The following is a 56,350-nucleotide window of genomic DNA, read 5'->3' as shown; positions in this document are numbered from 1 at the left end:
GCACCCCAACGACCACGTCAACGCCTCGCAGTCGTCCAACGACGTGTTCCCGTCGTCGATCCACATCGCCGCCACCGCCGCCGTCACGCACGACCTCGTCCCGGCCCTGGAGCACCTCGCCGGCTCCCTCGCCCGCAAGAGCGAGGAGTTCGCCGACGTCGTGAAGTCCGGGCGGACCCATCTGATGGACGCGACGCCGGTGACGCTGGGGCAGGAGTTCGGCGGGTACGCGGCCCAGGTGCGGTACGGCGTGGAGCGGCTGCGGGCCTCGCTGCCGCGGCTGGCCGAGCTGCCGCTGGGCGGCACCGCGGTCGGCACCGGGATCAACACCCCGCACGGCTTCTCCGCCGCCGTGATCGAGGAGGTCGCCCGGGTCACGGGGCTGCCCCTGACCGAGGCCCGCGACCACTTCGAGGCGCAGGGCGCCCGGGACGGGATCGTGGAGACCAGCGGGCAGCTCAGGACCATCGCGGTCGGGCTGACGAAGATCGCGAACGATCTGCGCTGGATGTCGTCCGGGCCGCGGACCGGGCTCGCCGAGATCCGGCTCCCGGATCTGCAGCCGGGCTCGTCGATCATGCCGGGGAAGGTCAACCCCGTCGTACCGGAGGCCGTGCTGATGGTCGCCGCCCAGGTCATCGGCAACGACACCACCATCGCCACCGCCGGTGCCGCCGGGAACTTCGAGCTGAACGTGATGTTGCCGGTCATCGCCAAGAACGTCCTGGAGTCCGTGCGGCTGCTGGCCAACGTCGCGCGGCTGCTGGCCGACCGGACGGTCGACGGCATCACCGCCGACCGCGAACGCGCCCGCGAGTACGCCGAGTCGTCCCCGTCCGTGGTGACCCCGCTCAACAAGTACATCGGCTACGAGGAGGCCGCGAAGGTCGCCAAGAAGTCCCTCGCCGAGCGCAGGACGATCCGTGAAGTGGTCCTGGAGGGCGGGTACGTGGAGCGCGGTGATCTGACGCGGGAGCAGTTGGACGAGGCGCTGGACGTGCTGCGGATGACGCAGCCGTAGCCGCGGGCGGTCCTTTCCGGCCACCGGCGCAGAACCGTGATGCGCACCGCAGCGTCGTATGCCTACGGCACCTAATATCTGTGCATGACGGACGACGGAGCGGTGAGACGGATGGCAGCCGGCCCTGCGGCGTACTGGACCCCCGGGACCCGGATCCTGTGGCGCTACCGGGAGAATGCCGGTGAGCACGTCCACATCGCCCGGCCCGTCACCGTCGTACGCGACGACGCGGAGCTGCTCGCGGTGTGGCTCGCCCCCGGCACCGAGTGCGTCAAGCCGGTCCTGGCCGACGGCACGCCCGTGCACGTGGAACCGCTGGAGTCCCGCTACACCAAGCCGCGCACGGTGCAGCGGGACCGGTGGTTCGGCACGGGTGTGCTGAAGCTGGCACAGCCCGGCCGGCCCTGGTCGGTGTGGCTGTTCTGGGATCCGGACTGGCGGTTCAAGAACTGGTACGTCAATCTGGAGCAGCCGCTGTCCCGTTGGGCGGGCGGGGTGGACTCCGAGGACTACTTCCTGGACATCTCGGTGCACCCGGACCGCAGTTGGCACTGGCGCGACGAGGACGAGTTCGCCCAGGCCCAGCGGGACGGGCTGATGGACGCCGAGACCGCCGAGCGGGTGCGGGCGGCCGGGCGCGACGCGGTCGAGGTGATCCGCGCCTGGGGGCCGCCGTTCCGGGACGGCTGGCAGCACTGGCGCCCGGACGCCTCCTGGGAGGTACCGTCACTTCCCGAGGACTGGGACCGTACGCCCGCGCACGTGTCCTCATGAGACCCTTGATGCGCCCCCAGGCAAGAAACGTAGGATCGTCCTCCGCAAGGGCGCATCACAGCAACTACCGGAGCATGCGCCAGGCCTGACCGATCGTCACCGAGGGGCGGCAGCACGTGAGCGAGGGGTACCAGGGCACCACCACCGCCGGCCGTGCGGACACCGCCGGTGGCACAGGATCGACCTCTGACCACGCGGGAATTCCGTTCCTGGGGCACGTATTGCGGGTATCGGGATTTCTGCGGGACCAACTGCGCGGCAGGCCCATGGCCCCGGACGGATGGATGCGACACGCGTGACGGAGCAGCCCACCTCCTTCGAGCGCCCCCAGGGCGCCGACCCCGCGGAGGCCCGCGGGGCGCTCCTGCGTACCCAGAAGCCGCCGGGCACCCCCGCCTTACCGGTGCAGGCCCGGGCCGACGGCGCACCCTCGGGGCAGGGCACGGCCACGCCCTGTGGCCAGGGAAAGGACGGCGCGGGGAAGGAGTCCCCGGTCGGCAAGGGGAAGGAGCCCCCAGTCAACGGCCCCGAGCACTCCCAGCCCGCCACCACCGAGCCCGGCACGCACCGCCCGCGGCCCGCGCCGGAAGGCATCCCGCCGCAGCCCGCCGCCGAGTCGGAGCGGGTTCCGGGTGGTCCGGAGCGCCGTACCGGGCGGGGTCTGCCGCCGGGGCGGCCGATGCCGATGCGGCGCGACGGCGACCGGCTCAGGTTCGTCGGCGCGGCCACCCGGCGGATCGCCCGCGGTCTCGATCTGGACGAGATCGTGATGGGGCTGTGCCGGGCCACCGTGCCGACCTTCTCGGACGCGATCCTGGTCTATCTGCGCGATCCGCTGCCGGTCGGTGACGAGCGGCCCACCGGTCCGGTGGTGCTGCGGCTGCGCCGTACCGACCGGATCCCCCAGGAGCGGGACACCGACGGGGTGCCGCTGCCGCCGGCCTTCGACCCGGATCCGGAGCCGACCGCGCTGGCGGACCTGTCGTCGCTGACGACCGAGCTGTGCGAGGTGCGCCCCGGCGGCGCGCTGAACGAGGTGCTGCGCGGGGTGCGGCCGGTGTTCGCCGACGCGCCCGCCGCCCGGGCCGCGCTGCCGGAGCTGCTCGGTGAGGGCGGCGAGGCGGTCGTGCCGTCCGGGCAGCACGCGATCCTCGCGCCGCTGCGCGGCCGGCGCCGGGTGATCGGCGCGGCCCTGTTCCTGCGCCGCCCGGAGCGGCCGGCGTTCGAGGCGGACGACCTGCTGGTCGCCGCCCAGCTGGCCACGCACAGCGCGCTCGGCATCGACAAGGCGGTGCTGTACGGCCGGGAGGCCTACATCGCCGACGAGCTGCAGCGCACCATGCTGCCCGAGACCCTGCCCCGGCCGACCGGTGTGCGGCTGGCCTCGCGGTATCTGCCGGCCGCGGAGACCGCGCGGGTGGGCGGCGACTGGTACGACGCGATCCCGCTGCCCGGCAGCCGGGTGGCGCTGGTGGTGGGTGACGTCATGGGGCACTCCATGACGTCGGCGGCGATCATGGGCCAGCTGCGCACGACGGCCCAGACGCTGGCCGGGCTCGACCTGCCCCCGCAGGAGGTGCTGCACCACCTGGACGAGCAGGCGCAGCGGCTGGGCACCGACCGCATGGCGACCTGCCTGTACGCCGTCTACGACCCGGTCACGCACCGCATCACCATCGCGAACGCCGGTCATCCGCCGCCGGTGCTGCTGCACCTGGGCGGCCGGGCCGAGGTGCTGCGGGTGCCGCCGGGCGCGCCGATCGGCGTCGGCGGGGTCGACTTCGAGGCGGTCGAGCTGGACGCGCCCGCCGGGGCGACGCTGCTGCTGTACACCGACGGCCTGGTGGAGTCCCGGCTGCGGGACGTGTGGACCGGGATAGAGCAGCTGCGCGAACGGCTGGCCGCGACCGCCCAGTTGACCGGTCCCGACCATCCGCCGCCGCTCGAGGCGCTGTGCGACGAGGTGCTGGACATGCTCGGCCCGGGCGACCGGGACGACGACATCGCGCTGCTCGCGGCCCGCTTCGACGGGATCGCGCCGAGCGATGTCGCCTACTGGACGCTGTCCCCGGAGGACTCCGCTCCGGGCCAGGCCCGTCGGCTGGCCCGGCGCGCCCTCGCCCGCTGGGACCTGGAGGAGCTGACCGACTCGGTGGAGCTGCTGGTCAGCGAGGTCGTGACGAACGCCGTGCGGTACGCCTCCCGGCCGGTGACGCTGCGGCTGCTGCGCACGAACGTGCTGCGCTGCGAGGTCGGCGACGACGTGCCGCAGCTGCCGCGGCTGCGTCAGGCCCGGGCCACGGACGAGGGCGGGCGCGGCCTGTACCTGGTCAACAAGCTGGCCCGGCGCTGGGGCGCGACCCGGCTGAGCACCGGCAAGGTGGTCTGGTTCGAGCTGAACCGGGGCTGAGGGCCCCGCACGTGCGCGAGGGGCGCCCGGTGAGTACCGGGCGCCCCTCTCGCGTGTCCCTTACTGGTCGCCGGGGTCGAGCGGGTTCTCCGGCGTGATGTCGCCGGAGGGCTCACTCGGCGGCGGCGACGACGAGTGGCTCGGTGGCGGCGACGAGGACTGGCTCGGCGGCGGTGACGACGAGTGGCTCGGCGGCGGCGAGGAGGACTGGCTCGGCAGGGGTGACGAAGACGACGGGCTCGGCGGCGGCGACGAGGACTGGCTCGGCGGCGGCGAGGACTGCGCCGGCTCGACGGCCGCGCCCTGGTCCGTGTTCAGGTCGAACCGGGCTCCCCCGTGCGTCACGCCGAAGGTGTACCCGGCCCAGATCTTCGCCGGGTAGCCGCCGCCGTTGATACGGGGCGGGATCAGACCGGTCGCGCCCGTCAGGGACACGTGCCGGTGGCCGGTGTTCTCGCCGAACAGGCCGACGGAGGTGACGAGGTCGGGCGTGTAGCCGGTGAACCAGGCGGACTTGTCCTCGTCGGAGGTGCCGGTCTTGCCGGCCACCTGCTGGCCGGCGCGCAGCGGGTTCTCCGCGACGTTCGTCTTCGCCGTACCGTCGTCGACCACGCCGGTGAGCACCGACGTCACGGTGTCGGCGGCGGTGCGGCTGATCGTCGGCCCGCCGATCGGGTCGGGGAACTCGATGTCGGGATGGCTCTTGTTCTCGGCCGACTTGACGAGCGCCGGGGTCACCTTGTTGCCGTGGTTGGCGAAGGTGGCGTAGATCCCGGCCATCTCCAGCGGGCTGGCGCCCATCGAGCCCAGCGTCTGGGCGGGCACGGCCTGCATGCCCTCGGTGTCCATGCCGAGGTCCTTGGCCGTGCTCATCACCTTGTCCATGCCCACGTCCACGCCCATCTGCGCGAAGACGGAGTTGACGGAGTTGTTCATCGCCTGCTGGACGGTGATGGGGCCGTAGTCGCGGTGGTCCTCGTTCGGCGGGCCGAAGCCGACCCGGCTGCCGTGGTCCAGGACCTGGCGGCCGCTGGTGCCGTCGTAGTCCGTGTCGGCCGAGATCGCCTTGCCGTCCTGGGTGGTCGCGGCCTCCTGGAGGGCTGCGGCCAGGATGACCGGCTTGAAGGTCGAGGCGGGCTGGTAGTCGCGGCGGGTCGCGTTGTTGTAGTAGTGCTTGAAGTAGTCCGTGCCGCCGTACATGGCCACGACCTTGCCGGTCTTCGGGTCGACGGACACGGCACCGGGCTGGACGTCGGCGTCGACCGGGCGCTTCTTCGGGTCCAGCTTGCTGGTCAGCTCGTCCTTGACGGACTGTTCCAGCCGGTGCTGCTTCTTCCTGTCGATGTTGAGCGTGATGGTCCAGCCGCCCTTGCGCACCAGCGCCTCGGCGTCCCCGAGGGTGGCGGCGCTGCCCTGGCTGACCAGCCGCTTCTCCAGCGCCGTGTTGGCCGCGTCCACCAGGTAGCCGGTCTGCCCCTTCATGCCGGGCGCCGCCTTGGGCTCCTTCGGCTTGGGGAAGGTCATGCCCTGGCGCTTGCCCGCGTCCAGCCAGTGCTGCTTGACCATGTTGTCCAGGACGTAGTTCCAGCGGGCCGTGACCAGCTTCTTGCCCGTGTCGGTCGCCTGGTTCCAGTCGTACTGGTTCGGCGCCTGGAGCAGCGCGGCGAGGTAGGCGCCCTGCTCGACCGAGAGCTGCTTGGCGTCCTTGTGGTAGTACGCCTGTGCCGCGGCCTGGATGCCGTAGGCGCCGCGGCCGTAGTAGCTGGTGTTGATGTAGCCCGCGAGGATGTACTCCTTGGACTTCTGGCGGTCCAGCTTCAGGGAGATGACCAGTTCCTTCAGCTTGCGCGAGACGGTCTGGTTCTGGTCCAGGTAGTAGTTCTTGACGTACTGCTGGGTGATCGTCGAACCGCCCTGCGTGCCGCGCCCCATGACGGTGTTGAGCACACCGCGGGCGGTGCCCTTCAGGTCGACGCCGGAGTCGTGGTAGAAGGACTTGTTCTCGGCCGCGACGAAGGTGTGCTGGACGTCCTTGGGGACGTCGGACAGGCCGACGCTCTCCCGGTTGAGCCGGCCGGTGCGGGCGAGCATCGTGCCGTCGCTGTACTTGTAGATGTTGCTCTGCAGCTGGGCGTCGGCGTTGCCCGCCGGTATGTCCACGTACATGTACAGCCCGATGAAGGCCGCGATCACCAGCAGGCACAGTCCGAAGAACGTGCCGACGATCTTCTTCCAGGTGAAGAGCCGGCGTATGAAGCTCTTGGCCGGCTTGCCGCCGGCCGCGGGTCCGGGGCCGGCCGCGCCGGCCGCGGGTGCCGAGGAGCGAGGGCTCTTGGGCGCCGCGCGGCGGCCACCACGCTGTCGCGCTCGTCTCTCTTCCGCTCGTCCCATGAGTCCCTCTGCTCCGCTTCCGTCTCGGGGTCAGCTCCGAAAGCTAACACCCGTCTATATGACAAAGGACGTCCGATCCGCTCTTTTACGGACGTGACAATCAGCACCCGCCCCACAGGGAACCGACGGATCTGGAGGCCATGGGGTTGCCTCCCGCCGTAAAAGTGATATCACTTAGCTATAAGGAAGCCAGGCTGAGAGAAAGCCGGGCCCGCCGAGGCGGGCCGCGCGAGAAACGGGGATCCGCCATGTCCGCATCCGACCCGGCCACCACCGCCGACGTACCCGAGATGCCCGCGCCACGCGTGCGGGAGTTCAACGCGCACAGCATCGGCGGCGGGCTCGCCCTGCTGCTGGGGCTGCTCGGACTCGCCGTCGCCGTCGCCCTCTTCGCCGGCGCCTCGGCGGTCTCCGCCGCCGGCGCCAAGGGCGGGCTGATCGTCGCCGGGGTCGTCGTCTTCCTGGCCGCCGTGATCGCCATGCGCGGCCTGAACACGGTCGCGCCGGGCGAGGCCCGCGTCGTCCAGCTCTTCGGGCGCTACCGGGGCACGATCCGGCAGGACGGCCTGCGCTGGGTGAACCCCTTCACCTCGCGGACCCGTATCTCCACGCGGGTGCGCAACCACGAGACCGCCGTCCTGAAGGTCAACGACGCCTACGGCAACCCGATCGAGCTGGCCGCGGTCGTGGTCTGGAAGGTCCAGGACACCGCGCAGGCCACGTTCGAGGTGGACGACTTCGCCGAGTTCGTCGCCACGCAGACCGAGACGGCCGTACGGCACATCGCGATCGAGTACCCCTACGACGCCCACGACGAGGACGGCCTGTCGCTGCGCGGCAACGCCGAGGAGATCACCGAGAAGCTCGCCGTCGAGCTGCAGGCGCGGGTGGAGGCGGCCGGAGTGCGGGTCATCGAGTCGCGCTTCACCCATCTCGCGTACGCTCCCGAGATCGCCTCGGCGATGCTCCAGCGGCAGCAGGCGGGGGCCGTCGTGGCCGCCCGGCGGCAGATCGTGGACGGCGCGGTCGGCATGGTCGAGGCGGCGCTCGGGCGGATCGCGGAGGCGGACATCGTGGAACTGGACGAGGAGCGCAAGGCGGCGATGGTCTCCAACCTGATGGTGGTGCTGTGCGGCGACCGGGCGCCGCAGCCGGTTCTCAACACCGGGACGCTCTACCAGTGACGGAGTCCTCGGAGTCCCCGAAGCGGCGTCAGCCGCAGCAGCGCAAGCAGGTGCTGCTGCGGCTGGACCCGTCGGTGTACGAGGCGCTGGCCCGGTGGGCCGGTGACGAGCTGCGGTCCGCCAACGCGCAGATCGAGTTCCTGCTGCGGAAGGCACTGGCCGAGGCGGGGCGGCTGCCCCGGGACACCGGGCCGCTCCCCCGCAGGGGCCGGCCGCCTGTTTCGTAACCGTGACAATCGGGCCCCCACCGGGCCCCACCTGGACCTGCGCACCCCCCGCCATGATCTGCACACAGCGCGTATACACGCGACGTATACACCGTGTGTAGAGTGCGGGCATGTCCATCGGTCACACCCTTCTGGGAATCCTGGAGTCGGGACCGCGCCACGGCTACGACCTGAAGCGCGCCTTCGACGAGAAGTTCGGTCACGACCGGCCGCTGCACTACGGCCAGGTCTACTCCACGATGTCCCGGCTGCTGAAGCACGGCCTCGTGGAAGTCGACGGCATCGAGGCGGGCGGCGGCCCCGAGCGCAAGCGGTACGCCATCACCGACGCGGGCATCACGGACGTCGAGCGCTGGCTCGGGACGCCGGAGAAGCCGGAGGAGTACCTCCAGTCGACCCTCTACACCAAGGTCGTCCTCGCTCTCCTCACCCGCCGTGACGCGGCCGTCATCCTCGACACCCAGCGTGCCGAGCATCTGCGCAGCATGCGGATCCTGACCGACCGCAAGCGCAAGGGCGACCTCGCGGACCAGCTGATCTGCGACCACGCCCTGTTCCACCTCGAGGCCGACCTGCGCTGGCTGGAGCTGACCGCGGCGCGCCTCGACAAGCTCCGTGAGGCGGTGGCCAAGTGACTCACCCGACCGGTTCCCTGCTCACCGCCGACGACCTGCGCAAGGCCTACGGCCCCACGCTCGCGCTGGACGGCGCCGAGTTCTCCATCCACGCCGGCGAGGTCGTCGCCGTGATGGGACCCTCCGGCTCCGGCAAGTCGACCCTGCTGCACTGCCTCGCCGGCATCGTGCCGCCCGACTCGGGCTCCATCCTCTACGACGGCCGCGAGCTCGCCGGCATGTCCGACTCCGAACGCAGCGCGCTGCGCCGCAGCGAGTTCGGGTTCGTCTTCCAGTTCGGCCAGCTCGTCCCGGAGCTGACCTGCGTGGAGAACGTGGCGCTGCCGCTGCGCCTGAACGGCACCTCCCGCAAGCAGGCCGAGAAGGCCGCGCTCGGCTGGATGGAGCGGCTTGAGGTGGACGACCTCAAGGACAAGCGGCCCGGCGAGGTCTCCGGCGGCCAGGGGCAGCGCGTCGCGGTGGCGCGGGCGCTGGTCACCGCACCCCGGGTGATCTTCGCCGACGAGCCGACCGGCGCGCTCGACTCCCTCAACGGCGAGCGCGTGATGGAGCTGCTGACCGACGCGGCCCGCTCCACCAACGCGGCCGTCGTCCTGGTCACGCACGAGGCCCGGGTGGCCGCCTACTCCGACCGCGAGATCGTCGTACGCGACGGCAAGTCCCGGGACATGGAGCGCGCCATATGAACGCCCGCCCGTCACCCACCACCGCCCTGCCGGAGGCGCTTCGCGCCGCCCCTTTCCATTCCAAGTGGTGCAGGGATCTGGGGATGGGGGTCCGGTTCGCCTTCACCGGCGGGCGCGAGGGCTGGATCCGGGTGCTGCTGACGGCGGTCGGCGTCGGCCTCGGCGTGGCGCTGCTGCTGCTGACGACCGCGATCCCCAACGCGATGGCGGTACGGCACGACCGCGACGCGGGCCGCCTGGACTACACCTACGGGCCGCCCCGGCCCAAGGCCGCCGACACCCTGGTGATCTCCGACGCCAACTCCACGTTCCGCGGCAGCGACGTGCGCGGCCGGCTGGTGGAGCCCGAGGGACCGCGGGCACCGATCGCACCGGGCCTGTCGGCGTACCCGGCGCCGGGTGAGATGGTCGTCTCCCCCGCGCTGAAGCACCTGCTCGCCTCCGACAGCGGGAAGCTGCTGCGCGAGCGGCTGCCGTACCGGATCGTCGGGACGATCGGCGAGAGCGGCCTCATCGGCTCGCACGAACTCGCCTACTACGCCGGTGCGAAGAACCTGGCCCCGCGGATCAACGGCTGGCAGACGGCACGGATCGACACGTTCGGGCCGCCGAAGAAGACCCCGGCGAGCCGGCTGGACCCGGTCCTGCTGCTGCTGGTGCTGGTCGTCTTCGTGGTGCTGCTGATGCCGGTCGCCGTGTTCATCGCCGCCGCCGTACGGTTCGGCGGGGAGCGGCGCGACCGCAGGCTGGCCGCGCTGCGGCTGGTGGGCGCCGACAGCCGCATGACCCGGCGCGTCGCGGCGGGCGAGGCCCTGGCCGGATCCCTGGTCGGGCTGGCCCTCGGCACGGTCTTCTTCCTGCTCGGCCGGCAGCTCGCCGGCTCGGTCGAGATCATGGGCGTCAGCGTCTTCCCCAGCTACCTCAACCCCACGCCGACCCTGGTCGTCCTGGTCGCGGTCGCCGTTCCGGCGGCGGCGGTGCTGGTGACCCTGTTCGCGCTGCGCGGGGTGGTCATCGAGCCGCTGGGCGTGGTCCGCACGGCCAAGGTCAGGCGCCGCCGGCTGTGGTGGCGGCTGCTGCTGCCGCTGGCCGGTCTGGGGCTGCTCGCCCCGATGATCGGGAAGGGCTCGGAGAACGGCTACTTCAACGAGTACCAGGTGATCGGGGGCGTCCTGCTGCTGCTCCTCGGTGTGTCCGTGCTGCTGCCGTGGGTCGTCGAGGCGGTGGTGGGCCGGCTGGGCGCCGGCGGCGCGGCCTGGCAACTGGCGGTACGGCGACTGCAGTTGAAGAGCGATTCGGCGGCCCGCATGGTGAACGGCATCGCGGTCGCGGTGGCCGGGGCGATCGCGATACAGATGCTCTTCGCGGGTGTCCAGGGCGACTACACCAAGGTCACCGGGCAGGACACCACTCGGGCGCAGATGCAGGTCAACCTGTCGCGCGGGGTCGACTTCACCACGGCCGCGAAGAAGTTCGCCGTCACGAAGGGCGTGCGCAAGGCCGTCGCACTGGGCAGCGCCGACGTCGGCGACCGGAGCTGGCACGGCAAGGGGCCGGCGACCTCGACCGGCGTCACGGTCGGCGACTGCGCCGCCCTGCGCGAGGTCGCCCGGCTGCCCAGCTGCCACGACGGGGACGTCTTCGCGGCCACCGGGTCCGACACCACCATCGACGCCGACACGGTGAAGCTGGCCAAGGCGGGCCGCCGGCTCTGGCTCGACACGAACGTCGGCGTCGGCGTCGGCCGCCCGCGGCCGGAGATCACCTGGACCGTACCGGGCGGCCTGAAGCACGTCCGCGCCATCACCTCCCCGGACGGGAACAAGACGGGCGGGTTCCTGCTGACCCCGTCCGCCGCTCCCGGTCGTGGCAGCGTCGCGTTCAGCGGGGCGGTCTACGTGTCGATCGACGAGTCGGTCCCGGACGTGCGCGAGTACGTCCGCAACACGGCGGCGGCGATCGACCCGATGGCGGACACGATGATGTGGTCGGCCACCGAGGAGTCGAACAAGTTCACCTCCATCCGCACCGGGACGTTCGCCGGCGCCATCTGTGTGCTGGCGCTGATCGGGCTGAGCCTGCTGGTCTCCCAGCTGGAGCAGTTGCGCGAGCGCAAGCGGCTGCTGTCGGCGCTGGTCGCGTTCGGCACCCGGCGGCGCACCCTCGGCCTGTCGGTGCTGTGGCAGGCGGCCATCCCGGTCGCCCTGGGGCTGCTGCTGGCCTCGGCCGTCGGGCTCACGCTGGGTGCGGTGCTGCTGAAGATGGTGGGCGCGACGCTGTCCGTCGACTGGTCGGGCGTGCTGTCGATGACGGGCGCCGGGGCGGGTGTGGTCCTCACGGTCACGCTGCTGAGCCTGCCGCCGCTGCTGCGGCTGGTACGGCCGGACGGATTGCGCACCGAGTAGGCGGGCTCCCAGGGCCTGTCCGAAATTCGCGTCGTCGCCCGGGGCGGCAGACGGGAATTGTCAGACAGGGCCCTGGTCCAGAACCCGCACCGGCAGCACCCGCAGGGCATCCCGCAGAGCAGCAGCCAGTTCCTCGTACTCCGCGGAGCGCGCCGCCCCCGTCCGCATGGCGAAGGCGACGCGCCGGCTCGGAGCCGGCTCGGCGAACGAGCCGGTGAGGAGCTGGCTGCTGCGCGCCGTCTCCAGCTTCAGGGCGGTGCGCGGCAGCAGCGTGCAGCCGAGGCCGCCCGCCACCAGCTGGACCAGCGTGGACAGACCGGCGGCCGTGGTGGTGACCGGCGCGTCCGCGCGTCCGGCCTCCCGGCAGATGTCGAGGGCCTGGTCGCGCAGGCAGTGCCCCTCGTCCAGGAGCAGCAGGTTCAGCTCCTTCAGCGCCTCGCGGGGGATGCCCTCCCGGCCGCCGAGCCAGTGGTCGATCGGCGTGACGAGCATGAAGTCCTCGTCGAACAAGGGGAGTTCGACGACGCCGGGCACGCCGAGCGGGACCGCCAGCAACAGCAGGTCGAGGCGGCCGGAGCCCAGGCCGTCGAGGAGGCTGGCGGTCTGCTCCTCGTGCACCTGCAGATCGAGGGCCGGGTAGCGGTCGTGGACCAGCCGCAGCACGGTCGGCAGCAGGTACGGCGCCACGGTCGGGATCACCCCGAGGCGCAGCACACCCGTGAACGGCGCCCGGACCGCCTCGGCCTCCTCCAGCAGCGCCCCGACCTCGTCCAGCACCGCCTTTGCCCGCACGGCGAGACGCTCACCGGCGGACGAGAGCAGCACCTTGCGCGTCGTACGCTCTAGGAGCGTCACCCCGAGGGTCTCCTCCAGCGCCGAGACCGCGCCCGAGAGCGCGGGCTGGCTCATACCGATGGCCGCCGCCGCGTCCCGGAAGTGCAGGTGCTCGGCGACTGCGGCGAAGGCGCGCAGTTGCGCGAGCGTCGGCTGCCTCTGCTTGCCGTTACCCATGGTCACTGATAACTACCTCCGATCAACCTGACCGAGTGTAGCTATTTCACTAATCAATGCACCCTGTGCCAACATCAACGGCGTCCAACCCATGGGAAAGATCCTCAAAAGGGGTCTTTCCTCGCTGCAAGGAGAGCACGTGCTCACTGTCGGTGACAAGTTCCCCGAGTTCGAACTGACCGCCTGCGTCTCGCTGGAGAAGGGCAAGGAGTTCGAGCAGATCCACCACAAGTCCTACGAGGGCAAGTGGCTGGTCGTGTTCGCCTGGCCGAAGGACTTCACCTTCGTCTGCCCGACCGAGATCGCCGCGTTCGGGAAGCTGAACGACGAGTTCGCCGACCGCGACGCCCAGATCCTCGGCTTCTCCGGTGACTCCGAGTTCGTGCACCACGCCTGGCGCAAGGACCACCCGGACCTGACCGACCTGCCCTTCCCGATGCTGGCCGACTCCAAGCACGAGCTGATGCGCGACCTGGGCATCGAGGGCGAGGACGGCTTCGCGCAGCGCGCCGTCTTCATCGTCGACCCGAACCGCGAGATCCAGTTCACCATGGTCACCGCCGGCTCCGTGGGCCGTAACCCCAAGGAGGTCCTGCGGGTCCTGGACGCCCTGCAGACCGACGAGCTGTGCCCGTGCAACTGGAGCAAGGGCGAGGACACCCTGGACCCGGTCGCGCTGCTGGCTGGTGAGTGACCCATGTCGCTCGACTCCCTGAAGTCCCGCGTCCCGGACTACGCCAAGGACCTCAAGCTCAACCTGGGCTCGGTCATCGGCAACTCCGACCTGCCCGCGCAGCAGCTGTGGGGCACGGTGCTGGCGACCGCCATCGCCTCCCGTTCCCCGATCGTGCTGCGTGAGCTGGAGCCGGAGGCGAAGGCGAACCTGACGCCGGAGGCGTACCAGGCCGCCAAGGCGGCCGCCGCCGTCATGGCGATGAACAACGTCTTCTACCGGACGCGCCACCTGCTGTCCGACCACGAGTACGGCACCCTGCGCGCGGGTCTGCGGATGAACGTCATCGGCAACCCGGGCGTCGAGAAGGTCGACTTCGAGCTGTGGTCGTTCGCGGTCTCCGCGATCAACGGCTGTGGCATGTGCCTGGACTCGCACGAGCAGGTGCTGCGCAAGGCCGGCGTGGAGCGCGAGGTCGTCCAGGAGGCGTTCAAGATCGCCTCCGTGATCCAGGCCGTCGGCGTCACGCTGGACGCCGAGGCGGTTCTCGCCGAGTAAGGCCGCGGCCCGCTTCGCAGGACCCCGCTCACTCCTCGTGGGCGGGGTCCTCCGCGTTGTCCGCCACGGTGACGTAGTCCTCCGGCTCGGCACCGGCCCGCTGCTCGCGGACCTCCTCCGAGTACTTCCGCAGATAGCCCACCACCGTGTTCGTCACCGCCACCAGCGGCACGGCCACCACGGCGCCGCCGATGCCGGCCACCATGCCGCCGGCCGCCACGGTCAGCACGACCGCCAGCGGATGGACACGGACCGCGCGGCCGAGGATGAACGGCTGCAGGACGTGGCCCTCGATCTGCTGGACCGCGAGGACCACCACCAGGGTCATGAGGGCCGTGAAGACACCCTGGGTGACCAGCGCCACGATCACCGCCAGCGCGCCGGAGGCGACCGCGCCGACGAGCGGGATGAACGAGAACAGGAAGATGAAGACGGCCAGCGGGACGGCCATCGGCACGTCCAGGAAGTAGATGCCGATGCCGATGAAGATCGCGTCGATCAGGGCGACCAGGACCGTGCCGCGGACGTAGGCCGTCAGGGTGCGCCAGGCGCGCGGACCGGCGCCGGCCACGCCCGGGCGGGCGGCGGAGGGCACCAGCTTCAGGAACCACTCCCAGATGCGCTTGCCGTCGTAGAGCAGGAAGAGCGTCGAGAAGAACACCAGCAGGATGCCGGTGAGCGCCTCGATGATGACCTGGACGCCCTCCAGGCCCGCGGAGGTGATCTGGTCGGTGTTGGCGCCGATCGCCTCGCGGAGGTTCTTGGCGATCTGGTTGATCTGCTTGTCGGTGACGTGGAAGGGGCTCTTCAGCAGCCAGTCGCGCAGGTCGTCGATGCCGGACTGGATCTGGTTGGAGAGCGTGTCGATGTTCTCCATGACCTGCCAGGTCACGAACCAGCCCATCAGCCCGATGACGACGAAGCCGGAGATGGCGGTGAGCGCGGTGGCCGGACCGCGCGGCACCCCGCGGCGGGTGAGCCGGGCGACCGTCGGCTGCAGCAGCGCCGTCACCAGCAGGGCGATGACGAAGGCGAACACCACCAGCTGCACGGCGCTGATGACCCGCATCAGCACCCACACGGTGCCGGCGAGGACCAGCAGCCGCCAGCCGGCCTCGGCCGCGACCCGGACACCCCAGGGCACCGCTTCGGCGGGGTCGGGGCGGGGACCGGCCGGAGGCGCGGGCCGGGGGGCGGGCTTCGCCGGGGCGGCGGCCCGTTCGGCGCCGGCCGGCGCGGATCCGGTGCCGCCCGGGCGGCCGTCGTCCTCCTGCTCGACCTCCGCGCGGCGCTCGTCCAGGCGCTCGCCCATCTCGGTCAGACCGGCACCGAGCCGGCCGAGCCACCCTGGCACTCGCGACATCATCCGTCCTCTTCCCCCGCGTCCCCGGGTGCTCGCCACCACTCCCCCCTGGAGCCGTTCGTACACGACCGTACAGGGCGAAAGCCCCTCCCCTGAGGACGGGGAGGGGCTGCGCAAGGTTGAGCGGGTGCGGGCCGGACTAGTACCAGTGGTTCGCCGACCAGAACGACCAGGCCTGGCAGGGGCTGCCGTACCGGCTGTTCATGTAGTTGAGGCCCCACTTGATCTGGGTCGCCGGGTTGGTCTGCCAGTCGGCGCCCGCCGAGGCGTACTTGCCGGCGGGCAGGGCCTGGAAGAGACCGTAGGCACCGGAGGAGGCGTTGACCGCGTGGTAGTTCCAGCTGGACTCGTGGTCCACGATGTTGCTGAAGCACTGGAACTGGTCGCCGGCCACCATCTGACGCGCCATCGCCTGGATCTGCGCGACGCTGTAGCTGCTCTGGACCGGGAAGCTGGAGGAGTCGCGGGCGCTGTCGCGGCTCGCGGCCTCGGTCTTCGCCTGGGCGCGCTCCTTGGCCTCCTTCGCCGCCTTCTCGGCGGCGGCCTTCTTCGCGATCGCGGACTCGGCCGCTGCCTTGCGGGCCGCCGCTTCGGCGTCCTTCTTGGCGCTCGCGTCCGCGGCGATGGCCTGTGCGTCGGCCTGCTGCGTCAGGGACGCGGACTGTACCTGGGCCTGCTGACCCGCGGGTATGTCCGCGAGGAGCGTGGTGTCGGCGGCCGTCGGCTCGGCGTCGTTGTTCTGCGCGACGCTGCCCGAGGCAACTCCGACGACGCTCCCGACGGCGGTGACCGCGGTGGCCGAGGCCACTGCGAATCCCCGGACCGAAATCCGGCTCACACGGTTTCCTTCCAGCATCGTCCGCTTCGGTGACCCTGGCGGACGCAATCGTGCCCCCTGACACTGGCCTCCCAACTGCGGGGTCACGGGAGGCACGGGCCCGGTGGGCAACTCCCCGGAAGGGAGTGCCGCGTGGTGCTCGGGCGGCATACGACGAACTCTATGGAGTTGGTGGTGCTTCTGTGGTGCTGTACCGCTGGGGGTACAGGTGTGTCGTATGCGGGGCCTGACAGGACTGAGACTCTGCCGCAACCCGACACCGGGTGGCAATTCTGAGTTGCGTGTGAAACCTCACATCCCGTTTCGCCCAGGGGATTTCCGGAAAGCTCCACATGCCAAGGCGCCGCCCGGCTAGGCTCTTGGCCTTTGCCGGACGGCGCCAACTGGGTTGAGACGGCTCAGATATGGCCCTCTTCGAGCATTTCGGTCACAAGGGCCGCGATCTGGGACCTCTCGGACCGGTTCAGGGTGACATGGGCGAAGAGCGGGTGCCCCTTCAGCTTCTCCACGACGGCGACCACACCGTCGTAGCGCCCGACGCGCAGATTGTCCCGCTGTGCCACGTCATGGGTCAGAACGACCCGTGAATTGGCGCCGATCCGGGACAGCACGGTCAGCAGCACGTTCCGTTCCAGCGACTGCGCCTCGTCCACGATCACGAACGCGTCGTGCAGCGAACGGCCGCGGATGTGGGTGAGCGGGAGCACCTCCAGCATCCCGCGCGCGGTGACCTCCTCGATGACCTCGCGGCTGGTGACGGCCGAGAGCGTGTCGAAGACGGCCTGCGCCCACGGGCTCATCTTCTCCGCCTCGCTGCCCGGCAGATAGCCCAACTCCTGGCCGCCGACCGCGTACAGCGGCCGGAAGACCATCACCTTCTGATGCTGCCGGCGCTCCAGGACCGCCTCCAGGCCCGCGCACAGCGCCAGCGCCGACTTGCCGGTGCCGGCCCGGCCGCCCATCGAGACGATGCCGACGTCCGGGTCGAGCAGCAGGTCGAGCGCGATGCGCTGCTCGGCGCTGCGGCCCTTGATGCCGAACGCCTCGCGGTCGCCGCGCACCAGGCGGACGTTGCCCTCGGCGGTGACCCGGCCGAGGGCCTTGCCGCGCTCGGACTGGATGGTCAGGCCGGTGTGCACGGGGAGGTCCGAGGCCTCCGGCACGTACACGTGCCCCTCCTCGAAGAGGACGTCCACCTGTTCACCGGGGAGCGTCAGTTCGCTCATCCCCGTCCAGCCCGAGTTCTCGGTGATGGCGAGTTCGGCCCGGTACTCCTCGGCGAGCAGGCCCACGGACGAGGCCTTGATCCTCAGGGGCAGGTCCTTCGACACGACGGTGACGTCGAACCCCTCGGCCTGCAGATTGCGGGCCACCGCGAGGATGCGGGAGTCGTTGTCCCCCAGGCGGTAGCCGGTGGGCAGCACGCTGGGGTCCGAGTGGTTGAGCTCGACACGGACGGTCCCGCCCAGCTCCCCGATCGGGATGGGGGCGTCGAGGCGACCATGCTTCACCCGGTAGTCGTCCAGCAGGCGCAGCGCCTGGCGGGCGAAGTAGCCGAGCTCCGGATGGTGCCGCTTGGCCTCCAGCTCCGTGACCACCACGATGGGGAGCACGACCTCGTGCTCGTCGAAGCGGGTCAGGGCGTTCGGGTCGGCCAGCAGGACGCTGGTGTCGAGAACATAGGTGCGCCGGTCTGGCTTGTGGCGCTTTGCGCTGGTCACCACGGAAGGACGTACCCCCTCGGATGAGGTCGGGGAGCGACGAGGTGGAAGCCGGGCCGGGAGGGCGGGAAGAACCAGGCCGGCCGACGGCGCTCGCGCGAGGCGGGCCGAGAACCGGCCCTCCGCGGCTGCTTCCGTGCAGTGACCGCACGGTCGGGCTGGTGCAAAGGGCCTCCCGGGCGGACGGCCCCGGGCCGCCCACTGAGATCCGACACCCGTGGTTCGGGTGTCGACCTGCTTGGCTTATGCCCTCGAACATGCGCCGCCATGCAAATGCAGCCAACAGCGCGCCGGTGAACTCCTTGTTACTTCCACCCGAACCGGGGTATACGGCAACCGCCCCGGCGCCGGGCGGCGACGGGGCGGTGTGGCGTGCGGTCAGCCGCCGTAGCGGCGGTGACGTGCGGCGTAGTCGCGCAGGGCGCGCAGGAAGTCCACCTTGCGGAAGGCGGGCCAGAACACGTCGCAGAAGTAGTACTCCGAGTGGGCGGTCTGCCAGAGCATGAATCCGGACAGCCGCTGCTCGCCGCTGGTGCGGATGACGAGGTCCGGGTCGGGCTGGGCGCCGGTGTAGAGGTGACGGCCGATCATGTCGATGTCGACGGAGTCGGCGAGGTCCTCCATGGACACGCCCTTGTCGTGGGCGTCGGCCAGCATGGAGCGCACGGCGTCGGCGATCTCCTGCCGGCCGCCGTAGCCGATGGCCACGTTGACGAGTATTCCGTCGATGTGGGCGGTGGCCTCCTCGGCCTCCTTCAGCGCGGTCTGCATCGGAGAGGGCAGCAGGTCGGACGTGCCGACGTGGTGCACCCGCCAGCGGCCGTCGGCGGCGAGGGTGCGGACGACGTCCTCGATGATGCCGAGCAGCGGGACGAGCTCGTCCTGCGCGCGGTCGAAGTTGTCCGTGGACAGCAGCCACAGGGTGACGACCTCGACGTCGGTCTCGGTGCACCAGCCGAGGAACTCCTCGATCTTCTCGGCACCGGCCCGGTGGCCGTGGACGGTCGTGGAGCCGGACGCCTTCGCCCAGCGGCGGTTGCCGTCCATGATGACGCCGATGTGCTTGGGCACCTGGTCGTGGTCCAGGTGGCCCTCCACCCGGCGTGCGTAGAGCCTGACGAGCAGGCTGCGCAGCTTGTCGCGCAGGTTCACGTGGCCCTCCGGGGGTTGGCGCGGGATAGGGGTGCCGGAGCCGTTGAGCCTACCCCTGCTGGGGGCTTGGGCATGGCCCGGGGTTTGGCCCGAGCCCCTTGGGTGGGACGTGGGTCCCCGCGGAGAGGTTCCGGAAGTCCGCAACGAAAAACGGGCCGGTCCGTGGGGGGGAGACGGACCGGCCCGAGGGGGGGTTTCCACCATAACCCTTCGTAAGGGATGGTGGGTGCATCGGCGCCACACAACTACTCTCCGAAGTCACCCGGCGACGCCCCGGTGGGTGCGGAATGCTCGATTCGGGGGGGTTTCCTGGCCGATTCACAGCGAAATCACAGGCGAAACCGGCCAGATGTGAAGGGAATCGCAGGGTTTGCGCCATTGTGGGGATAGTTCGCTGACTTGTCCGAGGGTCCCTCCGACGGGCTACCCCGTCGGCGAACGGTGGACTTGACGGTTCCGCTACCGGCCGGAGAGGTGCCGTTCGGGCTCACAGCACCGCGCAGCCCCCTCCACTGCGCGGTGCCGCCCGCGCAGCTTTGCTGACGCGAATAACCTTGGTCTGAACTTACGTGACCTGTGGGACGGATGTGAACCGCGGTCGATAACGATGTGGAAACCCCGGGGGAACACCGGATGAACAGGAGAGCCGTCTCTCCCCTTTCATCCCTGTCTGTCAGTACGGCGGTTTCCGGACGTCGAAGAGATGCCGGGCGCTGTGCGCCACGAACGGGCCCTGCCGCTCGATCTGTTCGTGCAGTGCGCGCAGCCGGGGCTCGTAGGCCTCGACCGTGAAGCCGGGGACCATCCAGACCACCTTGCGCAGGAAGTGCACGACCGCGGCGACGTCGTGGAACTCCATCCGCAGCCGCTCCGCCCGCAGCCCGGCCACCTCCAGGCCCGCCGCCTCGGCGTCGGCCCGCTCCCGCTCGGGGTCCCGGGCGGTGCGCACCTCCTCCGGCTGCGGCCCGAGGAAGAACTCGACCAGCTCGAAGACGCTGGCCGGTCCCACGTGCTGGGCGAAGTAGGTACCGCCGGGCCGCAGCACCCGGGCGATCTCGTCCCAGTGCGGGCGCACCGGGTGCCGGCTGAGCACCAGGTCGAAGGCCTCGTCGGCGAACGGCAGGGGCGCGTCGTCCGGGGCGGCGACCACCACGACACCGCGGGGCCGCAGCAGGGCGGTGGCCTTGGCCACGTTCGGCGGCCAGCCCTCCGTCGCGGCGACCAGCACCGGCCGGGCCGGCTCGGCGGCGCCCAGCGCGAAGTCCAGCACCTCACCGCCACCGGTCTGGATGTCGAGCGCGGCCCTCGCACCGGTCCCGGCCAGCCGCTCCCCCGCCGAACGGGCGTACCCCCACGACGGCCGCGCCTCGGTGGCCCGCCCCTCGAACCACGAGAAGTCCCACCCCTCGGTCGGCACGGCGACACCCTCGGCCACGAGGTCCTCGAACGAACGGTTTCCTGCCATGCCGGCCATGATCGCAGGACACCGCGGAGGGGGGTTGCTCATTTCCGGCTGGGAGAGGAGCCGACATCGTCGTCCCGGACGCCCCGCAGGCTCACTTCGCCGTGTTCCTCGCGCTCGTCGGTCATGGCAGGCAGTGTGGCAGCCGCCACTGACAACCGCCTCGCGACCTGCGGCTACGGCACCTGTGGCTACGGCACCAGCGGCCGGACCTCCTCGGCGGCGAACCGCACGAAGCCCTCCGGGTCGGGCTCGTCCCCGGTCGGCTGCAGCACCACGGTGTCGGCACCGGCCTCGACGAGCCGTCGTACGGCTGCGGCCACGGCGTCCGCGTCCCCCGCGACCCCCACTCCGGACGCCGGCGCCAGTCCCTCCGCGACGAGTTCGGCCCGCAGCCGGGCCTCGGCGTCGGCTCCCGTGGCGGCGAGGAGATAGACGACGACCTGGTGCGGCTCGCCGCGCCCCGCCTCCTTCTGTCCCTCCTCGATGAGCCGCCGGGCCCGCCGCACGCCGTCCGGCGAGGTGGAGGCGGTGAGGACGGTGCCGTCGGCCCTGGCGCCGGAGAGGCGGAGCGTACGCGGCCCAGTGGCGCCCGCGAGGACGGGTGCCGGCCGCTCCGGGGGCCAGTCGAGAGCGACGTCGTCCAGGGAGACGTACCGGCCGCGCACGGTGAGCCGTTCGCCGCGCAGCAACGCGCGCAGGGCGTCGAGGTGCTCGCCGAGGAGCGTGAGCGGGGAGGCGGCGCGGGCGCCGACCTGCCCCATCCAGTCCTGCACGCCGTGACCGACGACGACACTCGCGCGGCCGGGGAACATCCGGTGCAGGGTTGCGGCCTCCATCGCGGTGAGCGCCACGTTCCTGAGGGGCACGGGCAGCAGTCCGACGCCGACCCGCACCCGCTCGGTCCAGGCGAGCGCGGCCGCGGCGGTCGAGATCCCGCCCTCCAGGAAGCAGTCCTCCCACAGCCACAGTTCCTCGAGCCCCGCGTCGTCCGCGACACGGGCGACCGCCCGCAGGCGCTCGGGCGGAAGCTGAGGGCGGAAGACGACACCGAGTCCAGTCATGGACCTCTTCCTAGTGGGGAGGAAGGGAGGGAGCAACTGGGTTTCTGTGACGCGCGAGTTGGCGGGAAGAGGGAACGTGGGCAGACGCTGGCGGGACGGCACCGGACGGCTGGTCGTGCCGGGGCCCGGGGGCGGTGCGGACCCGGGAGCCGTCCTTCCCCTGGAGATCGCGGCCTCCTACCGGGCCCGGACGAAGGGGCTGCTGGGCCGGGACGCGGTCGACGGGGCGCTGCTGCTGTCCCCGGCGAGCGGGGTGCACACCTTCGGCATGCGCATCCCGATCGACGTCGCCTACCTGGACCGCCGGCTGACCGTCCTCGCCGTCCGCACGATGCCCCCGGGCCGCCTGGGCCGCCCTCGCCTGCGGGCCCGGCACGTCCTGGAGGCGGAGGCGGGCGTGATGGCGGGGTGGGGGCTGCGGGCGGGGGTGCGGGTGAGTGTCGAGGCCGGGGGCGTTGTCAGTGGTCCGTCCTAGCATTCCGGCATGAGAGCTTCAGGGACGTTCACGGTCGAGGAGTTCACTCCGGCGGAGCTGCGGTTGCCGGAGCCGGTGGTGGAGACGGCGGTGCCCGTCGGGGTGGCCACCCTGCGGAAGCGGTACGAGGGGGAGGTGACCGGGGTCTCGGGGACGTTGTTCACCGCGGCCTACGACCAGGGCAGTGCGACCGGCACGTATGTCGCCATGGAGTCCTTCGAGGGGGCGCTGGGCGAGCGGAGCGGTACGTTCAACTTCGCGCACTCCGGGACGACGCTCGGGGAGGGCAGAGAGGCCGACTTCTTCGTGATCGTGCCGGGCAGCGGGACCGGGGCGCTGGCCGGGATCCGAGGGGCCGGCGGCCTGGAGATCGACGCGGACGGCACCCATCGGATCTGGTTCGAGTACGAGGTGGGCGCGTAGCGGCTCACTCCTGGGTGCGGGGGAAGGTGACCTCGACGCGGCGGTTCTTCCTGCGGCCTTCCTCCGTCGAGTTGTCGGCGATGGGGTACTGCTCGCCGTAGCCGCGGACCTCGAAGGTGATGTTCGGGTCGTTCAGGTCCTGGTCCAGGACGGCCTGGACGGCGTTGGCGCGTTGCCTGGACAGGACGTCGCCGTGGGCGGAGGAGCCGAGGTCGTCGGTGAAGCCGAAGACGCGGACCTGGGTGGCGTTCTGCTTCTTGATCTCCTCGGCGATGGTGGCGATACGGGCCTTCGCCTCGTCGCCGAGTTTCGCGCTGTCCTTGCCGAAGAGGACTTCGGCCTGGAGCGCGAAGGTGACGTCGGCGTTGGTGTCCTCGCGCCGTTCGTCCCCGCTCTGGTCCTCGACGACCGACTTGATGTCCAGCACCTTGGGGGCGGCGAGGGTGGCGCCCTCGGGGAGCTTGAGGTCGGGGTCGGTGGGGTCGATCTTCACCGGGGCGGTGGCGGAGGGTTCGGTCACGGGGGGCTGACTGGGGTCGGTGTCGTCGGCCTGGGCCGGCGGGGTGGCGTAGAGGGTCGCGGCGACGAGGAGGGCCGCGGTGGTGAGGGTGAGGCGGGTGGTGGTCACTTGGGCCTCACCCGGAGATCTTGATGGTGCCGCTGGAGAACGTGGGCAGTTGGAGGGTCACCTCGGTGGTGTCCTCGGGTGGGGAAGGGAACTGCATGAAGACCTGGAGGGACTGACCGCCCTTGAGCGTGCCCAGGCCGGTCGTGGTGAGTGGGCGGCCTTCTGTGTCGCGCAGCACGTAGTACCGCTTCTTCCCCTTGGAGTCGACGAGGGTGGCTCCTCCCAGGGAGGGGCCGTTCCTGGTGATCTCGGTTTCGTTGCCGCTGAGGGCTGCCGGGATGAGCAGATCCTTGGCCCCGTCGTTCTTCAGGGTGCCGTTCACCGTGACGAAGCCTCCGGAATCGCGCTGCGCGGAGGTGACCTGGAGAAGCAGGCCGTCCGAACCCTTCAGCTCGGCCATCGGCTGGTCCGACTGGCCCTGCTGGGTAGTCGGGCCCGAGCCGGACGTTCGGGAAGCGGATGCTGAATGCTCCGGCTTCTTGTCATCGCCGCCGCTTCCGCCGCATCCGGCCACACCGGCGGCCAGACCGGCCGCAACGGTCAATGCGACCATCCCCCTGCGGGCCTTCGCAGTGAACCGAATGCTCATCGCTCCGCTTCCTTCGTCATCGATCGTTCGCTCGTCAGTCGGCCAGGTGGACGTCGAAGAGGTCTTCCGACTTCGGCAGCCCGGTCGTGTCGTCCGGCTTCAGATGCCAGACCTTGTCCTTGCAGGTGAGTTCGGGCAGCGTGCCGCCGTCGGCACTCTTTTCGGGGAGCTCGAAGGTGCAGAGGGGTTCGATCTCGGCGGTGGCGGAAGCCTTCGACTTGTAGTTCTCGGACCCGGGCACGACGGACCGGCCGACGGACTTGGTGGTCGTCACATCGGCCTGGTACTTCATCAACTCCGGGGAGAAACAGGCGTTCAGCTGGGCGTCGTTCCGGGAAGCGAGCTCGCCCGCCCGACCACATGGATCGTCGACCGGTGACCTGCCGTCGAAGATGTCCTGCCATTGCTTCGGGTCGCTCAGAACCTTCGTCCACTGGGCCGTGAGCTGGTCCCGCACGTTCTGGGCCGCCGCGAGGGCCGCCGCGTCCGCAGCCGTCTGGGCGCCGCTCCGGTTCACCGACGCCTGGCCGACCGCGAGGTAGGCGAGAGCGAGAAAGAGCAGGCCCGCCACCACCGTGATGTAGATGGGGAAGGCCTGCCCTGCGTCGCGACGGCGGGGGGTCAGCCGCCGGTGACCTCGCTGATCTTGTTCCGGATCGCATCGAAGATCGTCTGTCCGATGCTCGTCCCCGTGATCGCCAGCACGATCGCCACGACCACCGCGATGATGCCCAGGTACTCCACCGCGGTCTGGCCCCTGTCGCTGCGAGCGACGCGGGTCTGCAGATACGCGACGGTGGTGTTGAACCAGTTGCTCATGGTGGTCCCCTCCGGGTTCGCCTCCGATCCGGACAACGTATGCCGCGACGCGCCGTCCACCAGAGGGTCCCAGGACCCAACCCCGGACCCATTCCATCTCACGCCACCCCCAGCCACTTCGCCGCGGCCTGGGACCGCGTGGTGCTCTGGAGCTTGGCGAAGATGCGGTTGATGTGGTTCTTCACCGTCTTCTCGCTGATGAAGCAGGCCGCGGCGATCTGCTGGTTGGTCATGCCGGACGCGATGAGGTCCATGATCTCCGCCTCCCTCTCACTCAGCCGGAACCGCGATCGAGACGACTGTCCCACAGGTGATTGCAATTGCGAAAGGGATTTGGCGGGTATTTCCCTTACATCGACCGGGATTTGATCCTGGTCATGTGCAGGTGCACTCATCCTCAACTCTGTCAGTAACGCCTCCGCCGCTCCCGGCGTCACATGCGTCCGTCCCTCCCGGACATCCCGTACCGCCCGCACCAGCTGCTCCGTCGTGAACTCACCGTGCACCAGGTATCCCCCCGCCCCCAGCCGCAGCGCCTCCCGCACGGTCTCCGTCTCGTGGCTGTAGGTGAGCATCATGACCGGGGCCAGCCGTACCAGGTGCGGCAATGCCGAGATTCCGTCGACTCCGGGCATGCGGACGTCGAGGAGGATCACGTCCGGGCGGTGCCGTACCGCCGCCTCGTACGCCTCGCGGCCGTCCGTCGCCTCCGCCACCACCGTGGTGTCCGCGCGGCCCGACAGCAGGGCCGTGAGGCCGGCGCGGACCACGGGATTGTCGTCGGCCACCAGCAGCCGCAGGGGTTGGGACGCCGGCGCGGGCGGGGGGAAGTCGGGGTGCTGCATCGGGGCCTCCTCTCAGAGGGCGGTCGGTGGGGGGAGGGCCGGTGAGCGGAGCTCCACGCGCACCTCGGTGCCGCGTTCGTGGCCGCCGCGGCCGATGCGGATGCGGGCGCCCGTCTGCGCGGCCCGTTCGACCATGCCGAGCAGGCCGAAGTGGCCGCGGGAGCGGAGCCGTTCCAGGGTCGTGCCGGGCGGGAGGCCGCGGCCGTCGTCGTGGATGGTGAGGCGCAGCAGGTCGCCGTCGACCGTCACGCGTACGTCCACGCGGGTCGCGGTCGCGTGCCGGTGGGCGTTCTCCAGAGCCTCCGTGGCGATGGCCAGCAGGTGGCGGACCGTGGAGGCGGGCAGGAGGGGCAGGGCCTCGGGCGGACCGCAGTCGCATGTCACCTGAAGGTGCGTGCGGGTCGTGAAGTCGCCGATGCGCGCCCTCAGTTCCCGGCCGAGGGACCCGTCCGCCGGTCGTTCCGGCTCCTGCCGTCGTAGCTCCGTCAGCAGTTCCCGTGACTCCGCCGCCGCTCTGCGCGCCGAGCGGGACACCAGGTCCGCCTGGTCCTTGATGCGGGCCGGGTCGGGGGCGGAAGCCGAGGCGGTCGTCGCCAGGCCGTCTGCCGCCAGGGCCACGCCGTACAGGGTCTTGGCCACGGAGTCGTGCATCTCCCGGGCCAGCCGGGCGCGTTCCGCGCTCACCGCCTCCGCCGCCGCCAGGCGTGCCTGGGCCGTGGTCAGCGCCTGGGTCGCGGTGCCGTAGCGGAGCATCAGGTTGCGCAGGGTCGAGCCCATCGCGCCGGCGATCACGCACAGGCCGGGCAGGAGGAGGGCCTCGGCGACGGGGGCGTGCCGGTCGGCCTTCAGGGTGGCGTGGACCAGGAGCAGGATCAGGGACTGCAGCGAGGCGAAGCAGGCCGCGCCCCGCCAGCTGTAGACCAGCCCGGCCAGCAGCGGGGTGCAGACGCTGACGTAGGCGAGGGTGGTGTCCGGGCCGGCCGAGACCAGGAGGAGGGAACCGAAGAGGGTGTCGGCGGCCAGGAGGGTCGGGTGGCGCAGGAGGAGGGGGCCGAAGCGTTCCCAGTCGCGGAAGAGGACGTACGACCCCATGAAGGTGACCACCACGGCCGCGCCGACCAGGCGGACGCCGAGTCCCGGGGCCGCGTTGAGCAGGGCGGCGGGGGCGGCCAGGACGATCATCGCCAGCCGGAAGCCGAAGACCTGACGGCACATGGCCTGCAGGGCGCGCACCTGGAGCTTCTCGGAGAGCTCGGCGGACGGGGCGGTGACCACTCCGGCCGACGTGCCCACCGGTCCCCCGGCCGACGTGCCCACCGGTCCCCCGGCCGACGTACCGGACGCCCCCTCCCCCCGCTCCCCTGCCACCGGGCGCCCTGCGGCCCACCCCGCGAGCCCCCTCAGCCGGTCCGTGAAGGAGGCGCCGCCCCCGCGCCCCGTCATCCCCGCCACCGCCACGACCCGCCCCTCACTTCCCCGTGAGTGAGCCGAAGTCCACGCCGGAGCCCAGCAGCAGGCCCGCGCCCAGCAGGAGCATCGTCGCCGGGACCATGAACGTGGTGATCATCAGCGTGGCCTTGGGCACCGCCCGGGCGGCCTTGCGGCGGGCGTTCTGGGCGTCGGTGCGGCGCATGTCCTTGGCCAGGGAGACCAGGGTGTCGACGATCGGCGCGCCCAGTTCCTCGCCCTGCTGCAGGGCCGTCACGAACATCGCCACCTGCTCCGAGTCGTTGCGCCGCCTCAGCTCCGCGAAGGCCTCGCGGCGGCTCATGCCCAGGTCCATCTGGCGCAGCGTGATGCGGAGTTCGTCGGCCCACGGCCCCTCGTAGTGCGCGGCCACCCGGTCCAGGGCCTGCCGGAAGCCCAGCCCGGCGCTGACCACGACCGCCAGCACGTCCAGGAAGTCGGGCAGTGTGCGCTCGATGACGTCCTTGCGGACGCGGATCGCCGACCAGATGCCGACCTCCGTCCAGAACGCCCCGAACAGCAACAGCAGCAGCGCCACGAACCACTGGCCGCGCAGCAGGAAGACCAGGAAGCCGACGCCGCCCAGCGCGCCGTAGACCGCCCGGCGGGCCGCGTAGCGGTCGATGGTCAGGCCGCCGGGGTTGCCCGCGAGGTCGATCTTGCGGCGGTACCTGGCGACCAGGCGGGGGCCCATCAGGCGCAGCACGGCGGGGGCGTAGCGCATGCCCATCCGGTCGATGACCGAGCCCACCGCGCCGGTACGGGTGGCGCCGACCTCCAGGGCGACGGCGAGGTCGCCGGGGAGCCTGGCGTCCGCCCGGTACATGCGGATACCGGTGAAGGCGCCCCAGACGGCGACACCCATCAGCAGTGCGAGCAGGAGTCCCACGGGGTGCCCCTCACACGTCGATCCGGCTGAGGCGCCGGATGAGGACGAAGCCGACGGCGTACATGCCGAAGGCGATGATCACGCAGGCCTGGCCGGCCGGTGAGCCGGTCATCCGGGCCAGGGCGCCGTCCTTGACGCCGTTCATCAGGAACAGCGCGCCGATCCCGAGGACCGGGACGGCGTACGACGTCATGGTCACCTGGGAGAGCTGGGTGCGGATCTCACGCCGGGTCTCCTTGCGTTCCTCCAGCGTCTCGGTCAGGTTCCGCAGCGCGGACACCACCTGGCCGCCCGCCCGGTTCGACAGCACCAGCGTCGTGACCAGGACGACGAGTTCGCGGGACGGCAGGCGGCCGGCCAGTTCGCCGAGCGCGTCCTCCAGGGAGTGGCCGATCGCCAGCCGGTCGGCGACCCTGCCCAGTTCCTCCCCCGCGGGTGCCTCCAGCTCCTCCGCCGCCATGCCGATCGCGGTGCGCAGGGCGAGGCCGGCCTGGGTGGCGTTGGCGAGGATGCGGGCCAGCTCCGGGAGCTGGTTGATGAACCGTTCGATGCGTTTCTGCCGCTGCCAGTTGAGGAACTGGACCGCCGCCCCGATGCCCAGCAGTCCGGCGATCGGTCCGAAGAAGGGGGCCAGGGTGGCCTGGCCGATGAGCCAGAGCGCGGCGACCGTGACGAGCATGTAGACGAAGAACTCGCCCGGCGTCACGTCCAGGCCCGTGGTCGCCAGGCGGTGCTCAAGCCAGCGGCCGAGGCGGGTACGGCGCAGCCGCCGGTCCAGGTCGCGGAAGCGGCGCCTGCGGCCGGTCAAGGAGGCCGGCCCGGTGTGGGTGAGGCGGTCGACGAGTGCGGCCCGCTGCGCCCTCCCCGAGGCGTAGACGTGCACGCCGGCCACCGCGAGCACGCAGGTCAGCAGCGTCACGCCGGTGGTGAGCTGGACGAGGGTGTGGAGTTCCATGGGTGGCCTACCTGGCTTCTCGGGTGGCGAGCTGGTCGACGGAGTGGGCGACGCCGAAGGCCTGCGGGACGGGCTGGCTCGCCATGTACAGGCGGTCGGCGGTGCGGCGCGGCAGGGGGAAGTACGCGAAGGAGCCGTACACACGGCCGTCCGGTGTCATGGGCCGGGCGTCGAAGCGGGCCGCGGTCGCCAGCCGGTACGGCTCCCCTCCGTGGCTGTCGAGCAGCGCGATCTCGGTGATGCGGCGGGCGCCGTCGGCGAACCGGGTGAGCTGGACGATGACGTCGACCGCGCTGTTGATCTGGTCGTGCAGGGCGACGAAGGGGACCTCGACGTCGGACATGGAGGCGAGGGTCTGGAGCCTGGTCAGCGCGTCCTCGGCGCTGTTGGCGTGCACGGTCGCCAGCGATCCGTCGTGGCCGGTGGACATGGCCTGGAGCATGTCGAGGGACTCGCCGCCGCGGACCTCACCGACCACGATCCGGTCGGGGCGCATCCGCAGCGAGTTGCGGACCAGGTCGCGGATGGTGACCTGGCCCTTGCCCTCGACGTTCGGCGGCCGGGACTCCAGGCGCACCACGTGCGTCTGCTGGAGCTGGAGTTCGGCGGAGTCCTCGATGGTGATGATGCGTTCGTGGGAGGGGATCAGCCCGGAGAGCGCGTTGAGGAGGGTCGTCTTGCCGGTGCCGGTGGCGCCCGACACGATGATGTTGAACTTCGCCTGCACCAGCCCCGCCAGCAGGTACACCATGTGCTCGTCCAGCGAGCCGAAGGAGATCAGCTCCTGGAGGGTGAAGGACCGCGGGAAGCGGCGGATGGTGAGGATCGGGCCGGTCAGCGACAGCGGCGGGATGATGACGTTGACGCGCTCGCCGGAGGGCAGCCGGGCGTCCACCATGGGGTTGGACTCGTCCACCCGGCGGTTGACCGTCGACACGATCCGCTCGATGGTCTGCATCAGCTGGTCCGACGACACGAACCGCAGGGGCAGCTGCTCCACGCGTCCGCCGCGCTCGACGAAGATCGCGTCGGGGCCGTTCACCATGATCTCGGTGATCGACGCGTCCTCCAGGAGGGGTTCCAGGATGCCCAGCCCGAGCGCCTCGTCCACCACCCGGCGGATCAGCTGGGAGCGCTCCACCGTCGACAGGACCGGGCCCTCGCGGCTGATGATGTGCCCGAGCACCCGCTCCAGCCGTGCCCGGCGCTCGGCCGCCGCGAGCGAACTCATCTCCGCGAGGTCGATCTCCTCCAGCAGCTTGGCCCGGTAGGAGGCGACCAGATGCCCGTCCTCGCCCCGGCTGCCCTGCTCCTCCGGAGTGCTGATGCGTGCCCGCAGACTCATGGGTCGGCGACTCCTCGCTTAGTGGTCGAGCGGCATGGTGGCGGACTTGGTGGCGTTGCCGAGATCCCAGACGATCCGGGGGATGTGGACGGTCGCGGTGACGGTGACGGCGTCCGCCCCCTCGGCGGACGAGCAGCTCACCGTGATGCCGCCGCTCACCGCGTCCGCGCAGGCCTGCGCATAGGACTGCCGCAAGGAGGCGGCCCGCGCTCCCGCCCGGGCCGCCGTGCCGGCCTGCTCGGCGGCGTAGGCGACGGCCCCGATCTGGAACCCGGCCAGCCCGACGATCAGCAGGACGGGGATGAACCCCAGGTACTCGATGGCGACTTGGCCCCGGTCGCGGGCGCGGTCACGGGTGCGGGAGCGGCTCCGGGCGCGGTCACGGGAGCGGGAGCGGCTCCGGTCGTGGGCGCGGTCACGGGTGCGGGTACGGTCGCGGGCGCGAAAGCGGCCCCGGTCACGGTCACGGTCGCGGTCGCGGTCGCGGTCACGGTCGTGGGCGGATGCGTCGGCGCGTCGACGGCGGTACGTCATCTCAGCGCTTCACCTCCTCCACGGCACCGGCGTGGCCGGTCACCCGGGCCGGGAAGTCGATCAGCCCCGGGAAGAGGACGGGGACGTGCAGGGTGACGTCGGCCGTCACGTAGCCGCTCGCGCTGCACTTCACCTCGGCACCCCCTTTCCACGCCGACGACAGGTCCTTCAGCCCCGCCGCCGCGCACGCCGCCTGACGCGCGCCCCCCGGCGGTGCCGCCGTACCCGCCCGCACCGCCTCGTCCGCAGCATTCCCGGCGAGCGTGAAGGTGTACCCCACCAGCACTGCCTGCCACACGAGCACCAACGTCAGAACGATCAGCGGCGTCATCCCCAGGAACTCGATGCTCACCTGGCCGCGGTCGTCACCCCGTTTCACGGGCCGCTCACTCCTTCCGCCGCCGAAAGCCGCCGGCGCCCCGGCCGGCCCCCCGGTGCGAGGCTCCCTCGGCCGTCTTCGCCAGCCCCAGCTCACCGGCGAGCCCCCACAGCGCCTGCTTCACGGTGCTCTTGCCGTCCAGCTCGTGGACCCGGCCCGCGTCCACGACGGCCTGCAGTTCCTTGAAGTTGGCCGGTACGGCCGTACGCGCCAGGGCCGTGCCGGTGATGCGCTGCACGAGGGCGGGCTGGATCTCGGCGCCGCGCGTGTGCCGGTTGACGACCACGGTCGTCTCCTCGGCCTTGCGGATCTGCAGCCGGTCCCACATCCGTACGGCCCGTTTGGCGGCGCGTACGGCGATCACGTCCGGGGTGGTGACGAGCAGCGCGGTGTCGGCCATCTCGACGGCCGCCGCACCGGCCCCGCTGAGCTGGGCGCCGCAGTCCACCACGACCACCTCGTAGCGGGAGCGCAGGGCGCTGACGATCTGGCGGGCGGCGCGCTCGGTGACCTCCTCGCCGCGTTCGCCCTCGGCCGGGGCGAGCAGGAGCGCGAGCCCGGTGTCGTGGCGGAAGACGGCGTCGGCGAGGACGCGGGGCGAGATGTCGGTGATGGCGGCGAGGTCGACCACCGACCGGCGGAACTGGATGTCCAGGTAGGAGGCGACGTCGCCGGTCTGCAGGTCCAGGTCGACCAGGGCGGTGGGACGGCCGGAGGCCTGCGCGGCGAGGGCCAGCTGGACCGCGGTCAGGGTCGCACCGACACCGCCCTTGGCCCCGCTGACGGTGACGACCGTGCCGCCCACACCGGCGAACACCTCGCCGCCGTGCCCGAGATGGCGCCGTACCCCCGTCGACCACTGGGCGACGGCCTGTACGCGGCTCGCCAGCTCCTCGTACGACAGCGGGAGCGCGACCAGGCCGCGGGCGCCGGAGTCCATGGCGGCGGAGAACAGGCCGGGGCTCGCGTCGGTGGTGACGAGGATGACGCCGACGGCGGGGAAGCGCAGGGCGACCTCGCGGATCAGCTCCAGGGCCGGGACCGGTCCGATCCGCTCATGGACGACGACCACTTCGGGGAGTTCGTCGATCGACTCGGCGGCGAGCCGGGCGAGGAGGTCCACCAGCTGGGTGGAGTCGGTGACCGGGGGCTGGGGTTCGGCGTCGGGGAGCTGGCTGAGCAGGGTGGTGAGGGAGCGGACCGCGTCCGGGTCCGCTCCCGCCGGGAGGATCCTGGTGGGCATGCGGGCCGCCTCTCACTTGTCCGTCGCGAGTTCGTAGGTGCGGTCCTTGTCGGGGACGCCGGTCTCGCCGCCGGGCGCCACCAGCGCCAGCCGGACGCGCTGGGCGAAGGACTCGGCGTAGGTGATGCGCTGGGCGTCGAGGGTGGACAGCGCGAAGGTGATGGGGACGGCCTCGCCGGGCTGCTGCTGGTTCTTGCCGCTGTCGGGTTCGAGGGCGGTGATCCGGCCGACGTCGAGCACGCGCGCGTCGGTGACGATGATCTTCGACTGGTCCGGATCGCCCTCCTTCTTCCCCTGGAAGGTGGCGTACACGTTGACCCTGGCGCCCGGGGTGATCTTCCCGGCCACACCGGTGGCCGCGTCGATCATGATGGCGACCTCCTGCTGGCCGGGCTGGAGGGCGGGCTGGTCGACGATCATGTCGGTCTGCAGCAGCGAACCCGCCCGCAGGGTGGTCACGGCGATCTTGCCCTGAATCTGGCGGAGGTCGGTGACGGCGGTGCCCGACAGCCACCGCCTGGGCATCGCGACCTTCTCGAACTGCCCCGCGTCCAGGGTGGTGTACGGCTTCACGTCGGACCGCACCCGGTAGGCGGTGACCTCGGGGCCGACCTTGGAATTCGCGTCGTGGACGACGGAGAGCACGCCGGCGAACGCGCCGAGAGCGCACAGGACCGACAGGATCAGGAGTATCACGCCGCGGCGCTGACGGGAGTTCATGAACCGTGCAACCTCATTGGGGGAATCGGTCGAGCGGGATGTGAGTGGTCGGGTACGCGGGTCAGGCGGGCGCGCGCTGCTCCAGGGCGCGGGGTGCGGGCGGCTCGTACACCGGTGGCAGGGCGGAGCAGAAGACGCAGCGGTCGCCGATGACGTCGAGGCCGCACCAGTGGCAGCCGGTCTGCCGGACCGAGGTGACGAGCTGGTAGAGGACGGAGAGGTCGGCGAGGTAGCTGCAGAACTCGACCATCCGGCCGGTCCCCCACCACGCCGCGGACTCGGCGGGCAGCGGCACCTCGCGCAGTCCCTGCACGCTCCAGCGCGTGCCGAGCCCAGCGACCCAGTCGCTCTGCAGTTGCCCCCTGGCGAGGACCATCCAGGTGTCGAACTCGGGTCCCCCGAGGGTGACGTCGGGTCCGACCTTGACGAGCTGCGGCTCCGGGTGGGCGAGCACGGCGAACTGGCTCCCGGGCATCCACGACTTGGCGTGCGCCTTCAGTCCGACCGGCACCCGGTCCAGCCGGGCGACGGAGCCGAGGACGGCACCGGCGTGCAGGTAGTGGGTGAGCAGCCGTCCGGCGGAGGCGAGCACGCCCGGGCTGAGGTCGCAGGAGGCGAGCTGGCGCAGCTGCCGGGCCAGGACGGCCGTGCCGAGGGGCGGCAGCTCGGGCCGGAAGACGGCGATGCGGTCGCTCTCCAGCAGCGCGCGCAGGGTGTGCAGCCGCCGCAGGACGGGCTCGGGGGTGGCCGGGGAGCAGACGACGATCAGGTACCCGTGCTGCTCGGTGAGGGCATGCAGTTCCGTGAGGGCCTGTTCCAGCGGGCGCCGGTCCAGGTCGCTCAACACGACGGCGGGCACGCTCCGTTCGTCCTGTGCCGACAGCGCCATGTCGGCACTGGTCACGGCGATGGCAGTTGGCACGCGCAGCTCCCCGCTCCTCACACCCCGCCGGCCCGCCCGTGTCACTCTCGTACGCCGGGCCGACTTCACTGCGTGACTACCTGAGCACTGTATCCACGGCCGTCTGGCCGGAGAACAGCGTTTGTGAAGCTCGCGTGGAACTCTCTTGGCACAAGTACCGCCAAAACCGGACAGGTTGAGCTTCCCTCTCTGACCCCCTCTGGTCTGGACCTATTGACACGGGGATTGGTCTGGACCAACTTGTACCCAGCGGTGGCCACCGTCGCTCATCCCCCTCCTCCCGCCTTCCCCACCCGACTTCCCCACCGGAGGCCCCAGTGGACCGCGCTCCAGGCATACCCAGACCCCGCAGACGGCGGCTCGCGACATGGTCCGCCGCCACCGCCCTGGCCCTCTCGGTCGCGGGCCTCGCCTCCGCGGCACCCGCCTCCGCGGCGGACGTCAACAACGTCAGGAACGCGGGCTTCGAGTCCGGCCTGACCAACTGGACGTGCACGGCCGGCAGCGGCACGACCGTCTCCTCCCCGGCCCACTCCGGCTCCTCCGCCCTCAAGGCCACCCCGGCCGGGCAGGACAACGCCCAGTGCACCCAGTCGGTCGCGGTCAAGCCCAACTCGGCCTACACGCTCAGCGCATGGGTGCAGGGCGGCTACTCCTACCTGGGAGTGACCGGCACCGGCACGACGGACGTCTCGACCTGGACCCCCGACACCACGTCCTGGAAGCAGCTCTCCACGACCTTCACCACGGGCGCGTCGACGACCTCGGTCACGGTCTACACCCACGGCTGGTACGGCCAGGCCGCCTACTACGCCGACGACGTCTCGGTCTACGGCCCCGACGGCGGCGGAGGCGGCGACCCGGCCCCGACGGTCCCGTCCGCGCCGGCCGGCCTGTCCGTCTCCGGTACGACGTCGTCGTCGGTGTCGCTGTCCTGGAGCGGGGTCACGGGCGCGACGGGCTACAACGTCTACCGCGACGGCACGAAGGTCACCTCGGCGACCGGCACGTCGGCGACGGTCACCGGCCTGTCGGCCGCCACCTCGTACAGCTTCCAGGTGACGGCGACGAACGCGGCGGGCGAGTCCGCGAAGTCGGCGACGGTGACCGGCACGACGGCGTCCTCCGGCAGCGGTGGCGGCGGGACCGGCGGAGGTCTGCCGAAGCACGCGGTGACCGGCTACTGGCAGAACTTCAACAACGGCGCGAAGGTCCAGAAGCTGTCGGACGTCCCGTCGTCGTACGACATCGTCGCGGTGGCCTTCGCGGACGCGACGTCGACCCCGGGCGCGGTGTCCTTCACCCTCGACTCCTCCGGCCTCGGCGGCTACACGGCCGACCAGTTCAAGGCGGACATCAAGGCCAAGCAGGCGGCGGGCAAGAAGGTCATCGTCTCCATCGGCGGCCAGAACGGCACGGTGTCGATCAACGACTCGGCCTCGGCGACGAACTTCGCGAACTCGGTCTACTCCCTGATGCAGACGTACGGCTTCGACGGCGTCGACATCGACCTGGAGAACGGCCTGAACGCGACCTACATGACCCAGGCGCTGCGGGCGCTGTCGTCGAAGGCGGGCTCGTCCCTCGTCATCACGATGGCTCCCCAGACGATCGACATGCAGTCCACGTCGAACGGCTACTTCCAGACGGCCCTGAACATCAAGGACATCCTCACGGTCGTCAACATGCAGTACTACAACAGCGGTTCCATGCTGGGCTGCGACGGCAAGGTCTACAGCCAGGGCTCGGTCGACTTCCTGACGGCCCTCGCCTGCATCCAGCTCCAGGGCGGCCTCGCCCCCTCCCAGGTGGGCCTCGGCCTCCCGGCCTCGACCAGCGCGGCGGGCAGCGGCTACGTCTCCCCGACGGTCGTGAACAACGCCCTGGACTGCCTGACGGCCGGCACCAACTGCGGCACCTTCAAGCCGTCCAGGACCTACCCCGACCTGCGGGGCGCGATGACCTGGTCGACGAACTGGGACGCGTCGTCGGGCAACGCGTGGTCGAACACGGTGGGGGCGCATGTGCATGCGCTGCCGTGAGATGAGCGGCTCCCGTTCCTGAGCAACGCCTTCGGCGCCCGGGCCTGGTGGGTCCGGGCGCTGTCGTGTGCGGACGTGGGGTCCGGATCCGGCCGAACCTGCTCGGCGCGCGCTGTACCGCGTTGCGATCCGCAACACGTCGGTGTGATGATCCGACATATGGCGGAGCACGGGGGCGACGCCCACTCGGTGGGGCGAATACGCAGGTCACGGCTGTACGAATACGCGGAGACGACGGAGACCGGACGCGTGGCGTCTCCTGCTCACCCCGGTCCCGCGCCTGTGCCTCTGCCTGTGCCTGTGCCTGTGCCGGAGCCGGAGCATTCACCACCCTCCCGCGAGTTCGCTGCGCTGCTGGGCGTGTTCCGCCGCACGGCGGTGCTGGTGCCGTTGGACGGGGCCGAAGGAGCGCCGCTGACGGCCGACTTCGGCGGTGTCCGCTGGATCTACGCGTTCTCGAACGAGCCGGCGCTGGCCCGCTTCGCGGTCGCGCGCGGTGAGGGTGACCGGGAGTGGGCGTATCAGCGGTGGCTGGGAGCCCGTCTGCTGGACGCGGGGGTGCCTGCCGTCGGGGTGCCCTGCGGGGTGGCCCTGGATGTGGGCAGCGAGGGCGAGGGGGTGCTGTTCCCGCCGGTGACGGGGATCGTGCCGGACGCGGTGGCAGTCGAGACGAACGGGGAGGGGCCACGATGAGCGGGACCGAGGGCAAGGACCTCAAGGCCACCGGGCTGAACCTGATCGCGCAGGGCATCACCCAGACCCTCGACGAGCTGAAGGAACTCGGCATCGACAGCTGGGCGGGCGCGGGCCGGGGCTTCTCGGACATGGAGCTGTCCGGGTTGGAGCTGGGTCACGATGACCTGACGGGAAAGTTCAAGTCGTTCTGCGAGCGCTGGGAGTGGGGCGTACGCGCCCTGGTGGCCGAGGGCAACGCCTTCGCCCAGGGTGTCGGCCTGTCCGCGGGGACGTTCTACGAGACGGACCAGTACGTCAGCGGCACGCTGAAGGTCGGCGTGAACTCGCTGATCGGCAACCCGGACGCCGCCGAGGCCGACGTGGAGAAGATGAGCTACGGCGACATCGCCAAGTCCGGTGCGTTCGGCGGGGCCGACTACAGCAAGGAGTCCTTCGACCAGGCGTGGGCCAACAGCAAGCAGGGCTGGATGGACGCCGACCGGGACTTCATGACCTCCCAGGCCGCGGACAACCTGGGTCTGCGGCCCGCGGGCATGTCGGACGCGGAGTACAACCAGGTCCTGGACGAGACCTTCGGCCCCTCCCCCGAGGCCCGCGCCGAGGCCGCCGGTCAGCAGGGCGGTGAGGACTGATGGGCCTGGGAGACGTCACCAACTCGCTCTTAGGCGCGGGCGAGGACATCTACGACTCCGGCAAGAAGGCCGTCGGCAAAGGCATCGACAAGGTCACGGACGTCGCAGGGGACGCCCTGGACTACGTCGGGGAACACAAGTACGCCGACATCGTCAGGGCCGTGGGCGACTACACCGCCTCCGAACTCGGCGCGACCCCCGGTGAGAAACAGCTCGGCGAGACCGACCTGGCCTCGGAGCTGGTCCACGGATCCCCGAAGGCCATCCGGGCCTCCGCCGGCCACCTGAAGGACTTCCACACCGCCTTCGACAACGTCGGCCAGGGCATGCGCAAACTGGACTCCTCGTCCTGGCAGGGCGAGGCGGCCGACACCTTCCGCAAGAAGTTCGCCATGCACCCGGTGAAATGGCTGCACGCGGCGGACGCCTGCCGTGACGCCGCCACCACCCTCGACGCCTACGCCGAGACCGTCACCTGGGCACAGAAGCAGGCCCAGCACGCCCTGGAGCTGTACGCGAAGGGCACGCACGCCTCCAAGAAGGCGACGGACGCCTACAACGAGAAGGTCAAGACCTACAACGCGGCCCTGAAGTCGGGCGACGACCCCGGCCCCCGCCCAGGGAAGTTCCACGACCCCGGCCTTTCCGACGTCCAACGCGCCCGGGAGGTCCTCCACGAGGCCCGCACCCAGCGCAACACGGCGGCCGAGGGAGCCGCCAAGGCCGTCGAGAAGGCCCTGGCCCACGCCCCCGCCAAACCACCACCCCTCACCCGTCTGAAGGCGGACCTCGGGGACGGCTCCGACGCCGCGCACACCGAGCTCCTCCACTTCGACGGCGGTGTCATCAAAGGCACCGCCGGCCTGATCACCTTCGTCCGCGGACTGGACCCCACCGACCCCTACAACGTCACCCACCCCGCCGCGTACCTGCAGCACGTCAGCATGACCCTCTCGGGCCTGGTCTCCACCGGCTCACACCCCGACCGCGCCCTGAAACAGACCTGGGACGAATTCCGCAAGGACCCCTCCGAGTTCGGCGGCCGCCTGCTCCCCCAACTCCTCCTCGGCGACGGCGCCGGCATGGAAGCAGGCCTCGCGCGGGACGCGGCGGAGGCGGGGATGATGCGCTCGGCGGCCGAAGGGGCGGCGAAACGAGAGGGCGCAACCGGCAGCACCGCTCGGGGACGGGTGAACGAGGACCCGCACGCGCCCTCGCGTGACCCGGAGTCGGTGCACAGCGACGGCACCGACCCCATCGACCTGGCCACCGGCAAGATGTACCTGCCGCAGACGGACGTCGTCCTCCCCGGCACCTTGCCGCTGGTCCTGACCCGCCGGGTGGAGTCGGGCTACCACCTGGGCCGCTGGTTCGGCCCCTCCTGGTCCTCGTCGCTGGACCAGCGCCTGGAGATAGACGCCGAGGGAGTCGTCTACGTCACGGAGGACGGCCTCCTCCTCTCCTACCCGCACCCGGCCCCGGGCCTGCCGACCCTGGCGAGCCACGGCCCACGCCGCCCCCTGGACCGTGTCGACGGCGGTTACACGATCACCGACCCGCGCTCCGGTCACGTCCGGCACTTCGCCGACCGGGGGCCCGGCCTGGCGGTCCTGGAACAGGTGGACGACCGCAACGGCAACTGGATCACCTACGAGTACGACCCGGACGGCACCCCGCTGGGGGTCACGACCAGCGCCGGCCAGGGCGTCCGCATCACCACGGAGTCCGGCCGCGTCACGGCGTACCACCTGATGGCGACCGGCGAGACGCTGAAGCGCTTCGGTTACTCGGACGGCAATCTGACCAGCGTCGTCAACTCCTCCGGCCTACCCCTGCGGTTCACGTACGACGAGACGGGCCGGGTCACGTCCTGGACGGACACGAACGAGCGCAGTTACACCTACGAGTACGACGACCGGGACCGCTGCGTCGCCGAGTCCGGCGCGGAAGGCCACATGGCGCTGCGCCTGACCTACGCGGACCTTAACCCCGCGACGGGCCTGCGTACGACCACCACGACGACAGGTGAGGGCCACTCCCGGCGCTATCTGGTCAACAAGGCGTGGCAGGTGGTGGCGGAGACCGACGCGTCGGGAGCGACCACGCGCTACGTCCGCGACCGCCACAACCGCCTGCTCTCCGCGACGGACCCGCTGGGCCACACGACGACGTTCGAGTACGACGGGACGGGCAATCTCACGCGGGCGGTCCGCCCAGACGGTCGCGAGGCGTGGGCGGAGTACGACGACTTCGGGCTGCCGCTGAAGGTGGTGAATCCCGACGGCACGGTGATCCGCCAGACGTACGACGACCGGGGCAACCGCACGTCGGTGACGAACCCGGCGGGCCAAACGACCCGGTTCGCCTACGACGAGGCCGGCCATCTGACGTCGGTGACGGATCCACTGGGCAACACGACCACGGTGGTCTGCGACCGCGCCGGTCTCCCCTCGGAGGTCACGGACCCACTCGGGGCGACGACCCGCTACGAACGTGACGCCCAGGGCCGCCCGGTCACCGTCACCGACCCCGCAGGCGCCACGACCCGGCTGCAGTGGTCGACCGAGGGCCACCTGACCCGCCGCACGGCTCCCGACGGCACCACGGAAGCCTGGGCCTACGACGGCGAGGGCAACTGCACCAGCCACACCGACCCGCTCGGAGGTGTCTCCCACTTCGAGTACACCCACTTCGACCTGCTGACGGCCCGCACGGGCCCGGACGGCGTCCGCTACGAGTTCACCCACGACACGGAACTGCGCCTGACGAAGGTCACGAACGCGCAAGGCCTGACGTGGGAATACGAGTACGACCCGGTCGGCCGCCTGGTCACGGAGACGGACTTCGACGATCGCGCGCTGACGTATACCTACGACGCGGCGGGCCGCCTGACCACGCGAAGGAACGCTCTCGGCGAGGTGACTTCCTTCGAACGCAACGAGCTGGGTCAGGTACTCCGCAAGGACGCGGCAGGCCGAGTCACGAGGTTCGCGTACGACTTCACGGACCAGCTGGCCCAAGCGACGGGCCCTGACGGCACCACGCTGACGCTGCTGCGAGACCGCTACGGCCGCCTGCACTCGGAAACGGTCGACGGCCGAACGGTGACCTACACGTACGACGCATTGGGCCGCCGCACCGGCCGCACCACGCCCGCGGGTGCGGTCTCGACCTGGTCCTACGACGCGGCGGGGCGCCGCACCGGCATGGTGGCATCAGGCCGTTCCATCGACTTCACGTACGACGAGGCGGGCCGCGAACTGACCCGCCAGATCGGCGAAGCGGTCACGCTGGAGCACACCTTCGACGCGATGGGCCGCCTGACAACCCAGTCGATGACGGGCGCCGAGGCTCGCAGGATCCAACAGCGGACGTACGCCTACAGGGCCGACGGCAACCTGATCGGCATCGACGACCACCTGTCCGGCAGCCGCCGCTTCGAGTTGGACGCGACGGGCCGAGTGACGGCGGTCCACGCGGCCGGCTGGACGGAACGCTACGCCTACGACGAAGCAGGCAACCAAACCCAGGCCACCTGGCCCACGGCCCACCCCGGCGCAGAAGCAACAGGCCCCCGCACCTACACGGGCACCCGCATCACCCGGGCCGGCAACGTCCGCTACGAACACGACGCCCTGGGCCGCATCACCCTGCGCCGGAAGACCCGCCTGTCCCGCAAGCCGGACACCTGGCGCTACGAATGGGACGCCGAAGACCGCCTCATCTCGGTGACCACCCCGGACGGCACCCGCTGGCGCTACACCTACGACCCCCTGGGCCGCCGCACGGCCAAACTCCGCCTGGCGGAGGACGGCGAAACGATCGTGGAGCGCATCGACTTCACGTGGGACGGCACAACCCTCTGCGAACAGACCACCACGTCCCCCGACCTCCCCAACCCGGTCACCCTCACCTGGGACCACCAGGGCCTACGCCCCCTCGCTCAAACGGAACGCATCACGGCAGCCGATGCCCCTCAGCAGGAAATCGACTCCCGCTTCTTCGCCATCATCACCGACCTGGTCGGCACCCCGAACGAACTCATCGACGAACAGGGCGACATCGCCTGGCACACCCGAAGCACGTTGTGGGGAACAACGGCATGGGCGGCGAACAGCACGGCCTACACACCTCTACGCTTCCCGGGCCAGTACTACGACCCCGAAACGGGCCTCCACTACAACTACTTCCGCCACTACGACCCCGAAACCGCCCGCTATCTCACCCCAGACCCTCTGGGTCTTGCACCCGCACCCAATTCCGCCACGTATGTCAGCAATCCCTACAGGTGGGTCGACTCGCTGGGATTGGCTCCGGAGTACCCGGATGACGGCAAAGAGAAACTACCGACTGGTGGAGACGTCCCTGGCGACCCCCGTGGATATAGCAGGCCAGATATCGGGCGCTGGGACTACTCCTGGTCAAAATACGACAAGGCACTGGCGAACGTGCGAGAGCGTCTCGGCGACCTCGGCCCAGATACGATAAAGATGTACGACTATAATCCGAAGACAGGGGAGGGAACTGGAACTTTGATCGGTGAGCAAACGGCCGATAAACTGCGCGGGTGGCGAATAGATAACGAGGACGGGCACGTCAACTACTGGGACTGGAGCACGGGCAAGAAAGGTAAGGGCGGTACATACGGCCACGACTGGTTCCCTGACGATCCAGCAACACCCGGTTCTCGATACATAGGCTGGGCGCCATGGGAAGACAGAAATGGCAACATCATTGAAGGCAACTAGACACTCACACCTGACCCGACGACGAACGGATCACAATAAAATGCCCCCTCACTTGAGAGAAACCCTATCCACAATGCAAGTCGAAGCGGAGGAGGGATCATATGATGACTTCTTGAACGCTCTTGGCGGCTCTCTCGCAAGGCTCGCCGCGTTGCAGCGAGGCGCAGAGCATGTTCGCGATGTCGCCGATCTTGACACGAATGAGTTGAAGAATGCCTTGCGTAATCTACTCGAAGACGCGGGACAGGAAGTAATCATCGCGTGGCCCGGCGACAACATGGCCGTGAGAGCCGCCTACCGAGATGTCCTCGAAAGGATTGACGACCTATGGTATCCCAGCATGGACGACCTGGTGATGATTGACGATCGCACCGAAACTAGACGGATCATCGTTCTCGATCACGAAGAGCGGCTCTTCGCTGCCGAACTTACCGATTAAGCAAGAATGGCCGAGTTAAAAATGCAATGCAAGACACGACGGAGCTGCCATTGAAGCGACGCAAGCACTGCCGTGTGACCCACTCTGGAGGGCCTACACGGGGCACCCGCGCCGCCGCACGGCCAAATTATGACGAAGGATCAAAGTCAGCAGGACTGGATGGGATGTTTGGAGCGCTGCGGCCTCCGAGTGGCCAAGGGTGTCGTGCCACACGACACCAGACCCACGAGTGCAGCTATTTACGCAGTCACAGGGTTCGATGTCCAGCCGACTGTTGTCGTTCCCTCATCATCACCTCGCGCCGCAGAGGATTTGGACGAGAAGTGGCACCACTGTGCTTCCACGAGCGCGCTGTACGGCGACAGGGGAGAATTTCTCATCCTGCCACCCGTGCCGGGCGGAACCAAGATCGGTTGGGTTGGAGTCACCGACCCGATTGCGGCGCACCTACCTTCCCGCATCGCCGCCGTGACAGGGTCTCCCGAGTTCCTCGCCATGTCGGTTGATGGCCGACACCTGTGCGCCGTATCAGTCGAGGAGGTTGACTACTGGGTCGTACAGCACGATTTTTCGTGAAGGTCACCGTTAGAAGACCCAGGTGGACACAGCGCCGACGTGGAGGATCTGCAGCACTGTCTTCCCCTGACGTCCTTGCACACAGCCCAGCTCCGACGGTATTTCCGCATCTGTTCGACCGACGTGACTTGTCCGAGCCCTGGGGCCCCTCCGTCTATGCCACCCCCAGCTCGCACCACACGTATTTCCCCCGGTCCCCGAACCGGGCCGCCGGCTGCCACCCCCAGTACTCCGAACAAGCCCGCACGAGACCGAGCCCTCGCCCGTCCTCCCACTCCAGCTCCGCCACCTGCTCCAGGGGGCGTGGCGGGTCCGGCGGGGCCGGGTCGGTGTCCCACGCGCCGATCCACACCATCCCCTCCGGGGTGCGACGGACCCTGAGCGCGGCCGGCCCCTTCGTGTGCCGCACCGCGTTGGACACCAGCTCCGTCGCCAGCAACTCCGCGACATCCACCAGACCGATCAGACCGTGCAGGGTCAGGATCAGGCGCAGGGTGCGGCGGCACACCGTGACCGCTCTGAGGTCGTTGGGGATGTAGAGCGTGTAGTCCCAGGACTCGGTTTCGGGCATGCGTCATCAACTCCGGAGAGAGGAAGGGGATTTGGCGCGCGGTGGCATTGCCGCAGCCGTCATGGCAGGACGGCGCGGTGCGCTTCCGCTGCGTGTGCACTACGTCACCGACGGTAGACCTTAGATTTAAGAGCGGGCAAGCCGATCCCGTAACCTGACCCCGAACGAGTTGAACCGGGGAGCGGCCGATGGCGACCAAGCGTGAGCCCACAGCGCGGCAGATGCGGCTGGCCGTGGAACTGCGTCGGCTCCGTGAGGCGGCAGGCCTCAGCTCTCGGGAGGCGGCCGCGATGCTCGGCGTGAACTCCGTTCAGATCAGTCAGATCGAGGCCGGCACCTCGGGAGTGAGCGAGCAACGCTTGCGGCGTATGGCGGCCAACTATGCGTGCTCGGATGCCGACTTGATCGGGGCCTTGGCATCAATCGCCTCCGACCGGACCCAGGGCTGGTGGGAGAAGTACCGAGGGCAACTGCCCACGCCGTTCTTGGACCTTCCTGAGCTTGAGCACCACTCCGCCTACCGGTGGGACGTAGAGTTCCTGCACGTCCCGGGCCTTCTCCAGACTGCTGACTACGCTCGCAGCCTCTTCGCTTACGTGAACCCCGAGTTCCCGAGCGCCGATGTGGACCTCTGGGTGGAGCACCGCATGCAGCGCAGGATCGTCATCGAGCGCCCGGATCCAGTCCCGTACCGAGCAGTGATCCATGAGGCAGCGCTACGCATTCGGGTAGGCAACCGACTTGCAGCTCGCGACCAGCTGAGCCGCCTCTTGGAACTGTCCGAAGCCGATCACATCTCCGTCCGAGTCGTCCCGTTCGACCTGGACGACTTCGGCGGAGCAGGAAGCGCCATGGTGTACGCGGGTGGGCCCGTCCCCAGACTCGACACCGTCGTACGCGACGGCCCTAACGGTCCTGTGTACATCGATGCCGAGGCCCAACTCAGCCGGTATCGAACGCTCTTCCGTAGGGTGGAGGCGGTCTCACTCGACCCCAAGGGATCGCGTGACTTCATTCACCGGCTGGCGAAGGAGCTGTGAACATGCTGACCCCCGGCATCTGGCGGAAGTCCTCCTTCTCGGGCGGAGGACAGGGCGATGCCTGCGTAGAAGTAGCCCACCTCGACACCCACATAGCCGTCCGCGACTCCAAGGCCCCCGCCCGGGCCACCCTCGCCTTCCCCCTCGCCGCCTTCGTCCCCTTCGTCGACGCCCTGAAGGACCCGTCCGTGCGTGCCGGCCGGTAGGCCGTGGTCTGCGAAGATCGCCTCTCAGGCAACTTCGCACACGAACGGGGATCACCATGACCACACGACTGGCCACGCGCATCGCGGTCGCCGCGGGTGCCGCCGCGCTCGCTGTCGGCGCGGCCGCCGGCCCCGCCTCGGCGGCCTCCTACGTCGACAAGGACACCAGGGGCTGCAACACCACGCACGGCTGCGCGTACGGCATCGCGATCCACTACTGGTACAAGAAGGGCTCCAGCAGCCGGGGTGTCTCCTGGGTCGACGCGACCAAGGAGACCGACTCGAACAAGGCGTTCTACGCCCGCTGGCTGTACCAGAAGCCCGGCGGCAAGCAGCACGTCGGCAAGAGCTGGAAGAAGGCCAAGGACTTCGGCTACTTCATGGAGGCCGACTGGAACGCCGCCGAGCACAAGGGTCCCGTGTTCCCCAAGAACACCAAGATCTGCATCCAGTTCAAGGGCTACTCGACGCAGCTGTGCAAGACGCTCAAGTAGCCCCGCGCGTCGCGCCCCCTAGTCGCCGTCCTCGAAGTACGCGTCGAGTACCGCGTCCAGCTGCTCGTCCCACTCCTTGAAGCGGGACTTGGCCGTCGCCTCGATCTCGATCGGGTACCAGCGGCGGTCGGGGGTGTGCACCGTGACCGTGTAGCGCTTGCCGAAGCGCGGGGACTCCGTCTCCACCGCGGCGATCTCGTCCCAGCGGAACTCGCAGGACTCCTCGTCGAGGCGCAGGCGGACGCCCTTGCGGTCGGCGACGATCCGGGCACGGCGGTCGGAGGCCTCGAAGGCGGGGCCTTCGCCGGCCTCTTCCTCCGAGGTCTCAGCCTCCTCCGAGGCCTCAGCCTCTCCCGAGGTCCCGGCCTCCTCGGCCTGCCCGGCGTCCTCGGCCGCGACGGCCGGGTCCTCCGGTTCGGCGTCCTCCGGTTCCTCCTTGCCCAGGGCCGGAGAGGGGACCGCGATCCCCGGGATGAACGCCGGGTCGAACCCGGCGCCCGTCACCGGCTCGGCCTTCAACGGCTCGGCCTCGGACGGCTTGCTGCTCGCTCCAGTGCGCTGCTCCACGGCGGCAGTATGGACGACTTCCCTGTGCGGGAACCAGTCAGCACCCCCATCTCCCGCTTCACTCACGCCACACTCACACGAAGACGCTCACCACCCCGGCCACCGCGAACCCCGCCACGGACAGCACCGATTCCAGCACCGTCCACGTCCGCAGCGTGTCCCGTTCGCTGATGCCGAAGTACTTCGCCACCATCCAGAAACCGCCGTCGTTGACGTGCGAGGCGAAGATGGAACCGGCCGAGATGGCCATGATGACCAGGGCGACGAAGGCCTGCGAGTGGTGAGCCTCCGTCAGCAGCGGGGCCACGATGCCCGCCGTCGTCACGATCGCCACCGTCGCCGAGCCCTGGGCCACCCGCAGCACCAGCGAGATCAGGTACGCGAGCACGATCACCGGCAGGCCCACGCCGTGGAAGGTGTCCGACAGCGCCTGGGCCACCCCGCTGGCCTTCAGCACGGCGCCGAAGATCCCGCCCGCGCCGACCACCAGCAGGATGTTGCCGACCGGCTTGAGGGAGGAGGTGGACACCGTCTCCAGGGACTTGCGGGACCAGCCGCGGCGGATGCCCAGGAGGTAGTAGGCCAGGAGCAGGGCGATCGTCAGGGCCACGAAGGGGCTGCCGAAGAACTCCAGCACCGAGCGGCCGGGGGACGGGTCCAAGGCGATCGAGGAGAAGGTGGCCGCCAGGATGAGGATCAGGGGCGTACCGATGATGGCGAGGACCGTGGCGAGGGGTACCGGGGTCTCCTGGGGTTGCACTCCCTGGGCGCGCTGCTCGGCGACGACCGCCCGCTTGGCCTCCTGTGCCGCCTCGACCATGTCCTGCGGTACGGCGACGAAGATCCGCCGGCCGATCCAGGCGGCGTACGCCCACGCGGCCAGCACGGCCGGGATGCCGCAGACGACGCCCATCAGGATGATCCAGCCGAGCTGGACGTGCAGCAGGCCGGCTGCGGCGACCGGGCCGGGGTGCGGGGGCAGGAAGGCGTGGGTCATGGAGAGGCCGGCCAGCAGGGGGAGGCAGTAGAGGAGGATCGACTTGCCGCCGCGCCTGGCCGCCGCGTACACGAGCGGGGCCAGGACGAAGATGCCCACGTCGAAGAAGACCGGGATGCCGAAGATCAGGCCGGTCAGCCCCATCGCGAGGGGGGCGCGCCTCTCGCCGAACAGACCGAGCAGCCGGGACGCCAGCACCTCCGCGCCGCCGCTGACCTCGAGGATCGCGCCGAGCATCGTGCCGAGACCGATGATGATCGCGACGTGGCCGAGGATGCCGCCCATGCCGGACTCGATGGTGGAGACGGCGTCGGAGCGCTGGACGGTGCCGAAGAGTTCGGTGACCGAGAGGCCGGCCAGCAGGCCGACGGCTGTGGAGACGGCGAGCAGCGCGACGAAGGGCTGCAGTCGCACCTTGATGATCAGGAAGAGAAGCAGGGCGATACCGAGGGCGGCGACCGTGAGCAGGCCGGGCGTGCCGTCCATCAGGAGGAGCAGTCCGCCGGTGTGGGGTGGGGCGGCGGGGGCGGCAGGGGCGGCGGCGGCCACGGAATGGCCGGATATCAGGGGCATGCGGGGGTCCTCTGCGTAAGAACATCGTGCTTTCGGGCAGGGGGGATCGCGGCACGGCGCGCCGGAGGGCGCCGTGCCGTGTACGGCGGTGCGGGTATGTGTCAGGGGGTCAGCCGAGGACGGCGAGTGCGTCGATCTCGATGAGGAGGCCGGCCGGGAGACCGACGTAGACCGTGGTCCGGGCGGCGGGCGGCTGGGTGAGGCCCTGCTCGTCGAAGTAGGCGTTGTAGATCTCGTTCATCTCGGCGAAGTGGTCCACGTCGGTCAGATAGACGCGGATCATCATCACGTCGTCCCAGGAGGCGCCGCCCTCCTGGAGGATCGCCTTGACGTTGGCGAGGGTCTGCAGGGTCTGCTCGCGCAGGGTGGGGCCGGCCGGCGTCGGGGGCTTGCCCTCCTCCGCGGGCAGGAAGCCGACCTGGCCCGCGACCTGGAGGATGTTGCCCTTCTTCACGCCGTGCGAGAACTGCGCGGGCGGGGTGGTGTGGGTCTTCGGGGTGAGCGCGGTCTTCTCGGTCATTCGGTGGTGCCCTTCACTGGGGTTCTGCCGGAGTACTCGCCGCTGATCGCGTCCGCGGTACGGCGCACCAGCGGGAGCAGGGTGAGGAGTTCCTCGGCGGTGACGACCACGTTCGGCGCGGACACCGACATCGCGGCGACCACCCGGCCGTCGGCGCCGCGGATCGGGGCGGCGACGCAGTTGATGGACTCCTCGTGGCCACCGAGGTCGGTGGCCCAGCCCTGTTCGCGCACCTTCTCCAGCTCCCGGAGGAAAGCGGGGGCGTTGGGGGTCGAACGGGCCGTGTAGAGGGGGTAGTCGAGCTGTTCCGCGAGGGCGCGGCGCTCGGCCTCGGGCAGGTCGGCGAGGAGGAGTTTCGCCACGGCGGCGACGGTGATGGCGACCGGTTTGCCGATGCGCGAGTACATGCGGACCGGGTAGCGGCTGTCCACCTTGTCGATGTAGAGGACCTCGTTCTCCTCGTAGACGGCCAGGTGCACGGTGTGGCCGCAGGACTCGTTGAGGCGGACGAGGTGGGGGTGGGCGATCTCGCGGATGTCGAGGTTCTCCATCGCTTCCTGGGCGAGGGCGAAGAGGCGGGCGCCCAGGCGGTAGCGCTGGTCGGACTGGCGGTAGACCAGTCCGTGTTCGTGCAGGGTGCGCAGGAGGCGGAGGGCCGTGGACTTGTGCACGCCCAGGCGGTCGGCGACCTGGCCGAGGTCGGCGGGGCCCTCCGCGAGCAGGGGCAGGATGCTCAGGGCGCGGTCTACGGTCTGGCTCATGGGGTCGCCTCCTTCTCGGCCTCTTCGGTCTGTGTCCAGCCGGGGCCGAGTCGCAGTGTCTCCCATGCGTCGTCGTCGAGGGCGGTGAGGCGGTCGGTGTGGCCGCGGGTGGGGGGTGCGGCGAGGTCGGTGGGGGCGGTGAGGGCGGCGGCGGCGAAGAGGTGGCCGTGCCGGATGCGGTCCCGCGCGGGGAGGCCGCGGAGGGTGGCCGCGAGGAAGCCCGCGGCGAAGGCGTCGCCGGCGCCCGTGGTCGCCACGACGTCGACGGCGGGGGCGGGTTCGAAGGAGCGCGCCGGGCCGTCGTACACCGTGGCTCCCCTCGCTCCCTGCTTCACCACCAGCACCCGCGGCCGTGCCAGCGCCTTCCGGATCGCCTCCGGGCCCCCGGTGATCCCCCACGCCTGCTGGGCCTCGTCCTCGCCCACGAACACGACGTCCGCCCGGCGGGCCAGGGAGAGCAGGACGCGGGCGGCGGTGCCGGTGTCGGGCCACAGGGCGGGGCGGTGGTTCACGTCGAAGGACAGCAGGGGGCGGGCGGGTGCGGGTGCCGTCAGGTCGCGGATCAGGTGCAGGCACTCCGGGGACAGCGCCGGTGTGATGCCCGACAGGTGCAGTACGCGACCGGCCCGTACCGCCGCCAGGTCCGTGTTCCCGACGGACATCGCCGAGGCGGCCGAGCCCGCCCGGTAGTACGCCACCTCGTGCGCGTCCGTGCCCCGGTCGCCGGCGGTGCGGAAGTAGACGCCGGTGGGGCGGACCGGGTCCCGGCGCACCGAGGAGACGTCGACGCCGTGTGCGGCGATCCGCTCGACGACGTGGTCACCGAAGCCGTCCGCCCCCACCCGGCTCACCCAGCGGGCCGTGTGCCCGTGAGCGGCCAGCGCGCACGCCACGTTGGACTCCGCTCCGCCGATCGCACGGTGGAAGGAGGGGACGTCCGCGAGGCGCCCGGGCCGGCCGGGCAGGAAGGTGACCATGGATTCGCCGAGCGCGACGACGTCCACGCGTCCGCGCGGAACTGCCGGGATGTAAGCAGCGTCGTCGATGATGACTCCTGTCGATACCCGGGCCGGCGGCTCCGTTGACCCGGTGTCGGCGAGATGCTAGACACCAGTAAGCAACACACGCAATGGCCGTTGCACAGCTTGCAACGGCCGAGAGAGGGGCTCATGAGCACCGAAGCGCTCGCCCGCCTGGCCGAGGAACGCGTGGACCACCGCTTCAAGGGCCTGCCGCCGGACGCCGACGGCCTCACCGTCGCCGAGCTGACCGCCCAGCGCCGCAACCTCTTCCGCCCGGCCGACGGCTTCACCACCCCCGTCCTCGCGCTGTCCGCGGAGCGCCTGGAGCACAACCTCGCCCTCATGGAGGCGTACACCGCCCGGCACGGCCTGGCCTTCGCCCCGCACGGCAAGACCTCCATGGCCCCGCAGCTGTTCCACCGTCAGCTGCGGCACGGCGCCTGGGGCATCACGCTGGCGGCGCCGCACCAGGTGCGGGTCGCCCGGGCCTTCGGCATCGGGCGGATCTTCCTCGCCAACGAGCTGGTGGACGCGGCATCCCTGCGCTGGATCGCCGCCGAGCTGGACGCGGACCCGGAGTTCCGGTTCGTCGCCTACGTCGACTCCGTGCGCGGGGTGGAGCTGATGGACGCGGCCCTGCGGGGTGCCGCCCGCCCGGTGGACGTGGTCGTGGAGCTGGGCGCCGGCGAGGGGGCCCGGACCGGGGTGCGCACCGACGCGGAGGCCCTGGCCGTCGCCGACGCGGTGGCGGGTGTCCGCACCCTGCGGCTCGTCGGCGTGGCGGGGTACGAGGCGCAGGTGCCGGACGCCTCGCCCGAGCGGGTGCGGACATGGCTGGAGCGACTGGTCGGGCTCGCCGTGGAGTTCGACGCGGGCGGCCGGTTCGCGGACGCCGACGAGATCGTGCTGAGCGCGGGCGGCAGCGAGTGGTTCGACGCCGTCGCCGATGTCTTCGCCGGGGTGCCCGAACTGTCCCGGCCCGCGCTGAAGCTGCTGCGCTCCGGGGCGTACGTCTCGCACGACGACGTGCACTACCAGCGGCTCACCCCGTTCAACCGGGTGCCCGAGGAGGGCGCGCTGGAGCCGGCGTTCCGGCTGTGGGCGCAGGTCGTCTCCCGGCCGTCGCCCGGCCAGGCCTTCGTCAACGCGGGCAAGCGGGACGCGGCCTACGACCTCGACCACCCGGTGGCGCACGTGGTACGCCGGGACGGCGCCGAGCACCCGGCGACCGGAATCGAGGTGAGCGCCCTGTCCGACCAGCATCTGTGGCTGCGCACCGCGCCCGGCGCGGACGTCGAGGTCGGCGACTGGATCGGCTTCGGCCTGTCCCACCCGTGCACGTCCTTCGACAAGTGGCAGCTGATCCCGGTGGCCGAGGCGGACGGAACGGTCGTCGGCTACATCCGCACGTTCTTCTAGGAGGCCCCGTGGAGGACCTGGTCATCCGGGACGCCGACGTCGTCGACGGCAGCGGCGCGGACTCCTACCGCGCCGACGTCGTTCTCGACGGCGGCCGGATCGTCTCGATCGTCAAGGAGGCCGCGGCGGCGGGCTGCCAGCGGCCGCGTGCGAGGCGCGAGCTGGACGCCGAGGGCCTGGTCCTCTCCCCCGGCTTCATCGACATGCACGCCCACTCCGACCTCGCCCTGCTGCGCGACCCCGACCACAGCGCGAAGGCCGCCCAGGGGGTCACCCTCGAAGTCCTCGGCCAGGACGGGCTGTCGTACGCGCCCGTCGACGACCGCACGCTGGAGGAGGTGCGGCGGGCGATCGCCGGCTGGAACGGGTACGGCGACGACGTCGACCTCGACTGGCGGTCGGTGGGCGAGTACCTGGACCAGCTGGACCGCGGTGTCGCCGTGAACGCCGCGTACCTCGTCCCGCAGGGCACGGTCCGCGCGCTCGTCGTCGGCTGGGAGGACCGGGAGGCGACCCCGCGGGAGCTGGACCGGATGCGGCGGCTGGTCGCGGAGGGACTGGAGCAGGGCGCGGTCGGGCTGTCCTCCGGGCTCACCTACACGCCCGGCATGTACGCGGCCGACAGTGAACTGACCGAGCTGTGCCGGGTGGTGGCGTCGTACGGCGGGTACTACTGCCCGCACCACCGCTCCTACGGCGCCGGCGCGCTGGAGGCCTATGCCGAGATGGTCGCCCTCACCCGGGAGGCGGGCTGTCCGCTGCACCTCGCCCACGCCACGATGAACTTCGGCGTGAACCGGGGCCGGGCCCCGCGGCTGCTGGACCTCCTCGACCGGGCCCTGGCGGAGGGCGCGGACATCACCCTCGACACCTACCCCTACACGCCCGGCTGCACCACCCTGGCCGCACTGCTGCCGAGCTGGGCGAACGAGGGCGGTCCCGAGCGGGTGCTGGCCCGGCTCGCCGACCCGGCGACGGCCGAGCGGATCCGCCACAACCTGGAGGTCACCGGCTCGGACGGCTGCCACGGGGTGCCCGTGGAGTGGGAGACGATCGAGATCTCCGGCGTCGGCGACCCGGCCCTCGGGGACCACGTCGGCCGCACGGTCCGGCAGGCGGCGGACCGGCGCGGCGAGACCCCCTGGGCGACCGCCCGCCGGCTGCTGGTCGAGGACCGGCTCGGCACGACGGTCCTGCAGCACGTCGGCCACGAGGACAACGTCCGCGCGATCATGCGGCACCGTGCGCACACCGGCGGCTCGGACGGCATCCTCCAGGGCGCCAAGCCGCACCCGCGCGCCTACGGCACCTTCCCGCGCTATCTCGGACACTACGTACGGGAGTTGGGCGTGCTGTCCCTGGAGGAGTGCGTCGCCCGTCTGACGTCGCGGCCCGCGGCCCGGCTGCGCCTGCCGGACCGCGGGCTGGTGCGCGAGGGGTACCGGGCCGACCTGGTGCTGTTCGACCCGCGGACGGTGGCGCCCGGCGCGACCTTCGCCGAGCCCCGCAGGCTGCCGACCGGGATCCCGCACGTCCTGGTCGACGGCCGGTTCGTCATCGAGGACGGCAGGCGCACGGACGTGCTCGCGGGCCGGTCGGTGCGCCGTACCCCGGTGTGAGGGCCGCTACGGCTTCGGCAGGACGCAGCCGGCGGCGCTGAGGTTCAGCTTGTTGCCGGTCGTGAAGCAGGCGGGGATCTGGTAGGTCTCCTCGGCGTAGTTGATGCCCTGGCGGACGGTGACGTTGCCGTTCTCGTCCACCTCGCAGGGGTTGTTCTCGGTGCACCGCTCGCCGTCCTCGTTGCCGGTGTTGTTGACGGCGACGACCTTGCCGGTGGTGGTGTCGATGACCGGGGAGCCCGAGGTGCCGCCGATCGTGTTGCAGGAGGAGGTGTAGCGGAGCGAGTCCTTCCAGGTCCAGTCGCCCTCCTTCAGGCGGTACACGAACCCGTCGAGGTTGCAGCTGTAGGTGCGCTTCCAGTAGCCGGAGACGACCTTGATGGCGGTGCCGGCGGTGGGGTGGGTGTCGTTCACGGTGAGCGGGCTGATCCCGTACGCGCTCTTGATCTGCGCGTACGTGGTGGTCAGCCGGTAGATGGTGACGTCCGTGTCCGTCATGGTCGAGTAGACGACCTGGTTGGCGCGCAGGGTGGCGACCCTGCTGCCGGAGGCGTTCAGCAGGCCGAAGGAACGGCTGGAGGACTGGCCGGTGATGACCTCGCCGGGCTCGGGGAAGCCGGTCTCCAGGCAGTGGCCGTTGGTCATGACGAGGGCCGGGTCGGTGTCCGCGGAGCTGGGGAAGCGGATGACGGAGCCGGAGCAGTTGCTCAGCGAGACGGTGCCGGCGAAGTTGACGGTGACCGCGGCGGCCTTGGCGGTGTGCTGCGGCGCGGCGACGGCCGGGGTCGCGCCCAGCCCGGCCACGGCCAGGGCGGAGAGGGCGGCAAGGAGAGGCTTGTTCATGTGGGGGTCCCCTCGGACGACTTGGGCGACCGGAGTGTTCCGGCCGCCCGCTCGTTTGTCATGCGCATTGTCAGCGCGACGGAGGGGCCGGAACAAGACGCGGGATCAGGTCGTAGGGGTTTCCCTGTGCGCGGGGACATGGCGCACCGACCGGCCAACTGTGCCGTATTCACCCATAGTTGACGAGACCACCGCGCATGCCGGTCAGCGGTGGCCCGGGCCGCCCGGGCGCGGGTCACGGCGGACGCGGATGCCGTCGGGCCGGGCGCGATGCCCGAATGCGTGGGCGTGGGCGGCCCGGACGTCACCGGGGCCGACGGGGTCGCCGAGGCCACCGGAGTGCCGGCCGAGCCCGTCCGGGACGCCCGCACGGCCGAAGACGCAGACCCGCCGGACACGGCCGACGACGAGCCCGCCGTAGCCGGCGGCGCGGACACGGACGGAGAACCGGCACCCGCGCGATCGCTCGCGCTCGCGGAGTCGCCGACGGTGACCCGCTTGCCGCCGGCCGGGCCCGACCCGTCGGGGGCGGGGGAATCCGAGCCGCCCGCCAGCACGGCGAGCAACGCGGCGGCACCGGCCGCCCCCAGCACCCCGGCGACGACGGCCACCCGGCGGGGGCCGCCCGTGCGCCGCTCGGCGCGCCGGCGCGCGGCCCGGCCCGCGCCGGGCGGCGTCTCGTCGGTCAGCTCGCGCAGCGGCGGCAGCTCGCGCGTCTCGTCGTACGCGTTCTGCCAGCCGTGGGCGGCGGCGGGATCGTTGTACTCCTCGTACGACGGCGCCGGTGGCGACTGCGGGAGGTACACGTTCGGGGGTACCTGGGGCTCCCCGTCCGGGCCCTCTCCGGGCATGCCGGCACCGTTCATGTCCGCCCCCCTGCTCATCCCCGCCCGCCCCTTTCACCGCTCCGGAATCCGCCGCCCCCACGGCCCCGCCCCCGGCGGAGCGGCACCGCATTCTAGGGAGGCAAGTGGCCCCTGAGACAGCCCACGGCGATATCCGTGCAAATCTCCGCGTCTCACGTGGCGGAAAACACGACACAGGACCCAGGGCCGGGTCGTAAGCTCACGACATGCAGGTGATCCAGTCGACCAAGCTCGCCAACGTCTGTTACGAGATCCGGGGCCCGGTTCTCGAGGAGGCCATGCGGCTTGAGGCGGCGGGCCACCGCATCCTCAAGCTGAACACCGGCAACCCGGCCGCCTTCGGCTTCGAGTGCCCCCCGGAGATCCTGGAGGACATCCTCCGCAACGTCTCCGGCGCGCACGGCTACGGCGACGCCAAGGGCCTGCTGGCCGCCCGCCGCGCGGTCGTCATGCACAACCAGACCCTCGGCATCGAGACGGACGTCGAGCACGTCTTCATCGGCAACGGCGTCTCCGAGCTGATCGTGATGGCCATGCAGGCCCTGCTCGACGACGGCGACGAGGTGCTCGTACCGGCCCCGGACTACCCGCTGTGGACGGCCGCCGTCTCCCTGTCCGGCGGTACGGCCGTGCACTACCGCTGCGACGAGCAGTCGGACTGGATGCCCGATCTCGCCGACGTCGAGCGCAAGGTCACCGACCGCACCAAGGCCATCGTCATCATCAACCCGAACAACCCCACGGGCGCGGTCTACGACGAGGCGATGGTCAAGGGGCTGACCGACATCGCCCGCCGCCACAACCTGCTGGTCTGCTCCGACGAGATCTACGACAAGATCCTGTACGACGGCGCCACGCACACGCCGACCGCGAAGGTCGCCCCCGACCTGCTCACCCTGACCTTCAACGGCATGTCGAAGGCGTACCGGGTGGCCGGCTACCGCGTCGGCTGGATGGCGGTCTCGGGCCCGCGCGCCCACGCCGACTCCTACATCGAGGGCCTGACGATCCTGGCGAACATGAGACTGTGCGCCAACATGCCGGGCCAGCACGGCGTCGTGGCGGCGCTCAGCGGACGCCAGACGATCAACGACCTGGTGCTGCCGGGCGGCCGGCTGAAGGAGCAGGTGGACACCGCCTACGAGCTGCTGACGCAGATCCCGGGCGTGAGCTGCGTACGGCCCAAGGGCGCGCTGTACCTCTTCCCGCGCCTGGATCCCAAGGTCTTCAAGATCAGGGACGACCGGCAGATGGTCCTGGACCTGCTGCGCCAGGAGAAGATCATGGTCGTCCACGGCACCGGCTTCAACTGGCCCGAGCCGGACCACTTCCGCGTCGTGACGCTGCCGTCGGTCGGGGACCTCCGGGACGCGATCACCCGGATCGGGACCTTCCTGGACGGATACGGCCAGCCCTGACCGCCGACCGTAGTCGACGGACTCCATTACGTGACTCGGCTCAACTTTAGACGAAATCCAAGCTAGGATGGCTTCCTGTCAGAGCACAGGAGGCCATCCCCATGTACGAACCGATCCGCACCAAGTCGGTCCACAGCACCCCGATGGCCGGCACCACCTCCGACTTCCCCCACCGGTCGCGCGAGGAGGAGCTGGACATCCAGCTCGCCGGGCACCTCGCCGCGCTGCTCACGGCCACCGACGAGCTGCGCGCACTGGCTCCCTGCCCCGACCTCGACGCGGCCGCCGAGCGGCTCGCCGCACAGGTGGCCAGGCTGCGGGGAGGTCGCGCCCCGCTGCGGGCGGCGCCGCCCGCCGCCGGTGACCCGGCCGCGCTGCACCGGCGCGCGCACGCCCTCTGCGCGGACAATGGCCGCTACCGCTGTCGAGCGCAGTGGCCGGGTGAGGGGGAGAGCATGACGGAGGCACGGTCCACGGAGTCCCCGAAGTCAGG

54 protein-coding genes (1 of these 54 cut by a window edge) are annotated in these 56,350 nt (G+C 70.7%); 24 read left to right on the top strand and 30 right to left on the bottom strand.

What is annotated here, in order from left to right; translation table 11 throughout:
• The 3 genes from AB0N17_RS24430 to AB0N17_RS24420 form a co-directional block, all read left to right on the top strand.
• A protein-coding gene (locus AB0N17_RS24430) for a class II fumarate hydratase (RefSeq protein ID WP_366013577.1) crosses the window boundary here: on the top strand, positions 1-1,021 show its 3' portion. Its footprint begins 365 nt before the window's first position; the window shows 1,021 of its 1,386 coding nt (coding positions 366-1,386); the start codon falls outside the window, past its left edge; it ends in the stop codon at positions 1,019-1,021.
• A 111-nt stretch (positions 1,022-1,132) separates the two neighbouring features.
• Complete coding sequence (locus AB0N17_RS24425; protein ID WP_366013662.1) at positions 1,133-1,795, top strand: DUF402 domain-containing protein; 663 nt, start codon at positions 1,133-1,135, stop codon at positions 1,793-1,795.
• Positions 1,796-2,090: 295 nt separating this feature from the next.
• The gene (locus AB0N17_RS24420) at positions 2,091-4,205 is read left to right on the top strand and encodes a SpoIIE family protein phosphatase (RefSeq protein WP_366013576.1); all 2,115 of its coding nucleotides are present in this window, start codon (positions 2,091-2,093) and stop codon (positions 4,203-4,205) included.
• A gap of 60 nt (positions 4,206-4,265) precedes the next feature.
• Here the strand turns inward: AB0N17_RS24420 and AB0N17_RS24415 are convergent, their stop codons facing one another.
• Positions 4,266-6,596, bottom strand: coding sequence for a transglycosylase domain-containing protein (locus AB0N17_RS24415; RefSeq protein ID WP_366013575.1), 2,331 nt, complete (start codon positions 6,594-6,596; stop codon positions 4,266-4,268).
• Positions 6,597-6,844: 248 nt separating this feature from the next.
• Between AB0N17_RS24415 and AB0N17_RS24410 the strand changes: the two genes are divergently transcribed.
• The 5 genes from AB0N17_RS24410 (at position 6,845) to AB0N17_RS24390 (ending at position 11,733) form a co-directional block, all read left to right on the top strand.
• Positions 6,845-7,780: an SPFH domain-containing protein gene (locus tag AB0N17_RS24410; RefSeq protein WP_366013574.1), complete on the top strand. Its 936-nt coding sequence runs from the start codon at positions 6,845-6,847 to the stop codon at positions 7,778-7,780.
• Positions 7,777-8,007: a hypothetical protein gene (locus AB0N17_RS24405; RefSeq protein ID WP_366013573.1), complete on the top strand. Its 231-nt coding sequence runs from the start codon at positions 7,777-7,779 to the stop codon at positions 8,005-8,007. Before AB0N17_RS24410 ends, AB0N17_RS24405 begins: the two co-directional genes overlap by 4 nt.
• 110 nt (positions 8,008-8,117) lie before the next feature.
• Entirely contained in the window at positions 8,118-8,642 is a 525-nt protein-coding gene (locus tag AB0N17_RS24400; protein ID WP_366013572.1) for a PadR family transcriptional regulator, read from the top strand.
• Positions 8,639-9,328: an ABC transporter ATP-binding protein gene (locus AB0N17_RS24395; protein ID WP_366013571.1), complete on the top strand. Its 690-nt coding sequence runs from the start codon at positions 8,639-8,641 to the stop codon at positions 9,326-9,328. The genes AB0N17_RS24400 and AB0N17_RS24395 overlap by 4 nt, the downstream gene beginning before the upstream one ends.
• Before the next feature lie 83 nt (positions 9,329-9,411).
• A complete protein-coding gene (locus AB0N17_RS24390) occupies positions 9,412-11,733 on the top strand; it encodes an FtsX-like permease family protein (RefSeq protein WP_366013570.1) in 2,322 nt (773 codons plus the stop codon).
• A gap of 60 nt (positions 11,734-11,793) precedes the next feature.
• Here AB0N17_RS24390 and AB0N17_RS24385 read toward each other — a convergent pair whose 3' ends face one another.
• On the bottom strand, positions 11,794-12,744 hold the full coding sequence (locus tag AB0N17_RS24385) for a LysR substrate-binding domain-containing protein (protein ID WP_366013661.1): 951 nt from the start codon (positions 12,742-12,744) through the stop codon (positions 11,794-11,796).
• A 139-nt stretch (positions 12,745-12,883) separates the two neighbouring features.
• On the opposite strand from AB0N17_RS24385, the gene AB0N17_RS24380 reads away from it, so the two are divergent.
• Complete coding sequence (locus AB0N17_RS24380) at positions 12,884-13,438, top strand: peroxiredoxin (RefSeq protein WP_071381327.1); 555 nt, start codon at positions 12,884-12,886, stop codon at positions 13,436-13,438.
• A gap of 3 nt (positions 13,439-13,441) precedes the next feature.
• Positions 13,442-13,975, top strand: a complete 534-nt coding sequence (locus tag AB0N17_RS24375) for an alkyl hydroperoxide reductase (RefSeq protein ID WP_366013569.1) — start codon at positions 13,442-13,444, stop codon at positions 13,973-13,975.
• Between the two features lie 28 nt (positions 13,976-14,003).
• Here AB0N17_RS24375 and AB0N17_RS24370 read toward each other — a convergent pair whose 3' ends face one another.
• From AB0N17_RS24370 to AB0N17_RS24345, 6 genes are all read right to left on the bottom strand, one after another.
• On the bottom strand, positions 14,004-15,338 hold the full coding sequence (locus AB0N17_RS24370) for an AI-2E family transporter (protein WP_366013568.1): 1,335 nt from the start codon (positions 15,336-15,338) through the stop codon (positions 14,004-14,006).
• 139 nt (positions 15,339-15,477) lie between these two features.
• Positions 15,478-16,176 carry a transglycosylase SLT domain-containing protein gene (locus AB0N17_RS24365; protein WP_366013567.1) on the bottom strand — a complete coding sequence of 233 codons (699 nt, stop codon included), beginning with the start codon at positions 16,174-16,176 and terminating at the stop codon, positions 15,478-15,480.
• A 398-nt stretch (positions 16,177-16,574) separates the two neighbouring features.
• A complete protein-coding gene (locus AB0N17_RS24360; protein ID WP_366013566.1) occupies positions 16,575-17,900 on the bottom strand; it encodes a PhoH family protein in 1,326 nt (441 codons plus the stop codon).
• Positions 17,901-18,275: 375 nt separating this feature from the next.
• The gene (locus AB0N17_RS24355) at positions 18,276-19,049 is read right to left on the bottom strand and encodes an isoprenyl transferase (RefSeq protein ID WP_366013564.1); all 774 of its coding nucleotides are present in this window, start codon (positions 19,047-19,049) and stop codon (positions 18,276-18,278) included.
• Positions 19,050-19,722: 673 nt separating this feature from the next.
• Positions 19,723-20,514, bottom strand: coding sequence for a class I SAM-dependent methyltransferase (locus AB0N17_RS24350; RefSeq protein ID WP_366013563.1), 792 nt, complete (start codon positions 20,512-20,514; stop codon positions 19,723-19,725).
• A 188-nt stretch (positions 20,515-20,702) separates the two neighbouring features.
• Positions 20,703-21,611, bottom strand: a complete 909-nt coding sequence (locus AB0N17_RS24345; RefSeq protein WP_366013562.1) for an LLM class flavin-dependent oxidoreductase — start codon at positions 21,609-21,611, stop codon at positions 20,703-20,705.
• Between the two features lie 40 nt (positions 21,612-21,651).
• Here AB0N17_RS24345 and AB0N17_RS24340 point away from each other — a divergent pair, with 40 nt between their 5' ends.
• Together AB0N17_RS24340 and AB0N17_RS24335 are read left to right on the top strand one after the other, a co-directional pair.
• Positions 21,652-22,050 (top strand): DUF192 domain-containing protein, encoded by a 399-nt coding sequence (locus AB0N17_RS24340; RefSeq protein ID WP_366013561.1) that lies wholly within the window; start codon positions 21,652-21,654, stop codon positions 22,048-22,050.
• A 9-nt stretch (positions 22,051-22,059) separates the two neighbouring features.
• Positions 22,060-22,473, top strand: coding sequence for a DUF3224 domain-containing protein (locus AB0N17_RS24335; protein ID WP_366013560.1), 414 nt, complete (start codon positions 22,060-22,062; stop codon positions 22,471-22,473).
• A gap of 4 nt (positions 22,474-22,477) precedes the next feature.
• On the opposite strand, the gene AB0N17_RS24330 is transcribed toward AB0N17_RS24335, so the two are convergent.
• The 14 genes from AB0N17_RS24330 to AB0N17_RS24265 all read right to left on the bottom strand — a co-directional run bounded on the left by AB0N17_RS24330 (position 22,478) and on the right by AB0N17_RS24265 (position 33,808).
• The gene (locus AB0N17_RS24330; protein ID WP_366013559.1) at positions 22,478-23,101 is read right to left on the bottom strand and encodes an OmpA family protein; all 624 of its coding nucleotides are present in this window, start codon (positions 23,099-23,101) and stop codon (positions 22,478-22,480) included.
• A gap of 7 nt (positions 23,102-23,108) precedes the next feature.
• Positions 23,109-23,690, bottom strand: coding sequence for a hypothetical protein (locus tag AB0N17_RS24325; protein WP_366013558.1), 582 nt, complete (start codon positions 23,688-23,690; stop codon positions 23,109-23,111).
• A gap of 34 nt (positions 23,691-23,724) precedes the next feature.
• Positions 23,725-24,315 (bottom strand): pilus assembly protein TadG-related protein, encoded by a 591-nt coding sequence (locus AB0N17_RS24320; RefSeq protein WP_366013660.1) that lies wholly within the window; start codon positions 24,313-24,315, stop codon positions 23,725-23,727.
• A complete protein-coding gene (locus AB0N17_RS24315; RefSeq protein ID WP_366013659.1) occupies positions 24,312-24,509 on the bottom strand; it encodes a hypothetical protein in 198 nt (65 codons plus the stop codon). The genes AB0N17_RS24320 and AB0N17_RS24315 overlap by 4 nt, the downstream gene beginning before the upstream one ends.
• A 98-nt stretch (positions 24,510-24,607) precedes the next feature.
• Positions 24,608-25,354 (bottom strand): response regulator transcription factor, encoded by a 747-nt coding sequence (locus tag AB0N17_RS24310; RefSeq protein WP_366013557.1) that lies wholly within the window; start codon positions 25,352-25,354, stop codon positions 24,608-24,610.
• Between the two features lie 12 nt (positions 25,355-25,366).
• Complete coding sequence (locus tag AB0N17_RS24305) at positions 25,367-26,797, bottom strand: histidine kinase (protein WP_366013556.1); 1,431 nt, start codon at positions 26,795-26,797, stop codon at positions 25,367-25,369.
• Positions 26,798-26,822: 25 nt separating this feature from the next.
• The gene (locus tag AB0N17_RS24300; protein WP_366013555.1) at positions 26,823-27,710 is read right to left on the bottom strand and encodes a DUF5936 domain-containing protein; all 888 of its coding nucleotides are present in this window, start codon (positions 27,708-27,710) and stop codon (positions 26,823-26,825) included.
• Positions 27,711-27,720: 10 nt separating this feature from the next.
• Positions 27,721-28,665: a type II secretion system F family protein gene (locus AB0N17_RS24295; protein WP_366013554.1), complete on the bottom strand. Its 945-nt coding sequence runs from the start codon at positions 28,663-28,665 to the stop codon at positions 27,721-27,723.
• A 7-nt stretch (positions 28,666-28,672) separates the two neighbouring features.
• Positions 28,673-30,010 (bottom strand): CpaF family protein, encoded by a 1,338-nt coding sequence (locus AB0N17_RS24290; protein WP_366013553.1) that lies wholly within the window; start codon positions 30,008-30,010, stop codon positions 28,673-28,675.
• An 18-nt stretch (positions 30,011-30,028) separates the two neighbouring features.
• Complete coding sequence (locus AB0N17_RS24285; RefSeq protein WP_366013552.1) at positions 30,029-30,544, bottom strand: TadE/TadG family type IV pilus assembly protein; 516 nt, start codon at positions 30,542-30,544, stop codon at positions 30,029-30,031.
• Position 30,545: 1 nt separating this feature from the next.
• Complete coding sequence (locus tag AB0N17_RS24280; RefSeq protein ID WP_366013658.1) at positions 30,546-30,875, bottom strand: pilus assembly protein; 330 nt, start codon at positions 30,873-30,875, stop codon at positions 30,546-30,548.
• A 55-nt stretch (positions 30,876-30,930) separates the two neighbouring features.
• Positions 30,931-32,166: a P-loop NTPase gene (locus AB0N17_RS24275; protein ID WP_366013551.1), complete on the bottom strand. Its 1,236-nt coding sequence runs from the start codon at positions 32,164-32,166 to the stop codon at positions 30,931-30,933.
• A 12-nt stretch (positions 32,167-32,178) separates the two neighbouring features.
• Positions 32,179-32,886: a Flp pilus assembly protein CpaB gene (cpaB, locus tag AB0N17_RS24270; RefSeq protein WP_366013550.1), complete on the bottom strand. Its 708-nt coding sequence runs from the start codon at positions 32,884-32,886 to the stop codon at positions 32,179-32,181.
• A gap of 61 nt (positions 32,887-32,947) precedes the next feature.
• Complete coding sequence (locus AB0N17_RS24265) at positions 32,948-33,808, bottom strand: hypothetical protein (protein ID WP_366013549.1); 861 nt, start codon at positions 33,806-33,808, stop codon at positions 32,948-32,950.
• A gap of 317 nt (positions 33,809-34,125) precedes the next feature.
• Between AB0N17_RS24265 and AB0N17_RS24260 the strand changes: the two genes are divergently transcribed.
• The 5 genes from AB0N17_RS24260 (at position 34,126) to AB0N17_RS24240 (ending at position 42,365) form a co-directional block, all read left to right on the top strand.
• A complete protein-coding gene (locus AB0N17_RS24260) occupies positions 34,126-35,850 on the top strand; it encodes a glycoside hydrolase family 18 protein (protein ID WP_366013548.1) in 1,725 nt (574 codons plus the stop codon).
• A 159-nt stretch (positions 35,851-36,009) separates the two neighbouring features.
• A complete protein-coding gene (locus tag AB0N17_RS24255) occupies positions 36,010-36,543 on the top strand; it encodes a hypothetical protein (protein ID WP_366013547.1) in 534 nt (177 codons plus the stop codon).
• Entirely contained in the window at positions 36,540-37,178 is a 639-nt protein-coding gene (locus AB0N17_RS24250) for a hypothetical protein (RefSeq protein ID WP_366013546.1), read from the top strand. The genes AB0N17_RS24255 and AB0N17_RS24250 overlap by 4 nt, the downstream gene beginning before the upstream one ends.
• A complete protein-coding gene (locus AB0N17_RS24245; RefSeq protein WP_366013545.1) occupies positions 37,178-41,926 on the top strand; it encodes a putative T7SS-secreted protein in 4,749 nt (1,582 codons plus the stop codon). Before AB0N17_RS24250 ends, AB0N17_RS24245 begins: the two co-directional genes overlap by 1 nt.
• 73 nt (positions 41,927-41,999) lie before the next feature.
• A complete protein-coding gene (locus AB0N17_RS24240) occupies positions 42,000-42,365 on the top strand; it encodes a hypothetical protein (RefSeq protein ID WP_366013544.1) in 366 nt (121 codons plus the stop codon).
• 730 nt (positions 42,366-43,095) lie between these two features.
• Here the strand turns inward: AB0N17_RS24240 and AB0N17_RS24235 are convergent.
• On the bottom strand, positions 43,096-43,512 hold the full coding sequence (locus tag AB0N17_RS24235) for an ATP-binding protein (protein WP_366013542.1): 417 nt from the start codon (positions 43,510-43,512) through the stop codon (positions 43,096-43,098).
• A gap of 188 nt (positions 43,513-43,700) precedes the next feature.
• Here AB0N17_RS24235 and AB0N17_RS24230 point away from each other — a divergent pair, with 188 nt between their 5' ends.
• The 3 genes from AB0N17_RS24230 to AB0N17_RS24220 are packed head-to-tail and all read left to right on the top strand — an operon-like array spanning position 43,701 to position 45,252.
• Positions 43,701-44,552 carry a helix-turn-helix transcriptional regulator gene (locus AB0N17_RS24230; protein WP_366013541.1) on the top strand — a complete coding sequence of 284 codons (852 nt, stop codon included), beginning with the start codon at positions 43,701-43,703 and terminating at the stop codon, positions 44,550-44,552.
• A gap of 2 nt (positions 44,553-44,554) precedes the next feature.
• Positions 44,555-44,758 (top strand): DUF397 domain-containing protein, encoded by a 204-nt coding sequence (locus tag AB0N17_RS24225; RefSeq protein ID WP_366013540.1) that lies wholly within the window; start codon positions 44,555-44,557, stop codon positions 44,756-44,758.
• 56 nt (positions 44,759-44,814) lie between these two features.
• Complete coding sequence (locus tag AB0N17_RS24220; protein ID WP_366013539.1) at positions 44,815-45,252, top strand: hypothetical protein; 438 nt, start codon at positions 44,815-44,817, stop codon at positions 45,250-45,252.
• Between the two features lie 18 nt (positions 45,253-45,270).
• Here AB0N17_RS24220 and AB0N17_RS24215 read toward each other — a convergent pair whose 3' ends face one another.
• The 5 genes from AB0N17_RS24215 to AB0N17_RS24195 form a co-directional block, all read right to left on the bottom strand.
• Positions 45,271-45,771 carry a hypothetical protein gene (locus tag AB0N17_RS24215; RefSeq protein ID WP_366013657.1) on the bottom strand — a complete coding sequence of 167 codons (501 nt, stop codon included), beginning with the start codon at positions 45,769-45,771 and terminating at the stop codon, positions 45,271-45,273.
• Between the two features lie 121 nt (positions 45,772-45,892).
• Complete coding sequence (locus AB0N17_RS24210; protein WP_366013538.1) at positions 45,893-47,389, bottom strand: gluconate:H+ symporter; 1,497 nt, start codon at positions 47,387-47,389, stop codon at positions 45,893-45,895.
• Positions 47,390-47,498: 109 nt separating this feature from the next.
• Positions 47,499-47,909 (bottom strand): RidA family protein, encoded by a 411-nt coding sequence (locus AB0N17_RS24205; RefSeq protein WP_366013537.1) that lies wholly within the window; start codon positions 47,907-47,909, stop codon positions 47,499-47,501.
• A complete protein-coding gene (locus AB0N17_RS24200) occupies positions 47,906-48,670 on the bottom strand; it encodes an IclR family transcriptional regulator (protein ID WP_366013536.1) in 765 nt (254 codons plus the stop codon). Before AB0N17_RS24200 ends, AB0N17_RS24205 begins: the two co-directional genes overlap by 4 nt.
• Complete coding sequence (locus AB0N17_RS24195) at positions 48,667-49,674, bottom strand: sugar kinase (protein ID WP_366013535.1); 1,008 nt, start codon at positions 49,672-49,674, stop codon at positions 48,667-48,669. The genes AB0N17_RS24200 and AB0N17_RS24195 overlap by 4 nt, the downstream gene beginning before the upstream one ends.
• Before the next feature lie 165 nt (positions 49,675-49,839).
• Between AB0N17_RS24195 and AB0N17_RS24190 the strand changes: the two genes are divergently transcribed.
• Together AB0N17_RS24190 and AB0N17_RS24185 are read left to right on the top strand one after the other, a co-directional pair.
• Positions 49,840-51,111, top strand: coding sequence for an amino acid deaminase (locus tag AB0N17_RS24190; RefSeq protein WP_366013534.1), 1,272 nt, complete (start codon positions 49,840-49,842; stop codon positions 51,109-51,111).
• 8 nt (positions 51,112-51,119) lie between these two features.
• A complete protein-coding gene (locus AB0N17_RS24185; protein WP_366013533.1) occupies positions 51,120-52,730 on the top strand; it encodes a D-aminoacylase in 1,611 nt (536 codons plus the stop codon).
• Between the two features lie 6 nt (positions 52,731-52,736).
• Here the strand turns inward: AB0N17_RS24185 and AB0N17_RS24180 are convergent, their stop codons facing one another.
• On the bottom strand, positions 52,737-53,573 hold the full coding sequence (locus tag AB0N17_RS24180; RefSeq protein WP_366013532.1) for a serine protease: 837 nt from the start codon (positions 53,571-53,573) through the stop codon (positions 52,737-52,739).
• Positions 53,570-54,424, bottom strand: a complete 855-nt coding sequence (locus AB0N17_RS24175; protein WP_366013531.1) for a hypothetical protein — start codon at positions 54,422-54,424, stop codon at positions 53,570-53,572. Before AB0N17_RS24175 ends, AB0N17_RS24180 begins: the two co-directional genes overlap by 4 nt.
• A 221-nt stretch (positions 54,425-54,645) precedes the next feature.
• Between AB0N17_RS24175 and AB0N17_RS24170 the strand changes: the two genes are divergently transcribed.
• A complete protein-coding gene (locus tag AB0N17_RS24170; RefSeq protein WP_366013530.1) occupies positions 54,646-55,857 on the top strand; it encodes a pyridoxal phosphate-dependent aminotransferase in 1,212 nt (403 codons plus the stop codon).
• 101 nt (positions 55,858-55,958) lie between these two features.
• The coding region (locus AB0N17_RS24165) for a hypothetical protein (RefSeq protein WP_366013529.1) at positions 55,959-56,350 on the top strand (392 nt) is incomplete at its 3' end.

Origin of the sequence: Streptomyces sp. NPDC051133, assembly GCF_040682635.1 — a bacterium.
Classification (GTDB): domain Bacteria; phylum Actinomycetota; class Actinomycetes; order Streptomycetales; family Streptomycetaceae; genus Streptomyces.
This window is presented reverse-complemented; position numbering and strand designations above follow the sequence as displayed.

Bases quoted from the DNA above. Each gene is read 5' to 3' on its own strand.
- AB0N17_RS24425 (WP_366013662.1), top strand. From the start codon at position 1,133: ATGGCAGCCGGCCCTGCGGCGTACTGGACCCCCGGGACCCGGATCCTG.
- AB0N17_RS24415 (WP_366013575.1), bottom strand. From the start codon at position 6,596: ATGGGACGAGCGGAAGAGAGACGAGCGCGACAGCGTGGTGGCCGCCGC.
- AB0N17_RS24410 (WP_366013574.1), top strand. From the start codon at position 6,845: ATGTCCGCATCCGACCCGGCCACCACCGCCGACGTACCCGAGATGCCC.
- AB0N17_RS24400 (WP_366013572.1), top strand. From the start codon at position 8,118: ATGTCCATCGGTCACACCCTTCTGGGAATCCTGGAGTCGGGACCGCGC.
- AB0N17_RS24390 (WP_366013570.1), top strand. From the start codon at position 9,412: ATGGGGGTCCGGTTCGCCTTCACCGGCGGGCGCGAGGGCTGGATCCGG.
- AB0N17_RS24385 (WP_366013661.1), bottom strand. From the start codon at position 12,744: ATGGGTAACGGCAAGCAGAGGCAGCCGACGCTCGCGCAACTGCGCGCC.
- AB0N17_RS24375 (WP_366013569.1), top strand. From the start codon at position 13,442: ATGTCGCTCGACTCCCTGAAGTCCCGCGTCCCGGACTACGCCAAGGAC.
- AB0N17_RS24370 (WP_366013568.1), bottom strand. From the start codon at position 15,338: ATGTCGCGAGTGCCAGGGTGGCTCGGCCGGCTCGGTGCCGGTCTGACC.
- AB0N17_RS24350 (WP_366013563.1), bottom strand. From the start codon at position 20,514: ATGGCAGGAAACCGTTCGTTCGAGGACCTCGTGGCCGAGGGTGTCGCC.
- AB0N17_RS24335 (WP_366013560.1), top strand. From the start codon at position 22,060: ATGAGAGCTTCAGGGACGTTCACGGTCGAGGAGTTCACTCCGGCGGAG.
- AB0N17_RS24325 (WP_366013558.1), bottom strand. From the start codon at position 23,690: ATGAGCATTCGGTTCACTGCGAAGGCCCGCAGGGGGATGGTCGCATTG.
- AB0N17_RS24315 (WP_366013659.1), bottom strand. From the start codon at position 24,509: ATGAGCAACTGGTTCAACACCACCGTCGCGTATCTGCAGACCCGCGTC.
- AB0N17_RS24310 (WP_366013557.1), bottom strand. From the start codon at position 25,354: ATGCAGCACCCCGACTTCCCCCCGCCCGCGCCGGCGTCCCAACCCCTG.
- AB0N17_RS24305 (WP_366013556.1), bottom strand. From the start codon at position 26,797: ATGACGGGGCGCGGGGGCGGCGCCTCCTTCACGGACCGGCTGAGGGGG.
- AB0N17_RS24295 (WP_366013554.1), bottom strand. From the start codon at position 28,665: ATGGAACTCCACACCCTCGTCCAGCTCACCACCGGCGTGACGCTGCTG.
- AB0N17_RS24290 (WP_366013553.1), bottom strand. From the start codon at position 30,010: ATGAGTCTGCGGGCACGCATCAGCACTCCGGAGGAGCAGGGCAGCCGG.
- AB0N17_RS24285 (WP_366013552.1), bottom strand. From the start codon at position 30,544: ATGACGTACCGCCGTCGACGCGCCGACGCATCCGCCCACGACCGTGAC.
- AB0N17_RS24280 (WP_366013658.1), bottom strand. From the start codon at position 30,875: ATGACGCCGCTGATCGTTCTGACGTTGGTGCTCGTGTGGCAGGCAGTG.
- AB0N17_RS24275 (WP_366013551.1), bottom strand. From the start codon at position 32,166: ATGCCCACCAGGATCCTCCCGGCGGGAGCGGACCCGGACGCGGTCCGC.
- cpaB (WP_366013550.1), bottom strand. From the start codon at position 32,886: ATGAACTCCCGTCAGCGCCGCGGCGTGATACTCCTGATCCTGTCGGTC.
- AB0N17_RS24255 (WP_366013547.1), top strand. From the start codon at position 36,010: ATGGCGGAGCACGGGGGCGACGCCCACTCGGTGGGGCGAATACGCAGG.
- AB0N17_RS24250 (WP_366013546.1), top strand. From the start codon at position 36,540: ATGAGCGGGACCGAGGGCAAGGACCTCAAGGCCACCGGGCTGAACCTG.
- AB0N17_RS24245 (WP_366013545.1), top strand. From the start codon at position 37,178: ATGGGCCTGGGAGACGTCACCAACTCGCTCTTAGGCGCGGGCGAGGAC.
- AB0N17_RS24240 (WP_366013544.1), top strand. From the start codon at position 42,000: ATGCAAGTCGAAGCGGAGGAGGGATCATATGATGACTTCTTGAACGCT.
- AB0N17_RS24235 (WP_366013542.1), bottom strand. From the start codon at position 43,512: ATGCCCGAAACCGAGTCCTGGGACTACACGCTCTACATCCCCAACGAC.
- AB0N17_RS24230 (WP_366013541.1), top strand. From the start codon at position 43,701: ATGGCGACCAAGCGTGAGCCCACAGCGCGGCAGATGCGGCTGGCCGTG.
- AB0N17_RS24225 (WP_366013540.1), top strand. From the start codon at position 44,555: ATGCTGACCCCCGGCATCTGGCGGAAGTCCTCCTTCTCGGGCGGAGGA.
- AB0N17_RS24220 (WP_366013539.1), top strand. From the start codon at position 44,815: ATGACCACACGACTGGCCACGCGCATCGCGGTCGCCGCGGGTGCCGCC.
- AB0N17_RS24210 (WP_366013538.1), bottom strand. From the start codon at position 47,389: ATGCCCCTGATATCCGGCCATTCCGTGGCCGCCGCCGCCCCTGCCGCC.
- AB0N17_RS24205 (WP_366013537.1), bottom strand. From the start codon at position 47,909: ATGACCGAGAAGACCGCGCTCACCCCGAAGACCCACACCACCCCGCCC.
- AB0N17_RS24200 (WP_366013536.1), bottom strand. From the start codon at position 48,670: ATGAGCCAGACCGTAGACCGCGCCCTGAGCATCCTGCCCCTGCTCGCG.
- AB0N17_RS24190 (WP_366013534.1), top strand. From the start codon at position 49,840: ATGAGCACCGAAGCGCTCGCCCGCCTGGCCGAGGAACGCGTGGACCAC.
- AB0N17_RS24180 (WP_366013532.1), bottom strand. From the start codon at position 53,573: ATGAACAAGCCTCTCCTTGCCGCCCTCTCCGCCCTGGCCGTGGCCGGG.
- AB0N17_RS24175 (WP_366013531.1), bottom strand. From the start codon at position 54,424: ATGCCCGGAGAGGGCCCGGACGGGGAGCCCCAGGTACCCCCGAACGTG.
- AB0N17_RS24170 (WP_366013530.1), top strand. From the start codon at position 54,646: ATGCAGGTGATCCAGTCGACCAAGCTCGCCAACGTCTGTTACGAGATC.